General features: G+C 72.2%; 46 protein-coding genes. 23 read left to right on the forward strand and 23 right to left on the reverse strand.

Annotation, left to right across the window (positions count from 1 at the left end; genetic code table 11):
* Positions 1–3: 3 nt before the first annotated feature.
* A complete protein-coding gene (locus NZH93_RS09435; protein WP_259622588.1) occupies positions 4–579 on the reverse strand; it encodes a PadR family transcriptional regulator in 576 nt (191 codons plus the stop codon).
* Positions 580–731: 152 nt separating this feature from the next.
* Here NZH93_RS09435 and NZH93_RS09440 point away from each other — a divergent pair, with 152 nt between their 5' ends.
* Positions 732–1,502, forward strand: coding sequence for an SGNH/GDSL hydrolase family protein (locus tag NZH93_RS09440; RefSeq protein ID WP_276023149.1), 771 nt, complete (start codon positions 732–734; stop codon positions 1,500–1,502).
* A 4-nt stretch (positions 1,503–1,506) separates the two neighbouring features.
* On the opposite strand, the gene NZH93_RS09445 is transcribed toward NZH93_RS09440, so the two are convergent.
* The 3 genes from NZH93_RS09445 to NZH93_RS09455 form a co-directional block, all read right to left on the reverse strand.
* Positions 1,507–2,514 (reverse strand): alpha/beta hydrolase, encoded by a 1,008-nt coding sequence (locus NZH93_RS09445; RefSeq protein WP_259622590.1) that lies wholly within the window; start codon positions 2,512–2,514, stop codon positions 1,507–1,509.
* Positions 2,515–2,621: 107 nt separating this feature from the next.
* On the reverse strand, positions 2,622–3,485 hold the full coding sequence (locus NZH93_RS09450) for a LysR family transcriptional regulator (RefSeq protein WP_259622591.1): 864 nt from the start codon (positions 3,483–3,485) through the stop codon (positions 2,622–2,624).
* 28 nt (positions 3,486–3,513) lie between these two features.
* Positions 3,514–4,068 (reverse strand): TetR/AcrR family transcriptional regulator, encoded by a 555-nt coding sequence (locus NZH93_RS09455; RefSeq protein ID WP_259622592.1) that lies wholly within the window; start codon positions 4,066–4,068, stop codon positions 3,514–3,516.
* Positions 4,069–4,179: 111 nt separating this feature from the next.
* On the opposite strand from NZH93_RS09455, the gene NZH93_RS09460 reads away from it, so the two are divergent.
* Complete coding sequence (locus NZH93_RS09460; RefSeq protein ID WP_259622593.1) at positions 4,180–5,193, forward strand: NADP-dependent oxidoreductase; 1,014 nt, start codon at positions 4,180–4,182, stop codon at positions 5,191–5,193.
* Complete coding sequence (locus tag NZH93_RS09465) at positions 5,190–5,672, forward strand: nuclear transport factor 2 family protein (protein ID WP_259622594.1); 483 nt, start codon at positions 5,190–5,192, stop codon at positions 5,670–5,672. The genes NZH93_RS09460 and NZH93_RS09465 overlap by 4 nt, the downstream gene beginning before the upstream one ends.
* A gap of 27 nt (positions 5,673–5,699) precedes the next feature.
* Here the strand turns inward: NZH93_RS09465 and NZH93_RS09470 are convergent, their stop codons facing one another.
* From NZH93_RS09470 to NZH93_RS09510, 9 genes are all read right to left on the reverse strand, one after another.
* Positions 5,700–6,581 (reverse strand): GHMP family kinase ATP-binding protein, encoded by an 882-nt coding sequence (locus tag NZH93_RS09470; protein WP_259622595.1) that lies wholly within the window; start codon positions 6,579–6,581, stop codon positions 5,700–5,702.
* Positions 6,578–8,359 (reverse strand): class I SAM-dependent methyltransferase, encoded by a 1,782-nt coding sequence (locus NZH93_RS09475; protein ID WP_259622596.1) that lies wholly within the window; start codon positions 8,357–8,359, stop codon positions 6,578–6,580. The genes NZH93_RS09470 and NZH93_RS09475 overlap by 4 nt, the downstream gene beginning before the upstream one ends.
* Positions 8,356–9,516 (reverse strand): glycosyltransferase, encoded by a 1,161-nt coding sequence (locus NZH93_RS09480; RefSeq protein WP_259622597.1) that lies wholly within the window; start codon positions 9,514–9,516, stop codon positions 8,356–8,358. Before NZH93_RS09480 ends, NZH93_RS09475 begins: the two co-directional genes overlap by 4 nt.
* Complete coding sequence (locus NZH93_RS09485) at positions 9,513–10,289, reverse strand: alpha/beta fold hydrolase (RefSeq protein ID WP_259622598.1); 777 nt, start codon at positions 10,287–10,289, stop codon at positions 9,513–9,515. Before NZH93_RS09485 ends, NZH93_RS09480 begins: the two co-directional genes overlap by 4 nt.
* Complete coding sequence (locus tag NZH93_RS09490) at positions 10,282–10,572, reverse strand: acyl carrier protein (RefSeq protein ID WP_259622599.1); 291 nt, start codon at positions 10,570–10,572, stop codon at positions 10,282–10,284. The genes NZH93_RS09485 and NZH93_RS09490 overlap by 8 nt, the downstream gene beginning before the upstream one ends.
* Positions 10,565–14,422, reverse strand: a complete 3,858-nt coding sequence (locus NZH93_RS09495) for a beta-ketoacyl synthase N-terminal-like domain-containing protein (RefSeq protein ID WP_259622600.1) — start codon at positions 14,420–14,422, stop codon at positions 10,565–10,567. The genes NZH93_RS09490 and NZH93_RS09495 overlap by 8 nt, the downstream gene beginning before the upstream one ends.
* Entirely contained in the window at positions 14,419–20,886 is a 6,468-nt protein-coding gene (locus NZH93_RS09500) for a type I polyketide synthase (RefSeq protein WP_259622601.1), read from the reverse strand. The genes NZH93_RS09495 and NZH93_RS09500 overlap by 4 nt, the downstream gene beginning before the upstream one ends.
* Before the next feature lie 303 nt (positions 20,887–21,189).
* Positions 21,190–22,113 (reverse strand): aminoglycoside phosphotransferase family protein, encoded by a 924-nt coding sequence (locus tag NZH93_RS09505; protein ID WP_259622602.1) that lies wholly within the window; start codon positions 22,111–22,113, stop codon positions 21,190–21,192.
* A gap of 61 nt (positions 22,114–22,174) precedes the next feature.
* Positions 22,175–23,098 (reverse strand): LysR family transcriptional regulator, encoded by a 924-nt coding sequence (locus NZH93_RS09510; protein ID WP_259622603.1) that lies wholly within the window; start codon positions 23,096–23,098, stop codon positions 22,175–22,177.
* A gap of 149 nt (positions 23,099–23,247) precedes the next feature.
* Here NZH93_RS09510 and NZH93_RS09515 point away from each other — a divergent pair, with 149 nt between their 5' ends.
* Positions 23,248–23,991, forward strand: coding sequence for an SDR family oxidoreductase (locus NZH93_RS09515; RefSeq protein WP_259622604.1), 744 nt, complete (start codon positions 23,248–23,250; stop codon positions 23,989–23,991).
* Positions 23,992–24,054: 63 nt separating this feature from the next.
* On the opposite strand, the gene NZH93_RS09520 is transcribed toward NZH93_RS09515, so the two are convergent.
* Positions 24,055–25,131, reverse strand: a complete 1,077-nt coding sequence (locus NZH93_RS09520; protein WP_259622605.1) for a glycosyltransferase — start codon at positions 25,129–25,131, stop codon at positions 24,055–24,057.
* A 73-nt stretch (positions 25,132–25,204) separates the two neighbouring features.
* Complete coding sequence (locus tag NZH93_RS09525) at positions 25,205–25,891, reverse strand: lysoplasmalogenase (RefSeq protein ID WP_259622606.1); 687 nt, start codon at positions 25,889–25,891, stop codon at positions 25,205–25,207.
* 109 nt (positions 25,892–26,000) lie between these two features.
* On the opposite strand from NZH93_RS09525, the gene NZH93_RS09530 reads away from it, so the two are divergent.
* Positions 26,001–26,882, forward strand: coding sequence for an aldo/keto reductase (locus tag NZH93_RS09530; protein ID WP_259622607.1), 882 nt, complete (start codon positions 26,001–26,003; stop codon positions 26,880–26,882).
* A 72-nt stretch (positions 26,883–26,954) separates the two neighbouring features.
* Here the strand turns inward: NZH93_RS09530 and NZH93_RS09535 are convergent, their stop codons facing one another.
* The 6 genes from NZH93_RS09535 to NZH93_RS09560 form a co-directional block, all read right to left on the reverse strand.
* Positions 26,955–27,158 carry a beta-lactamase family protein gene (locus NZH93_RS09535; protein WP_259622672.1) on the reverse strand — a complete coding sequence of 68 codons (204 nt, stop codon included), beginning with the start codon at positions 27,156–27,158 and terminating at the stop codon, positions 26,955–26,957.
* 84 nt (positions 27,159–27,242) lie between these two features.
* Complete coding sequence (locus NZH93_RS09540) at positions 27,243–28,397, reverse strand: ROK family transcriptional regulator (RefSeq protein WP_259622608.1); 1,155 nt, start codon at positions 28,395–28,397, stop codon at positions 27,243–27,245.
* 82 nt (positions 28,398–28,479) lie between these two features.
* Positions 28,480–29,979, reverse strand: a complete 1,500-nt coding sequence (locus NZH93_RS09545; RefSeq protein ID WP_259622609.1) for a glycoside hydrolase family 36 protein — start codon at positions 29,977–29,979, stop codon at positions 28,480–28,482.
* A 27-nt stretch (positions 29,980–30,006) separates the two neighbouring features.
* Positions 30,007–31,350 (reverse strand): ABC transporter substrate-binding protein, encoded by a 1,344-nt coding sequence (locus NZH93_RS09550; protein WP_259622610.1) that lies wholly within the window; start codon positions 31,348–31,350, stop codon positions 30,007–30,009.
* A 26-nt stretch (positions 31,351–31,376) separates the two neighbouring features.
* Positions 31,377–32,273, reverse strand: coding sequence for a carbohydrate ABC transporter permease (locus NZH93_RS09555; RefSeq protein ID WP_259622611.1), 897 nt, complete (start codon positions 32,271–32,273; stop codon positions 31,377–31,379).
* Positions 32,270–33,169 carry a carbohydrate ABC transporter permease gene (locus tag NZH93_RS09560; protein ID WP_259622612.1) on the reverse strand — a complete coding sequence of 300 codons (900 nt, stop codon included), beginning with the start codon at positions 33,167–33,169 and terminating at the stop codon, positions 32,270–32,272. The genes NZH93_RS09555 and NZH93_RS09560 overlap by 4 nt, the downstream gene beginning before the upstream one ends.
* Positions 33,170–33,321: 152 nt before the next feature.
* On the opposite strand from NZH93_RS09560, the gene NZH93_RS09565 reads away from it, so the two are divergent.
* From NZH93_RS09565 to NZH93_RS09575, 3 genes are all read left to right on the forward strand, one after another.
* Positions 33,322–35,283 (forward strand): DUF4832 domain-containing protein, encoded by a 1,962-nt coding sequence (locus tag NZH93_RS09565; protein WP_259622613.1) that lies wholly within the window; start codon positions 33,322–33,324, stop codon positions 35,281–35,283.
* 75 nt (positions 35,284–35,358) lie between these two features.
* Positions 35,359–36,588: a Gfo/Idh/MocA family protein gene (locus tag NZH93_RS09570; protein ID WP_259622614.1), complete on the forward strand. Its 1,230-nt coding sequence runs from the start codon at positions 35,359–35,361 to the stop codon at positions 36,586–36,588.
* A gap of 145 nt (positions 36,589–36,733) precedes the next feature.
* A complete protein-coding gene (locus NZH93_RS09575; protein WP_259622615.1) occupies positions 36,734–37,957 on the forward strand; it encodes a metal-dependent hydrolase family protein in 1,224 nt (407 codons plus the stop codon).
* 26 nt (positions 37,958–37,983) lie between these two features.
* On the opposite strand, the gene NZH93_RS50595 is transcribed toward NZH93_RS09575, so the two are convergent.
* On the reverse strand, positions 37,984–38,610 hold the full coding sequence (locus NZH93_RS50595) for a helix-turn-helix transcriptional regulator (RefSeq protein ID WP_259622616.1): 627 nt from the start codon (positions 38,608–38,610) through the stop codon (positions 37,984–37,986).
* Positions 38,611–38,897: 287 nt separating this feature from the next.
* Between NZH93_RS50595 and NZH93_RS50600 the strand changes: the two genes are divergently transcribed.
* The 15 genes from NZH93_RS50600 (at position 38,898) to NZH93_RS09650 (ending at position 57,105) form a co-directional block, all read left to right on the forward strand.
* Positions 38,898–41,702, forward strand: coding sequence for an ATP-binding protein (locus NZH93_RS50600; protein ID WP_259622617.1), 2,805 nt, complete (start codon positions 38,898–38,900; stop codon positions 41,700–41,702).
* A gap of 161 nt (positions 41,703–41,863) precedes the next feature.
* Positions 41,864–42,907 (forward strand): hypothetical protein, encoded by a 1,044-nt coding sequence (locus NZH93_RS09590; RefSeq protein ID WP_259622618.1) that lies wholly within the window; start codon positions 41,864–41,866, stop codon positions 42,905–42,907.
* Positions 42,908–42,962: 55 nt separating this feature from the next.
* Positions 42,963–43,277: a hypothetical protein gene (locus NZH93_RS09595; protein ID WP_259622619.1), complete on the forward strand. Its 315-nt coding sequence runs from the start codon at positions 42,963–42,965 to the stop codon at positions 43,275–43,277.
* A gap of 13 nt (positions 43,278–43,290) precedes the next feature.
* Positions 43,291–45,765: a hypothetical protein gene (locus NZH93_RS09600; protein WP_259622620.1), complete on the forward strand. Its 2,475-nt coding sequence runs from the start codon at positions 43,291–43,293 to the stop codon at positions 45,763–45,765.
* A 123-nt stretch (positions 45,766–45,888) separates the two neighbouring features.
* Positions 45,889–47,406 carry a phage tail sheath family protein gene (locus tag NZH93_RS09605; protein WP_259622621.1) on the forward strand — a complete coding sequence of 506 codons (1,518 nt, stop codon included), beginning with the start codon at positions 45,889–45,891 and terminating at the stop codon, positions 47,404–47,406.
* A gap of 26 nt (positions 47,407–47,432) precedes the next feature.
* Positions 47,433–47,867 carry a hypothetical protein gene (locus NZH93_RS09610; RefSeq protein WP_259622622.1) on the forward strand — a complete coding sequence of 145 codons (435 nt, stop codon included), beginning with the start codon at positions 47,433–47,435 and terminating at the stop codon, positions 47,865–47,867.
* Positions 47,868–47,897: 30 nt separating this feature from the next.
* Positions 47,898–48,350, forward strand: a complete 453-nt coding sequence (locus NZH93_RS09615) for a phage tail protein (protein WP_259622623.1) — start codon at positions 47,898–47,900, stop codon at positions 48,348–48,350.
* Positions 48,351–48,413: 63 nt separating this feature from the next.
* Positions 48,414–48,815: a phage tail assembly protein gene (locus NZH93_RS09620; protein ID WP_259622624.1), complete on the forward strand. Its 402-nt coding sequence runs from the start codon at positions 48,414–48,416 to the stop codon at positions 48,813–48,815.
* A complete protein-coding gene (locus tag NZH93_RS50605; RefSeq protein ID WP_106190661.1) occupies positions 48,812–48,994 on the forward strand; it encodes a DUF6760 family protein in 183 nt (60 codons plus the stop codon). Before NZH93_RS09620 ends, NZH93_RS50605 begins: the two co-directional genes overlap by 4 nt.
* A 33-nt stretch (positions 48,995–49,027) precedes the next feature.
* Complete coding sequence (locus tag NZH93_RS09625; RefSeq protein WP_259622625.1) at positions 49,028–51,142, forward strand: eCIS core domain-containing protein; 2,115 nt, start codon at positions 49,028–49,030, stop codon at positions 51,140–51,142.
* Complete coding sequence (locus NZH93_RS09630) at positions 51,139–51,618, forward strand: phage tail protein (RefSeq protein WP_259622626.1); 480 nt, start codon at positions 51,139–51,141, stop codon at positions 51,616–51,618. The genes NZH93_RS09625 and NZH93_RS09630 overlap by 4 nt, the downstream gene beginning before the upstream one ends.
* Positions 51,615–52,850: a phage tail protein gene (locus NZH93_RS09635; protein WP_259622627.1), complete on the forward strand. Its 1,236-nt coding sequence runs from the start codon at positions 51,615–51,617 to the stop codon at positions 52,848–52,850. The genes NZH93_RS09630 and NZH93_RS09635 overlap by 4 nt, the downstream gene beginning before the upstream one ends.
* A complete protein-coding gene (locus tag NZH93_RS09640; RefSeq protein ID WP_259622628.1) occupies positions 52,847–54,733 on the forward strand; it encodes a VgrG-related protein in 1,887 nt (628 codons plus the stop codon). The genes NZH93_RS09635 and NZH93_RS09640 overlap by 4 nt, the downstream gene beginning before the upstream one ends.
* A gap of 10 nt (positions 54,734–54,743) precedes the next feature.
* Positions 54,744–55,145, forward strand: coding sequence for a GPW/gp25 family protein (locus NZH93_RS09645; RefSeq protein WP_259622629.1), 402 nt, complete (start codon positions 54,744–54,746; stop codon positions 55,143–55,145).
* Position 55,146: 1 nt separating this feature from the next.
* Positions 55,147–57,105 carry a putative baseplate assembly protein gene (locus NZH93_RS09650; RefSeq protein ID WP_259622630.1) on the forward strand — a complete coding sequence of 653 codons (1,959 nt, stop codon included), beginning with the start codon at positions 55,147–55,149 and terminating at the stop codon, positions 57,103–57,105.
* A 212-nt stretch (positions 57,106–57,317) separates the two neighbouring features.
* On the opposite strand, the gene NZH93_RS09655 is transcribed toward NZH93_RS09650, so the two are convergent.
* A complete protein-coding gene (locus tag NZH93_RS09655) occupies positions 57,318–57,665 on the reverse strand; it encodes a hypothetical protein (RefSeq protein WP_259622631.1) in 348 nt (115 codons plus the stop codon).
* Between the last annotated feature and the right edge of the window lie 6 nt (positions 57,666–57,671).

Here is a 57,671-nt window from a genome sequence, read left to right on the forward strand (position 1 = left end):
CCCCTACCGGGGTGCTGGAAGAGGTCGAGCCGCCCGGTCGCGGAGCAGCGCGGCGGCCCGCACGCACCAGTCGTGGTGCTCCTGCTCGAACCGCTTGCCGCGCAAGCAGGTCAGGTAGGGGCCGATCGGGGTGCCGTCGCGCAGGAAGGTCTCCTCGTCGAGGTCGCCGCGGAAACGCCGGAGGAGCTTGTCGAGGATCTCCACCTTCGCCGCGGCGGCGGCAGCCCGTTGGTCCAGTTGCTCGATCACCGGTGCCACCTCGACGTGGTCGACGGCTTGGACCTTGACCAGCAGGTCGTCGCGGATGAACGACGGCTTGCTCGTGGCCGCGGCGAAGCGCTCCAGTTCGGCGAGGCCCGCGTCGGTGACCGAGAACAGCCTCTTGGTGGGGCGGGTTTGCTGGACCACCTCCCGGCCGCTGATCAACCCGTCGTTCTCCAGCTTGGACAGCTCCAGGTAGAGCTGCTGCGGTTGGGCGTACCAGAAGTTGGCGACGCCCACGTCGAACGCCTTGGTCAACTGGTAGCCGCTGTACTCGCCGGACAGCAGTGCCGCGAGCACGGCGTGGCGCAGGCTCATCGGTGCGTCTCCTCGCCGTCGGCATGGTGGACAGCCCCATCGTAACCATGCTTATGATTACTCATCATTCTGAGTAGGGAGACGGCGTGCCAGGCACCGAGCAGTTCCGCACCGAGCACGAGGCCCCGGCACCCGTCCGGAGCGGGAAGTACCTGCGCTACGTCGCCCTTGGCGACAGCCAGACGGAAGGCGTCGGTGACGGCGACGACGTCGTGGGCCTCCGGGGCTGGGCCGACCGGCTCGCCGAGCACCTCGCCGTCGACAACCCCGACCTCCAGTACGCCAACCTCGCCGTCCGCGGCCGTCGCGCGGGCGAGGTCCGGTCCGAGCAACTGGGGCCCGCCCTCGCGCTGCGCCCCGACGTGGCCACCGTCGTCGCCGGGGTCAACGACCTGCTCCGCCTCCGGGTCGAGACCTCCGCGGTGGTCGGTCACCTGGAAGCGATGTTCGCCGCGCTCACCGACTCCGGCGCCCGCGTGGCGACCGTGACCTTCCCCGACCTCACCAGGGTCATCCCGCTCGCCCGACCGGTCCGCTCCCGCATCCTCGCCATCAACGACGGGATCCGCGCCGCGGCCTCCCGGCACGGGGTCGCGGTCGCGGAGATCGCCCGGCACCCCGCCGTCGCCGACCGCCGCTTCTGGAGCGAGGACCGGCTGCATTGCAGCCCTCCGGGCCACGAACTGATCGCCGCCGCGGTCGCGCACGCCCTCCAGGTGCCGGGCAGCGACGACTCCTGGACCCAATCCCCACCGCCGCTGGACGCATCGCCGTCCCGGCACTGGCGTGCCACCGCAGAACTGCGGTGGGCGGCCACGTTCCTCCGCCCCTGGCTGGGCAGGCGCCTGCGCGGTCAGTCCTCCGGCGACCAGCGCACCGCCAAACACCCCCTGCTGCACCGCGTCGAGGCACCGCGGAGCTGAGCGCTCACGCGACCGCCGAGGACGCCCACCGGTCGATGAGCGCCGTGGTGAACGGCGCGTCGCGGTGCAGCGCGAGGTCGTGCCCGGCGTTCGGGACCACTTCCGCCCGGACGCTGGGGGCGGCGGCGAACGCGCTCCTCTGGTCGGGTTCGAAGGCCGCCGGGTCGTTGCCCTGGTAGAGGTATTCGCGCTCCCCGACGACCACGAGGACCGGCACGCGGACCGCCTTCGCGAAGGCCTGGCCCGTGAACTCCTGCGCGAAGCCCGGCACCTCGGCCGCGGTCGTGGTCGACTTCGTCCGCTCGTCGGCGGCCACCGTCGCCGGGTTCGCGTTCGGCAGGTGGTAGAAGAACTCCCGGGAGTTCGGCGCCGTGGTCAGGTAGTCCGCAGGCAACCCCTTGCCACCCAGAACGGGATCGGTGGCCGCGGGCGTGAGTTCGGGGAACCCCTCGAACGACGGCGCGGTCCGGCGGTACAGGAACCCTGTGACCACCAGCGCGTCGACCTTGTCCGACACGGCGGCCACGCCCTCGGCGACCACGCTGCCGTACGAGTGGCCGACCAGGACGATCGGCAGCCCCCGGTACAGCCTGTCGACCTCGTCGACGAAGTGGTCGAGTGAAGCCACCTGCACCGCGGTCGTGACGGACGCGGCCGGGGGCTTCGACGACCCGCCGGTGCCGACCCGGTCGAGCGCGATCACCAGCCACCCGTCCCGAGCGGCCTGGCGCGCCTGCGAGACGACACCCCCGCCGAGGTCGAAGTAGTGGTGGTCGTAGGTGGTTCCGGGCACCAGGACCTGCACCCCGCGCACCCGTCCGGTCGGCGCGTACCGCTCGGCGTGCAGGTCGACCGACCCCACGCCGTCGACCCCGACCTCGACCCGGACGTCGAGGTCACCGTGCTGCCGCTCGACGGCGGACGCGGCGCTCGGCGCGGTGGTGATCGCCCCGATCACGGCGGCACCGATCGCGACGGCGGCCTTCCACCGGCGGAAACGGAGTTCCTTCACTGTTCTTCTCCTTCAGCGTGCGCCTTGACGGCTGACACGCCGAGGATGCGTCGGGGCGGACGATCTCGTCCAAGACCGTTTCACCCCGCTGTGATACCGGTGGGGTATCACAGCCGCGAGGCCGTCTCGACCAGCCCGGCCAGGACGCGGGAGCGGCTGTGCGCGGGCCAGGCGATGTGGGTGGTCACCTCCGGCGCGTCGACCAGGGGAACGGCGGCGTGCTCGTCCCACAGCCACGTGCGGGCCGACTCGGGGAAGACCGTCATGGTGCGGCCCAGGGCGATCAACTGGGCGAGCTGCGTCTGGTCGTGGACCTCGGGGCCGGGGCCGGGCGGGAAGGTGCCGTTGCTGGACCAGCGGGCGAGCGGAAGGCCGGGGACGTCGGCGATGTCGGCCATGGACAACGTCTTCCGCGCGGCCAAGGGGTGCCTCACGGGCAGGATCGCCACCTGCGCCTCCGTCATCAGCTCGACGCTGTCGAACCCGGTGAGGGAGTTGAACGGCGTGTGCATGAGCGCCACGTCGGCACGACCGTCGCGCAGCATCTCCTCCTGCTCGCACGTGCCGCTCGGCAGGATCTCGACCTCGGCCGCGCCGGGCTCGTTCGAGTAGGCGTCGAGGAGCTTGTTGAGCAGTTCGTGGAAAGCGCCTGCCTTCACCGCCAGCACCAGGCGGTCGCGGGTACCACCTCGACCGTCGGCTCCCCCGGCGCGGCGGGTGCGGCGGACGGCGGCGGCGGTCGCGTCGAGAGCCGCGCGTCCCTCCTGGAGCAGGACCTCCCCGGCACCGGTCAGCGAGACGCCGCGGCGATCGCGCTCCAGCAGTGCGACGCCGAGGCGGCGCTCCAACTGCTGGATGGCCCGTGACAACGGGGGCTGGGCGATGCCCAGGCGCTCGGCGGCCCGGCCGAAGTGCAACTCGTCGGCGACGGCGATGAAGTAGCGCAGCTCACGGATCTCCAACGTGTCCACGCCACAGCGTAAGCCGGGCGGCGGCGCGTCAGAGCGCCCGATCCGTCAGGACCGCGCCCAGCACCACGTCGAAGAGCCGCGTGGCGCGCTCTCCCTGCCCCGGCTGGTCGCCGAGCCAGGCGAACGCCGAGACCAGCGCGAAGAGGTCCGCGCCGTCGACGTCGGTCCGCGCCACGTCCGCGGCCTGGGCGCGGGTGAGCAGCCGGGCCCCGGCCGCGCGCATGGCGACGCAGGAGGCGTGGAGGGCGGACTCGGGCTCCTCGATCGCCTTCACCATCGACGTCACGACCCCGTGGCTGCCCGTGGTGAACACGACGAACTCGCGCATCCACCCCACCAGCGCGTCCCGCGGTGAGCTGGTGTTCTCGGCCTCGACCGCCCGCGCCGTCAGCTCGTCGAAGGCCGTGCGGAGCAGGGCCTCCAGCAGCGCCTCCCGCGTCGGGAAGTGCCGCAGCAGCGTCGCCAACCCGACCTCGGCCCTGCGGGCGATGTCACGCATCGACGCGTCGACGCCCTGCTCGAGGAGGACGACGCCCGCCACGGCGAGCAGGCGGTCGCGATTGGCCTGGGCGTCCGCCCTCATGTGTCTCCCCTTGACTAACCGGATCACTGACCCATATATTCGGATCAGTGGTCCGGAAAAACGGATCCCTGGTTCACTTAGCTTACCCCGTGAGAGACGCAGGAGAACGCTGTGCCGACTGAGACCATGAAGGCGATCCGGCTGCACGAGTACGGCGGCCCCGAGGTGCTGCGGCACGAAGAGGTGCCGGTTCCCGTCGCGGGGCCGGGCGAGGTGCTCATCCGGGTGCACGCGGTCGGCCTGAACCCGCCCGACTGGTACGCGCGGGAGGGCATGCCCGGCGTGCCCGCCGAGCTGAAGCCCCCGATGAGCCTGCCCCTGATCCCCGGAACCGACGTGTCGGGCGTCGTGGCGGCCGTCGCCGCCGACGTGGACGGCTTCGCGGTCGGCGACGAGGTGTTCGGCCTGCTGCGCTTCCCCTCCGCCCTGCAAAGCGACGCCTACGCCGAGTACGTCACCTCCCCCGCGTCCGACCTCGCCCACAAGCCCGCCACCGTCGACCACGCGCGAGCCGCGGGCCTGGCCATGTCGGGGCTGACCGCGTGGCAGTTCCTGATCGACCTCGGGCACGACCACCCGTCGCCGTTCCAGCAGGCCCGGCACAGCCCGATGGCCCTCGACAGCGGGAAGACGGTCCTCGTCAACGGCGCGGCGGGCGGTGTGGGGCACCTCGCCCTCCAGTTGGCCAAGTGGAAGGGCGCCCGCGTCATCGCCGTGGCCTCCGGCGCCCACGAGGCGTTCCTGCGCGAACTCGGTGCCGACGAGTTCATCGACTACACCAAGGACCGGCCAGAGGACACCGTCCGCGACGTCGACCTCGTCCTGGACAACGTCGGCGGTCCCCACAGCAGGCGTTTCCTGCGCACCCTCAAGCGCGGCGGGGCCCTCTACCCGGTGTACTTCGGCGAGTTCGACGACGAGGAGAACGCGCGGCTCGGCGTCACGGTCACCGCGACCCAGGTCCGCGCGAGCGGCGCACAGCTCGCCGAACTCGCCGGGCTGCTCGCCGACGGCACGATCGACGTGGCGATCGACAGCACCTTCGCGCTCAAGGACGCCCAGGCGGCCCACGAGCGGGCCGCCAAGGGACACCTGCGGGGCAAGATCGTGCTGACCGTCGCATGAGCGTGACGGCCGCCCCCGGCTGGGGAAGCGCTCACCTCGCCGCGATCGTCCCAGGGGCGGTCGCCCTCGCCCCCGCCGAGCAGTTCGCCGTCCACCAGGTGCTGGTCCGCTACGCCTTCGCCCTCGACCAGCGGGACCTGACGGCACTGGGATCGGTCCTGACCGAGGACGCCACGTGGGCGTTCACGATCGCGGGCCGAAACGACCTCGGGCCCGTCGCCGGACGCGCGGCGATCCTCGAGTTCGTGCGGGAGGCGATCGACGCGGAGACCGACCAACGACGGCACAACCTGGTCAACGTGGTCATCCGCAGCGCGGACGCCACAACGGCGCTGGCGCAGGCCTACCTCCTGCTCACGTCGAACGCGGGCGGGCGCGCGAACGTGATCGCGACCGGCTTCTACACCTTCCGGCTCGAGCGCTCCGAGGGTGAGTGGCGGATCGCCGACCTGTTCCTCGGCACCGACAACGCCTGGTAGCGCGCCGACGGCGGCTGCCACACCCGCTCAGTCCACCCGGTAGGCACCTCCGGTGGGCAGCACGGTCAGGTACCGCGGCGCGAGCGAGCACGCGGCGGTGATCGCGGCCCGGATCGGGCGCACCGCGCTCGCGTCCGCCAGCACCACGACGGGGCGGCCTGGTTCGTCCACCAGCGCGCAGGCGCCGTGGGCTCCCGCGGCCAGCGCCGCCTCGACCACCGCGTCCTGTTCCGGGTCGCGGTGCTGGGCCCGGTGGTACCCCGTCAGCGCGCGGCCGAGGTCGTCGTCCAGGACCGTGGCGCGCACCAGCGGAAGCGGAGGACCGCGGCGGATGCGGGTGTCGACCACCAGCAGCCGCCGTCCCGACTCCGCCAGGTCGAACGGCACCAGGTCGCCGTCGTGGCCGAGCGCCCGTCCCGCCTCGCCGCGGAACACGGGCTCCGAATCGGCCACCACGGCGATCAGGTCCTCAATGGACAGATCCGGCCGGTGCAGGTCCCGCAGCGCCAACGCGGTCGCGCACGCCAGCGCGGTCGCCGCGGCCAACCCGGAGCCGCGCGGCAGGTCCACGCTGCACAGCAGGGTGGCACCACCGCGCACGCCGATCTTCTCGGCCACCGCGGCGATCGGCTCGGCCCACGGCGGCACCGTGCCCTCCCACAGCGAGGCCCGCTCGGCCGGGCGGTTGATCGACGCGAGTTCCAGCACGCCGTCGTCCCGCCGCTCCCCCGCCACGATCGCGCCCCAGCGGGCGCAGACAGCGAGCGAGCGGGGGTGCCCGGCCATCAGGGTCACCGTCCCCGGCGCGTACCAGACACCCCCGGCCGGGCGGCCGAACACCTGCCGGAAGGCGTGCGGGACCAGCCTGAGTTCCGGCGCCACCTCCGGGCGGTCGGCGATGTCGGTCACGGCTGTTCCTTGCGGGCCAGGACGCGGTAGGCGTTGCCCCGGTCGCCGCGACGGGACAGGGTCCGGTTGACGACCCGGTCCAGCAGCCCGGCGACGATCAGCAACGGGATGCCCGCCGTCCACACCACGGCGCCGCGCACGGCGGCGAACGGGACCTTCCGGGGTCGCCACGGCGAAGGTGACCGGGGTGCGAGCAGGGCGAGGAACAGGAAGCTCGACACGACGAAGTCGTTGTTCGAGTGGGCTTTCCCGCGTTCCTCGGCGACGGGGGTCAGGCCGCGCTCGGCCAGCGCCGCCTTCAGGTTGGCGATCGGCATCATGTGCTGGTGCTGCGGCTGGAACCACGGCATCCAGTACCGGCCGAACAGCCTGCCCAGTCGCCACTCCGGATCGGGCAGCTCGATCAGCAGGTAACCGCCGTCCGGCAGGAGGTCCGCCGCGAGGTCCAGCTCGTCCCACGGGTCGCGGGTGTGCTCCAGGTAGTGGTGCATGCTGATCACGTCGTACCGGTCGCGCAGCTCACCCGCGAAGTCCTTGAAGCTGCCCCGGTACGCGGTGTCGATCCAGCCGAGCCGGGCGGCGTCCTCGATCGCCGCGCCCTGGTCCAGGCCGTCGAAGCTGGTCTCCGGCAGGATCTCCTTGGCACCGCGGCAGAAGTGGGCGTGCCCGGACCCGACGTCCAGCCACCGCTCCGGCGTGGTGAACGGCCGCACCATGCGGGCCCGGTCGTGGTACGGCTCGGCCTTGCCGGAGAACACCGCCTCGGCCGCGTTCGCCCCGGACCCGTCGTAGAAGTCGCGGTAGTAGAAGTCCAGGCCCTCCTCGGTGAGGCGCGGGTTCTGCCAGACGTGGCCGCAGTCGACGCAGCGGTCCATGGTGAACTCGCCGGGCTTGAGCTGCACCAGGTCCGTGCTGCGCACCCACCCCACGTGCGAGGCCGAGCCGCAGGACGGGCAGGTGTCGCGGCGGGGTTCGAGGAACCGCTCCACCCCGAGCGCGATCTCCGCCTCGTAGGCCGGGGCGGCGGACCGCACGTACTCGTCGCGCTCCCGCTCCTGCGTGGAACGCCAACGGCTGCCCAGCGTGCGCGCCCACAGGTAGGGCGTGCGCACCGGCCGGAGCAGCGCGGCAACCAGCAGGTCCCTGGGGCGCAACGGTGTTCCGGCGAAGACCAGGACCGGGTGGGCGCAGTAGGCAACGGCCGCCACCAGTCCCCACGGCGTCAGGAGCACGGCGCCCACGACCGCCAGGTAGCCGATCACCGACCCGGCCACCCACAGCGCGGGCCTCTTGCCCAGTTGCCGCAGGCGAGCGGCCCGCGTCGTCAGGTCGTACGGGCCCGCCACCAGGCCCGGCGCGACGGCCAGGTCGACGGCGGCGCCCTCGTGGTCCTTGACCCGGCGGGCGAACGCCACGAACTCCGTCGGGTCGCCGACGTCCGGCGTGCCGTCGACCGCGTCGGCACGACAGCGCATCGCCTGGGACGCGCTGATCCCCCGCGTCCACCGGTCGGCGCGGTAGGTCTTCGGGTCCACCGCGCCGAGCAGGTCCAGCGCGGCCACCACCGGCAGGTCGGGCGGGACCAGGTCGACCAGCGCGAGGTCGTCGGCGTGCCCGACGTCGGCGGGGAGGTCGACGCCGACCGCCGTGAACTCCACGTGCTCGCTCGACGCGCCACCTCGTGCGAGCACGGTGAGGCTCGCCGCCCGCGAGCGCAGCCGCAGCGCGTCCAGCACGACGAACAACACCACCAACACCGTGAGGGCCAACGGGATCACGCCACCACCGCCTCCAGATGATCGGCCGCGGTCGACGCACCGCCCGCGGCCTGGAACGACTGCTGCACCCGACGGGCCGCCTCGGCGTAGCCGGGCCGGTCCAGCACTTCCTCCAGCGCGCCGCGGATCTCCGCCGCGCGCACCCTGCCGTAGGTCAGCCGGATCCCGGCTCCCGCCGACACCACCTGGTCGGCGATCATCGGCTGGTCGTCGCGGATCGGCGCGACCACCAGCGGCAGGCCGTGCGCCAGCGCCTCGCACACCGTGTTGTGGCCGCCGTGCGACACCACCGCGTCCAGGTGCGGCATCAGCTCCAGTTGCGGCACCCGTTCCGCGAGCAGCACGTGGTCCGGTGCTCGGGTCAATGAGCCCGGCGGTCCGACAACCACCACCTGCACGCCGCGCAGGTCCGCGACGGCGTCGGCGACCTCGCCGAAGAACCGCTCCCCCGCGGCGCCGTTGAGGGTGCCGAGCGACACCAGCACCCGCCGCTGCCCGTCCGCGAGCCAGTGCCACGGGAAGTCGGTGCGGTTCGGCCGGTGGCTCAGCGCGGGGCCGGTGAACACGTAGTGGTCGGGGAACCCGTTGCCCACCAACGCGGAGGAGGTGAACACCAGCACCAGGCGCTCGGAGAAGCGGATGTCCGGAGTGGACCGCCCGACGACCTCGTGCACCAGGTCCTCGATCTGGGCGTCGACCCACGCCTCCACCTTGGGCAGGGACTTGAGCGGGCGGAACAGCTCGGCGGGTGTGCTGGCCGAGGTGACCCACGGCGTCGCGGTGCGGTGGGCGACCAGCGGCCCGGCCAGCGCCTGCTGGTCGGCCACCAGGACGTCCGGAGCGAACTCGCGGACCGCCGCCTCGACACCGGGCACCATGGCGCGGGCGAGCGGGATCATGAAGTCCTGCCAGAAGAACTTCACCACCGCCATCCCGCGCAGCCCCAGCCAGTGCTGTCGGGCGTCCTGGATCCGCTGCTCCAGCTCGTCGTCCAGCGCGGGCAGGACACACGCTCCCTGGGGCAGCAGCGTCCGCAGCGTCGCGGGGTGCCCGACCCAGGCGACCTCGTGCCCCCGGTCCGCCAGCTCGCCGCCGACCGCGACGGTCGGGTTGATGTGACCGACCAGCGGCGGCACGACGAACAGGTAGCGGCTCATCCGCGCAACCAGGCGAGCACGGTGGCCAGCAGGTCGTCGGTGGCTTCGCGGAGGACCGTGTGGCCGAGTCCGGGGATGATGTGCAGCGTGCAGTCCGGGAGGTGCGCGGCGAGTTCCGCGGCGGCGCCGATCAGCTCGGACTCCGCGCCGAACACCCCGAGCACCGGGCAGGCGACCGCGCGCAGGTCCTCTTCGGACAGTGGCGGTCCCGAGCCGACGTCGTCGATCAGCGTCGTGCCGTTGAGCAACGCGCCCGCGTTGCCCGCGAGCCGGGAGATCTTGCGCTGCCCCAGCGCGGTCAACTGCTCCTGGGTCCTGTCGAACTCCAGGCCGAGCGCGGCGACGCTGAGCGTGTTCACCATGTCCTCGAACCACAGCTCGCCCGCCGCGCCGCCGCAGGCCGCCTCCACCAGCACGACGCCCGCCACCCGGTCCGGCGCGAGCAGGGCGGCGCGCATCGCGACGACCCCGCCGTAGCTGTTGCCCAGCAGGTGGACCGGCTCGTGGACACCCAGCTCGTCGAGGATGGCGACGAGGTCGCGCGCGCCGTCCAGCGGGGTGTAGCCGGAGTCCGGGCGGGCCGACATCCCGTGGCCGCGCAGGTCGAACAGGATCGTGCCGATGTCCCGCGCGGCGAGCGGCGCCGCCAGCGTGTAGTAGAAGCTGGACAGGTTGTCCATCACCAGGCCGTGCACGAACACCACGGTCGGACCGGTCGTCGGGCCCAGCCGCTGCACGTGGAAGCGCGTCCCGCGCGCCAGGACGTCAGCCACGGCCGGTGGCCAGCCCGACGCTCGCCTCGATGTGGTCGACGAGCCTGCCGACGGACATCGCCATGATCTCGTCGATGTCCATGTCCGCCAGGAACCCGACCAGGTCCACCCGGTCGCCGTAGTGGCGGCGGAGCCGGTCGGCCAGCGCCACGAACTCGATGCTCTCCAGACCGAGGTCGTCGCTGAACGTGGTGTCGCGGTCGACCTCGATCCCCAGCAGGACGTCCGGGCCCACGACCTCCTCGATCAACCTCACCAGCTCGTCCAGCACGGCGTCAGCCATCTCGTCCTCCTCCTCGGTTCGGCGTCCACGTCACCACGCCGGACTCGGTGATCTCCAGGGAGCCGTCCCCGACGATCGCCGCCGCGCGGCCCGCGCTCGACGGCCGGTTCGGGTCCACGGCGTCCGCCACCACGACGGGCGGGACCGCGAAGGCCCCGCGCACCCGGTCGTCGGCGGTGACGGTCAGCTCGGCGGGGTGGATCGAGCCGACACCCCGGTGCCACAGCCAGTCGCGGGCCGCGTCCTTCACCGCGATGACCCGCAGCAGCCACCGGCGCTGGGCGCGGACGTCCAGCCGCCCGTAGTGGTCGCGTTCGGTCGCGCACAGGTACCGGCGCATGATCAGGTCGCGGGTCGCGCTGTCCTGCCAGTTCTCCACGACGGTGACCCAACCGCCGTCCTCCGGCCGTGCCAGCGCTTCCGTTCCCGGACGGAGCTTGACCTGCCAGATGCGGTCGTCGGTGGTGAAGCGCCGCGTGGTCCAGCCGGTGATCCGGCACCACAGGGCGCCGTCGGACCACAGCTCGGCGTCCGCCCGCATCTCGGTCGCGGTGACCTCGCGGATCCACGCGGTGCACCGGACCGGGCCGGTCGGTGGGGGCCCGTGGAACTCGACGGCCCCGATGCCCGTCGGCAGCACGGTCTGGTCGACGTCGCGGCAGACCTGCATCCAGTGGCCGATGAGCTGGCCCGCGCTGTCCAGCAGCGCTCCCGGCGCGGGCAGCGGCGTCAGCGTGCCGGTGATCCCGTTGTCCGCCAACGACTCGATCTCCGCGACACCGGCGAACCGGGGCCCGTGGAACATCCAGCCGTCCCGGTAGAGCTGCTCCGCGCTGACCGGCGCGGGACGCACGCCCTCCAGCGGAGTGGTCACCAGCTCCTCGGGATCGGCGTAGCGGCCCACCCGGACCACGCCCTCGGCGAAGTCGCCGACCCGGACGTGCACGCGGGTCGGGTCCACGACCCGCGCGGTGATCACGGCGTCGGTGGCGGGCAGGACGCACAGCCAGCGCTTCGCCCGCACCGCCTCGAACCCGGTCACGGTGCCGTCGGCCACGCGCAGCGCGGCGTCGGCGAACACCTCCAGCAGTCCGGTGGCGGGCACGATCGGGAACCCGTCCGACAGGTCCGGCCAGTCCTCGGCCTGCGGGAACACCGAGTGGTCCACGAGTTCCGGCATGGTGCGCAGCGAGAACTCGCGGCGGAACTCGACCTCGCGGGGACGAGTCGGGACCAGCGCGTCGGCGACCTGCCGGGCCACGTCGTTGGTGTGCGCCAGGAGTGCGGTGACCGACGCGGCCACCGGCGACGCCGGGTCGATCGCCGGGGCCGGGAGCCGGTCGGACAGCGCGTCCAGCCGGATGGCGGGCACGCCGAGCGGCAGCCGCACCCCGGTGCGGGTGGTCCCCTGCTTCAAGCCGAACGCCCACAGCGCGGCCGCCGCGCGCTCCGCGGAGTCCGCGGTGACCGCCAGGTGTTCACGGTCGCCGAGCGTGTCCTCGACGAAGCCGGTCAGCGTGCCGGGTCCAATTTGAACGAACGCGCGGAACCCCGCGTCGTGCATCCGGTCGACCAGCGGCCGGAAGCGGACGGGCTCCACCAGGTGCCGCAGCACCAGGTCGCGGATCGCCGCGGCGTCGGCGGGCATCGGGGCCAGCGACGTCGCCGACCACACCGGCACGCTCGGCGCGTGCACGGGCAGCGCGTCGACGATGGCGCGGGCGGCCGCGAGGTGCGGTGCCAGCGCCGGGGAGTGGAACCCGGTGCGGAACGGCATGACCTGGGCCAGGACCCCGCGGGCGCCGAGGTGCTCGACCGCGGTGGCGAGTTGGTCGGCCGGACCGCAGATGACCGACTGGTGCGGGCAGTTGTCGTGGCTGACGGTGACCTCGGTCGTGCCGCTGTCGTCCAGCGCGGCCTGGGCGACCTCCGCCGAGCAGCCCAACGCCGCGTAGCCGACGTCGGCCACCGCGATCGTGCCCGGCCGGAGCGCGTCCACGAACTCGTCGATCGTCGGGTAGATCCCCGCGACGACCATCGCGGTCCACTCCCCCATGCTGTGCCCGGCGAGCGCACCCGGCACGATGCCGAGCGCGGTCAGCTCGCGGGCGGCGCGGCGGCCGGACCGCAGCAGCGCGAGCGCGTGGTCCACCACCGAGTCGGCCCCCGCCCGTTCACCGGTGCCGCGCTGCTCGAAGCCGGGGAACAGGAACGCGACCTGGTCCGGCGCGGAGATCACCGGCTTGGGGGCGAACCAGATGTCGTGCCGCCCGGTCCACGCGCGGCCCCGTGCGACGACCTTCCTGGCGAGGTCGAGCTTGCGGGCGTCCGGGTTCCAGACGGCCAGTCGGCAGCCGCGGTCGGCGGTCGAGTTGCGGCCTTGCTCCAGGTCGCGTTCGAGGTCCCGCACGGTGTCCGCGGCGAACATCAGCACCGACGTCCGCGGCGAGGTCCGGAACGTCTTGGCGCGCCTCGGTTCCTCGATCACGACGTGCGCGTTGATGCCGCCGAAGCCGAAGGCGTTGACCACCGCGCGGCGCGGGCCCGGCGAGTCCCACTCGCGGGTCGCCCGCAGCGGTTCGAACCGGGTGCCGTCCAGCGCGGGGTGCGGCTCGTCGATGCCGAGCGTCGGCGGCAGGGTCGCGTGGTACACCGACAGCGCGGCCTTGATCAGGCCCGCCATCCCGGCCGCGGGCATGGCGTGGCCGATCATCGACTTCACCGTGCCGAGGCCGATCGGGCTGCCGCCCGGTCCGAACGCGCCGATCATCGTGGCCAGCTCGGCCGCGTCCCCGGCGGGGGTGGCGGTGCCGTGGGCCTCGATCAACCCGACGGCGCCGTCGGCACGGGGGTCGAGCCCGGTCTCGTCCCACGCCCGGCGCACGGCCAGGAGCTGTCCGTCCGGGTTCGGCGTCATCAGGCTGGTGGCCCGGCCGTCGCTGGCCGTCCCGACCCCGCGGATCACCGCGTAGACGCGGTCACCCGCGGTCAGGGCGTCCTCCAAGCGCTTCAGCACGACCATGCCGACGCCCTCGGACAGCAGGGTGCCGTCGGCGGACCGGTCGAACGGCCGGATCCGCTCGGTCGGGCTCAACGCGCGCAACTGCGTGAAGACGCTCCACAACGTCGGGTGGTGGCAGACGTGCACGGCGCCCGCGATCATCGCGTCGCAGCGCCCGGAGGCCAGCTCGCGCACCGCCTGCTCGACGGCCACCAGACCGGACGCGCACGCGGCGTCCACCGTGTACGCCGGGCCGCGCAGGTCGAACCGGTTCGCGATCCGGGACGCCGCCAGGTTCGGCACCAGTCCGATGGACGCCTCCGGCTGGTCCGGACCGAGCCGGTCGCGGACCGCCTCCCGAACGCCGCGCAGCGACGACTCGGGCAGGCCGGGGAACAGGTCCCGGACGACCGACGTCACCTGGTCGGCGAGCTGCACGCGCTGGTCGAGGCGGGCGCAGCCGGGCGTGAGGTACCCGCCGCGCCCGACCACCACGCCGATCCTGGCCCGGTCCGGCAGCGCGGACTCGCCGCCCGCGTCCGCTATCGCCTCCGCCGCGGTGCTCAGCGCGAGGAGCTGGTCCGGCTCCGCGCCACCCACCGTGGACGGCATGATGCCGAACCCGGCCGGGTCGAACGTCGCCAGCTCGTCGAGGAAACCGCCGCGGCGGCAGTAGAACCGGTCGCTCGACACCGCGTCCGGCCGGTAGTACGTCGCCGGGTCCCACCGGGTGGGCGGGATGGTCGTCAGCGCGTCGACCGAGCCGACGATGTTGCGCCAGAACGCCCGCGCGTCGGGAGCGCCGGGGAACAGCGCGCCGAGCCCGACGATCGCGATGTCGGTGCTCACCCCTCGCATCGGTAGACCACCTGGACGTCCTCCCGGCGGCCGAGCGCGAGTTCCCGCAGCAGGGCAGCGACGCCCTGGCCGGGGTCGATCAGCGGCACGCCGCGGCGCGCGTACTCCTGGGCCAGCTCGGGCGACACCATGCCCGCGCCCGCCCACGGCCCCCAATCGACGCTGACCACGCGGGCCGCGGTCTGCGTCGACCAGAACCGCGCCATCCGGTCCAGCGCGTCGTTGGCCGCCGAGTAGTCCGCTTGGCCGCGGTTGCCGTGCACGCCGCTGACGCTGCCGAACAGCACCAGGAACGACAGCTCGTCCGGCAGGTTCGCGGCGAGCGCCTGGGCGCCGGAGACCTTCGTGTCGTAGACCCGTGCGAACGACTCCGCGTCCTTGTCGATGATCAGCCGGTCGTCGAGCACGCCTGCGCCGTGCACGACCCCGTCGACGCGGCCGAAGCGGGCGGTGACGTCGGCCAGCACCGCGCGGACGGCGTCGGCGTCCTGCACGTCGCACTCGTGGTAGCGCACCGAGGACGCGGTGGAGCGCAGGCGTTCCAGGGTCTGACGGACCTCGCGTTCGGCGAGCACCTGCCGGGCGCGCGCGGCGACGGTGTCGCGGTCCCGCACGCCGCTCTCGATCAACGCGCGCCGCACACCGGCTTCGTCCGGCGCGGTCGCGGTGAGCGAGTCCTCCGACCGGGAGGGCGCGGGTGTCCGGCCGATCAGCTCGATGTGGCAGCCCGTCGCCTCGGCGAGCGCGATGGCGGTGAGCGCGGTGATGCCCTTGGCTCCACCGGTGAGCAGCACGACGCCGTCCGCGTCCAGGCCGGGCACGGCGGGTTCGCCTGCCAGGTCGACCGGCCGCAGCTCGATGGCGTGCCGCCGCCCGCCGAGGTGCCCGACCACCGGCGGACCGTCCTTCGTGGACAGTTCGGCCAGCAGCGCGGTGGCGATGACCCGGTGGCTCTCCTTCGGGTTGACATCCACCGCGCGGACCAGGAGGTCCGGGTACTCCAGCGCGGCGGTCCGGACCAGGCCGTGCAGCCCGATGTCCGGCGGCAGCGGGTCGGCGCCCGCGAGGCCGGGTGGCGGCTCGGCCGGGGCGTCGCCGAAGCCGAACGTGCCGCCCGCCGCGGTGACCACGACGATGCCGATACCGCCGAGAAGGCAGGTCCTCACCTCCTCGTAGGCCTCGGGGAGCCGAGCGCCCAGCCGCACCACGAAGTCCACTCCGGACACGTCGTCGGGGAACACGGGCGCGGTGCGCGGCGTGCCGCCGTGCCGTTCGACCAGGTCGGCCAGCTCCAGTCCGATGCCGTTGTCGTCGACGACGAGCACCGTGCGACCGGCGATGGCGTCCAGCGGCCCGACCTCCCCGCAGGGCACGACCTCCGGCAGCAGCCTCACCGGCCGCCCGGACGGTTCCGCCGGTACTGCCGGAGTGGCCCCGAACCAGCCGACGATGCCCTCGATCGTCTTGATCCGCGCCAGTTCGTCGACCGAGGTGCCGGTCATCCCGAGCGTCGCCGCCAGTTCGCCGATGATCTCGGTGCGCTTGATCGAGTCGATGGACAGGTCGGCTTCCAGGTCCAGCCCCGGATCGAGCATCTCCGGCGGGTACCCGGTGCGGGCGCTGATGGTCCGCAGCACGACCAGGCCGACGTCCAGGTCCTCGGCCGGGGTGTCGACCACCACCGGCTCGGGGGCGGCGACGATCTCCGGCCGGACGGTCACCGGTGCGGGCGGCGCGGGCACGGACCCACCGGGGTCGAGGTAGCTCAGCAGCACGTCGCGCTGCGCGGACACCGCCTCGCGCATGCCGTCCAGGAACTCCTTGACGATCGCGTCGCGGCTGATCGCCGGTCCGGTCACCGCGGAGAGCCGCGGCGCCTCACCGGCCGGTCGCAGTCCGCCCGGCAGCGCGTGGCCGTTGCTGTCCCGCACGAGTCCTCCATCGACGAACCAGGTCGGCTTCGGCCGGACCGCCACCGCGGCCTTGGCCCGGCCGGTGAACAGCGGCGCGGGGTCGATCGGCACACCGGCGACGGCCAGCTCCGCCAGGGCGTGCAGCAGGGTGCGGACGCCGTGCTGACCGGCGGCGTCGCACCGCACGGCGACGAACGGCCGGTCACCGAGGATCTGCCGGACGAACCCGGTGAGCACCCCACCGGGCCCCGCCTCGACGAAGACCCTGGCGCCCGCGGCGTACATGGACTCGATCTGGTCGACGAACCGGACCCGCCCGGCGAGCTGCGCGGCCAGGCTCTCCTTGACCGTCCCGGTCCCGTGCGGCCGAGCGTCCACATTGGACCAGACGGGGATGCGCGGCGCGCCGAACTCCTGCGCGGCCAGCACGTCCGCGAACCGCTCCCGCGCGGCGGCCATCAGCGGGCTGTGGAACGCGGCGGCGACCGGGATCGCGCGCACGGACAGGCCCGCGGCGGACAGGTCGGCCATCGCCTCGTGCACTGCCTCGGTCGGCCCGGAGATCACCACCTGGTGGTTCGAGTTGTGGTTGGCCACCACGACCGGAGCGCGCAGCAGCGGTTCGACCTGCTCCAGGGTGGCCGACACCGCGGCCATCGTGCCGGGCTCCTCCCCCACCGCGTCGGTGATCGCCTCGGCGCGCGCCGCGCTGAGGTCGAGGAGCTGCTGCGGGTCGAGCACCCCGGCGGACGCGAGCGCGACCAGTTCGCCGTAGCTGTGGCCACCGGCCAGGTCCGGCCGGACGCCGAGCGTGCCGAGCAGTTCGGTGACCGCGAGGCCGGCGATGCCCAGCGCGGGCTGGGCGACACGGGTGTCCGTGACGGCCGCGCGCTGCCGTTCGGCGTCGGCGGGGGTGAGCGCGACGGGCGGGAACATCACGTCCTCGTACCGCCCGCCGGAGAGCCGGAGCGCCGACTGCAACCGGGGGAACGCGGTGAACAGGTCGAGCAGCATGCCCGGCCGTTGACTGCCCTGTCCGGGGTGCAGGAAGGCGACCTTCGGCGCCGGTCCGACCTCCGGGCGCAGGCGGACCGCGTCGGAGGCGCGCCACGCCTGGACGTCGGCGAGCGCCGCCGTGAGCGAGGCCCGGTCCTCCACGACCGCCGTCGCGTGCACCGGCTGTCCCGGCGCGGCGGCGGCCGCCGCGGCGGCCAGGTCGCGCAGCGGGGTCCGCGGATCGACGGCCAGCCTGGCCACCTCGGCCGCCACCCGTTGCGCGGCGGCCCTGTCCGCGCCGCGGAACACGAACAGCTCGGCGGGCCAGACCTGCACGCCGTGCGCGGGCTCGTCCGCGCCGTCGTAACCGGACAGCACGGTGTGGAAGTTGGTGCCGCCGAAGCCGAACGCGCTGACCCCGGCGGTGCGTTCGGCGGGCGGCACGGCCCAGGTGCGCGTGCCGAAGGCGAACGGGCTGGTGTCCGCGTCCCAGTACCGGTTGGGCTCGGTGACGTGCAGCGTGCCGGGGCGCACCCCGGTGTGCACGGCCCGCGCCGCCTTGATCACGCCCGCCAGACCGGCCGCGCACTTGGTGTGCCCGATCTGCGACTTCACCGAGCCGATCGTGCAGCCGCCCGCCGGGACCCCGGCCTCGGTGAACAGCTCGGTGAGGGCGGCGAGTTCGGTCCGGTCGCCGACGACCGTCCCGGTGCCGTGCGCCTCGACCAGGCCGACCGATTTCACCGGCACCCCGGCGGACCGGTAGGCCCGTTGCAGGGCACGGCGTTGGCCCTCGGCGCGCGGCGCGGTCAGGCCGAGCGACCGGCCGTCGCTGGACGCGCCGATGCCCTTGATCACCGCGTAGACCCGGTCGCCGTCGCGTTCCGCGTCGGCCAACCGCTTGAGCACGACGCACGCGACACCCTCGCCGAGCGCGATGCCGTCGGCGGACGAGTCGAACGTGGCGCACCGGCCGGTGGCCGAGAGCGCGTGCACCGAGGCGAACATCTGGTAGTCGTGCGCGCTGTTGTGCAGGTCGACCGCGCCGCACAGGACCATGTCGCTGGTGCCGCCGACGAGTTCCTTGCAGGCCACGTCGAGCGCCGCGAGGCTGGACGCGCACGCGGCGTCCACCGTGTAGTTGGCGCCGCCGAGGTCTAGCCGGTTGGCCACGCGACCGGCGATCACGTTGCCCAGCACGCCGGGGAAGGAGTCCTCGGTCAGCCTCGGCAGGTACTCGTCGAGTTCGGCGGGCGGCGCGCCGTCGTAGAGCGCGGGCAGCGAGGAGCGCACGGTGTAGGCGTTAGCGAGGTCGGCGCCCGCCTCGGCGCCGAAGATCACCGAGGTGCGCTCGCGGTCGAACACGCGGGTCCGGTAGCCCGCGTCGGCCAACGCCTGCGCCGCCACCTCCAGCGCGAGGAGCTGGGCGGGCTCGATGGACGTCAGCGAGGTCGGCGGGATGCCGTAGGCCAACGGGTCGAACGCGACGCGCGGCAGGAACCCACCTCGCCGGTAGGGACTTCCGTGCCGGTCGGGGTCCCAGCGGTCCGGCGGCACCTCGGTGATCGCGTCGGTGCCCGCCAGCACGGCCGACCAGTACTCGGCGACGTCCTGCGCACCGGGCAGGATCGTGGCCATCCCGACGATCGCGACGTCCAGCGGTTCGGCGGGTGACGCGCCGGGCTCGACGAAGTCGGCGCAGCGGTCCGCCAGCAGCTCCCCGGAGGTCACCTGGCGGTGCAGCGTGGCGATGTCGGTGCGCTCCGCGCGCAGCGTGGCGACCTGGCCGATCATGAACATGCCCGACCGGCGCTGCTCGTCGGCGTCCACGTCGACCAGCTCGGACCCGGTGCGCACCAGTCCGCGGCTGGCGATCCGCAGGCGGCCGAGGTTCAGCCGCTCCAGGCGTTGCCACTTCTCCTGCCGGGGCAGTTCGGCGAGCTGCTCGCGCTCCTGTTCGAAGGCGTCCACGTAGGACGTCCGGGCGCAGCGGGTGCTGTGCCCCGGCGAGGTCTCCAGCAGCACGGTCTCCGCGCACTCCACGGCGACCTGCTGGAAGACCGGCAGGATCGCGCCGTGCCGCACGGCCTCCTCGGTGAACAGGTACGCCGTGCCCATCAGCACGCCGATCGCCGCCCCGCGCGCGGCCAGCGGCGCGCTGAGCGCGGACACCATCGCGGCCGAGCGCTCGTCGTGGACGCCGCCCGCGAACAGCACGCTCACCTCGCCGAGCACCGGCCCGCGAGCCCGCAGCACGTCGATCTGCTGCTGCCACAGCGTGAAGCTCGACCGGGGGCCGGTGTGGCCGCCGCACTCCCAGCCCTCGAACACGAACTTGCGGGCGCCCTCGTCGAGGAACCGGCTCAGCAGCGCGGGCGACGGGACGTGCAGGAACGCCTCGATCCCCGCCGCCTCCAGCTCCCGCGCCTGCGCCGGGGTGCCACCGGCGACCACCGCGTAGCGCGGCTTCACCCGGTGCACGGCGGCGAGCTGCGCCGCGCGCACCTCGGGATCGGCGAACCCGAGGACCCCGACTCCCCACGGCCGGTCGCCGAGCCGCAGCGCGGTCTCGTCGAGCAGGGTCGCGGTCTGCGCGCCGTCCATCAGCGCGAGCGCGAGGAACGGCAGACCGCCGCCCGCGGCCACCGCCTCGGCGAACGCGGGCTGGTCGCTCACCCTGGTCATCGGGCCTTGCGCGACCGGGTACCGGAGGCCGGGAATCCGCAGGCACAATGGCCCGTTCTCGCGCAACGACGGGTGTTCGACGGCCAGCGCGAGATTACCTCGGATGGCGGCACGAATACCCACCACAACACCACCCGCGGTCGCGTACGAGTGCCGTAACGATTCCGCGAAAGCGCCGTCCTGACCGATCTCGACCGTTTTGTCGGCCAATCCTCTGCGCACGAGTACACGCCGACCTGCGACAACGGCGGTTTCACTGCCGTCCATCGCTTCGAGAGCACTGGCGAGTTCTCCGGAAAGCCGTTCGGCGACCTCGGCGACGAGAGCGAACTGACCGTCCAGCACCACTCCGGCGGCACCTCCCGCGACCGCCGCGGCGGCGGTGTCCGGCCCGATCCCACCGGCCGCCCACACCGGCGAGTCGATCTCCGCGAGCACCTGTTGCAGGAGGACGAACGTGGTCGACCCACCGACCCGGCCGCCGGACTCACAGCCCTTGGCGATCACACCGTCCACGCCGTACTCGACCGCGGCACGCGCCTCGGCGACCGAGGTGACCTCCGCCAGCACCCGCCGGTCACCCAGGTCATCCCGTTGCGGTGCAAAGGTTTCCAGGTCCACGACGACGGTGTCGACCAGGTCGGGCAGCGGCACCGGACATGGCTCGACCAGCCGCACGCCGAAGGGTCGCCGCAGTCGCCGGACCACGAGGTCCAACTCGGCAGCCGCCACGGTCGCATCACGACCGAGGTCGAGCACTCCAAGCCCACCGGCCCGCCCGACGGCGATCACCAGGGCGGCGTTCGGCTCGGCGAACGGACTGGCACCGAGCACGAGGTCACGTTCGGACAGCGCGTTCACTGGGTCTCCTCCTCAACCATGCAGGGTTGGACGAGAAAGGAAATCAGCATTCTTCAGTTGAGCTTGTTCATCTTTAGGACACATGCGGGAAACCGGGTTACCGCACCGAGTCAGAACATTCCTACCGCCCGGTACGGTCACTCAGCGGTCACCGTACGCACAAATTCCGGCGCCGTCCACACCCCTGTGAAAAGTTCTCACGTATGACGATGGAACCGACCGGGCAGGACAGCCCGAACGGCCGCCCGGACTAGTCCGAGTGGCCGTTGGCTGTTTTGGTGAATCAAGAACCAGGAAGCGGGCTCACGCCGTTGGTGAGAGCACGTCGGAGGTCAGGACGCGGTCGAGCGCGGCCCGGCCCGCGGGTCCCCAGGCGGGCTTGCCACCGGGAAGACCCCGGTCCCCGTTCTGCCCCATGAGGATGAGGAAGAGGCTCTTCATCGCCGCCAACCCGCGGGCGCGTCGAATGGTCGCCTCGTCCGCGTGCGCGTACACCTCGAAGAACCGCGAGACCGAGCCCGCGGGGAGCAGCAACCAGGCGGCCGCGAGGTCCCACGCCGGATCGCCCGCGAACAGGGCGTCGAAATCGATCACGCCCGAGAGCGTCCCGTCCGAGACGACGACGTTCGCGGGGTGGAGGTCACCGTGCAGCCACACCAGCGGGCCCTCCCACTCGGGGGCCGCGGCGGCGTCGGCCCAGACGTCCCGGACCTCCCGGACGTCGGGAGCGAAACCGCCGGGGGCGATGGCCCGCAGGAAGTTCTCGAAGCCACCCGTGCAGTTCTTCGGGTGATCGCCGCGGTCCGCACTGGCGGGCGCCTCAGCGGGGGCCTCCACGTGCAGCGCGCTGAGGAAACCCGCCAGCGCGTCGGCCGCGTGGTCGCCGCGGGTGATCGTGGCGTGGTCGAGCGGCTCGCCGTGCACCCACGTCATGACGCTCCACAGCCTCGGGAAGCGCTCGGACGGTTCGCCGATCCGCGCGGGCGTCGGAACCGGGAGCGGGAGGCGCGGGGCCAACACGGGCAACCACCGGCACTCGTTGCGCAAGAGGTCCGGGGCCTCTTGCGTGCGCGGCATGCGCACGGCCAGGTCGTCCCCGAGGCGCCACATCTGGTTGCCCCAGCCGCCCTCCACCTCGCGGATGGGCAGCCCCGCGAGGTCCGGGTGCTGGTCCTGGAGAAGAGCGCGCACCAACTCTTCGGTGATCTCGATCTTGGGCTCGGTCACGCCGACGCACAGTACCGGGGCCGGGCGGAGCGGACACCCGGACTCCACCACGTCGCAGGGGTCAGGAATGCCGCGCCGACGCCCCTCCGTCCGGCGAACCGGTGAGGTGGGTCAGGGCCGCGGCGTGGAAGTCGTCGACCAGCGGGTTGGGGTCGTCGACGCGGGTCGCGAGCACGACCTGGTACGGCTCCGCGCCCTCGATCGGGACGGTGGTGACGTCCTGGCGCAGGCTACCGCGCTGATCACCCGCGGGCACGACGCCGACGGCCTGGCCGCTCGCCACCAGTTCGAGCTTGTCCTGGAACCCCACGACGACCTCGCCCGCCCCGGCGTGCAGCCTGCTCGGGCTCCACTCGGCGGCCGTGCCGGAACAGGCCACGACCTCCTCGTCGGCGAAGTCGTCCGGCGTGATGGACTCCTTGCCCGCCAAGCGGTGCGAGGTCGGCACGAGCAGCACGCGCGGCTCGTCGTAGAGCACGGTCACCCGCAGCCCGTCGATCGCGAACGGCAGCGGCACCCGCGCGACCAGCGCGTCCACCCGGCGTTCCTGGAGCGCTCCGGCGTCGTGCCAGTCCAGGTGGCGCGTGCGGACCAGCGCGTCCGGGTGGCGGTGGCGCAGGTGCCGCACCGCGGGGGTGATGACGATGTCCTCGACGTACCCGATGCTGATCTCCCGCGCGCCCGCCGCGGCCCGTGCGGTGAGCACCGCCTGGTGCGCGGCCTGGAGCGCGGCCCGCGCCTGCGGGAGGAACGCCCGGCCCGCGTCGGTGAGGCGGGTGCCCTGCGGGGTCCGGTCGAACAGGCGGACGCCGACCTGGTCCTCCAGCCGCTGGATCTGCCTGCTGAGCGAGGGTTGGGCGACGTGCAGCACGGCCGCCGCCCGACCGAAGTTCAACTGCTCCGCCACGACCGTGAAGTAGCCGACCAGCCGCAGGTCGAGGTCCGACCCGCGCACGGGGCCCGTGGTGGGGAAGACGTCCGGCACACCACCGAGGCTACTCCCCCGGCCCGTCATGCGTCCGGTGCATGACGGGGTGCCGAACAGGTCTTGGACAGCCGCCGCCGACGGGTCCTCAATGGAATCACCGGCTCGGTGTCGGGCCGGAATCCGATTGGCACGAAAAGGGATCAGACATGAGCACGTACGACGGCAAGAACGTCGTGATCACGGGTGGCAGCAGCGGGCTCGGCTTCGCCACGGCCCGGCTGCTGGTCGCCGGAGGAGCGCGGGTGCTCATCACCGGCCGCGACCAGGCCGCGCTCGACGCGGCACGGGACCGGCTCGGCGGGGACGTGGTCACCGTGCGGAGCGACGCGGCCTCGCTGGCCGACGTGGACGCGCTGGCCGACCGGGTGAAGTCCGAGTTCGGCACGGTCGACGCCGTCTCGGTGAACGCGGGCATCTCCGGTTTCGCCCCGTTCGAGTCGACCACCGAGGAGTCCTACGACGAGATCCTCGCGGTGAACGCCAAGGGACCGTACTTCACCGTGCAGAAACTGGCCCCGCTGCTCGCCCCCGGCAGCGGCGTGGTGCTCACGACCTCCGTCGTGAACGTCATGGGCTTCCCGATGGTCAGCGCCTACGCGGCGAGCAAGGCGGCACTGCGCTCGATGGCCCGCAGCCTGGCCCGCGAACTGCTGCCCCGCGGTGTCCGCGTCAACGCCGTCAGCCCCGGCCCCATCGACACCGGCATCCTGGAGAAGTCGATGTCGCCCGAGGCCGCCGAGCAGACCAGGTCGCAGATGGCCGCGGACGTCCCCATGCTCCGCTTCGGCGACCCGACCGAGGTCGCCAAGGCGGTGCTGTTCCTCGCTTTCGACGCCACCTTCACCACCGGCGCCGAACTCGCCGTGGACGGCGGCGGCTCCCAACTCTGACCGCCGCGACGGGCAGCCGGTCCCAGCGCTGGAGCGCCACTCCCGGCTGCCCGCGGTGAACGGTTAACGCTCGTGCACCAAGCCGGTCAACTGCTCGATGACGTGCTCAGGTGAGTTCATCGTGCTGATCGCCTTAGCCGCGCTGGCGGCTGCCGTTCGGTGGCTGTCCGAGTTCATGATTCGACGTGCCGCTTCACCGGCGTCGGCCGGGTCGTCGATGACGATCGCGGCACCCTGCGCCGCGACTCGGGCGGCGTTCCACGGGTGGTCGGCGAGAAAAGGCCGGAGGACGAGCGGCAGGCCCGCCGTGAGTGACGCCAGGACCGTGCCGGTGCCACCGGCGGACACCACGAGGTCCACCTCGGGAAGCAGTTTCGCGAGTGTCACGAAGCCGAGGGCGTGCACGCCACCCGCACTGGACGCGGCAGGCAGGTCGGCCGTGTCCACGGTGGCGAGCACGTCGAACCCGGCGGCGTCCACGGCGGACACCATGCTCGCGAGCGCGTCCTGGTCCTCCACCGTCGTGCCCAGCGTGACCAACGCGCGCGGCCGGGACGATCGCTCGGGAATGGACACCGCCGTTCCTTCGCCGTGCTGGTTCAGCGTCGGCCGCAGGGAAATCCGGTCGGCGGCGTGGTGTTCATCCGGGCCGAGCAGGAAGTCGGGGTAGGCGTCGACCAGGGCGATGCGTGCCGACGGGCGCAGGGAGCGCGCTTCGAAGTTCTTCGCCGAACGATCGCGCAACATGGCCGTGAAGTCCGCAGGCAGCGGCGCGCCCACCCTGTGCTCGACCCACGGGATCTCCAGCATCGTCGCGACGAGCGGACCGAGGTAGTCCAACTCCTCGACCACCAGGAGGTCCGGGTCCAGTTTGGTCACCTGGTCCACGGTCTCCTCGACGGCCAGGTCGACCCGCACCCCGGCGAAGTACTCGATCGTGCCCGGACCGGGGTGCGCCGGGTGGGAACCCGTGCGGCGCAACGTTTCCTCGACGTTCGCGGCCACGCCGGGTCCTGCGGGCCAGACCGTGGCCGGAGCCAGCCGAGGCTCCATCTCCTCCGCTGTGACCACCACCGCTTCATGCCCGGCGGCGCGAGCGGCGTCGAGCAACGGCATCATCGGCAGCAGATGACCGGTCATCGGGTTCCCGGTAAACGCGATACGCATTGTTCCCCTTTGAAAGCTTCCCCTGAACTCGTCTCCCGACGTCACGCTAGCGAGCAGTGCTTGAAGGTTCAAGTGATCCGGTTCGCGCCGGCCAAGACACGCCACCGGCGATCAGCGCCTGACCGGACAGGTAGGTCAGCATCACCCAGAAACCCGGTGCGGGCGGGTTGTACCACTCGGCGAAGGCGTCCAGCGCGATCAGCCCGTCGGACACGAAGAACAGCGCGCCGCCGACCGCCACCAGCCGGTTGACGCCGGTCGCCAACACCGCCATCAGCGTCAGGCACAGGCCGTAGACGATCACCGGGACGAGCAGTCCGCCCGCACCCGGCGCGCACCCGGCCAGCAGTGCGCCGAACGCGAGCAGGTACCCGGCCAGCGCGGGCCGACGCAGCACCGAAAGCCGACGCCACGGCCAGAACGCCACCACGTAGACGACCTGGGCGCACAGGAACAACCCCACCATGGCCAGGAACCGGGCGTCACCCGACAACAGCCCCGGCACGCTGTCACCCAGCCAGGAGAAGACGAGCGCCACCAACACCAGGCGCACCAACCGTGCACGCGGCGCACCCGTGGTCGCGAACCAGACCACCGCGGCGAGCACCGGCATCAGCAGGCACTGGGTGATCGTGGCGACCACGCTCGCGCCGACGAGCTGGGCGACGAGGTGCCCGATCGAGAGCACCCCGAACAGCGCACCGGCGCACAACAGGACAGAGGACCTGGCCATGACGCTCCTCACTCGGTGGCTCGCGCGGGCCCTTCGCCGCCCGATCAGGTGACGAAGGGGGTAACCGCAGTCCCTCCCCGCTGCGGGCGTGCGCCGGCAGCGTGGAGGTATGAGCATGAACCTCACCCTGAACAACGGCGTCGAAATGCCCGCGCTCGGCTTCGGCGTGTTCCAGACCTCACCGGAGCAGACCACCGAGGCGGTCGAAGCCGCCGTTCGCACGGGTTACCGACACATCGACACCGCGGCCGCCTACGGCAACGAGCGCGAGGTGGGCGAGGCGATCCGCCGGTCCGGACTGGACCGGTCCGAGATCTTCGTCGAAACCAAGGTCTGGATCAGCGACTACGGCTACGACTCCACGCTGCACGCCTTCGACAAGAGCGCGGGCAAGCTCGGCGTCGACCGGATCGACCTGCTCATCCTGCACCAGCCCCTGCCCAGCCGGTTCGACCTCACGCTGGAGGCGTACCGCGCGTTGGAAACGCTGCTGGAGAACGGGAGCGTGCGCGCGATCGGGGTCAGCAACTTCATGCCCGACCACCTCGACGCCCTGCTCAAGACCGCGACGGTCGTGCCCGCGGTCAACCAGGTCGAGATGCACCCCTACTTCGCCCAGCCCGCCGTGATGGCGGCCAACGCCGCGCACGGCATCGTCTCCCAGGCGTGGTCACCGATCGGCGGGATCACCTTCTACCGCGACGGCGACGGCGGCAGCACCCTCGACGACCAGACCATCGCGGGCATCGCGCAGGCGCACGGCAGGACGCCCGCCCAGGTCATGCTGCGCTGGCACGTGCAGCAGGGCCGTTCGGCGATCCCGAAGTCGACCCGCCCGGAGCGGATCGCCGAGAACTTCGCCGTGGTCGACTTCACGCTCACCGACGCGGAACTCGCCGCGATCGACGGACTCGACCAGGGCGTGCGCCGCGGCCCCGAACCGGACGCGATCACCCTGGAGACCTTCGGCCGGGAGATCCCCGAGGCGTGAGCCTGCCCGACGTCACCGGCAGAGCGCGGCGTCGACGGGCTCGTCGAGGCAGATCTTCCCCTCTGCCACGAGTTACAGCACCACGGTGGCCACGAAGGTCTTGGTGTTGCTGGCGACGCGGACCTGGCCGTTGACCGGAACGGGCGACCTCGTCGCCAGGTCCCCGACTCCCGCGGTGTAGTCGCGGACACCCGACGGCGGGTGGGGCGATTCCTGGTGGGACGTGGTCAGGGTGGGAATCCCTTGCTGGAGGCCGATTTCCGACCCGACCAGCATCGTGGGACGGCGGGTTCGGAACGATCCCGCCGACCGGTCACCCGGCGTTGGAGCGCGCCCCATAACCCCGTGCGGCGGTGGCTGCTACGAGAACTGGGGTGCGACCGGCGCGGCGAGCTGGCCGCTGAGCAGCCTGTTGTCCACCTGGTCCAGTGCGAGTCGCAGCCCGCCCAGCGCTACGCCTTCGTCGCTGAGCGTGGAGGCACGCAGTTCCGGGACGCGCAGGCAGTGCTTGGCGAGTTCGCGGCGCAACGGGTCGAGGACCAGGTCGGCGGAACGGGAGAACCCGCCGCCGTAGACGACGATCTGCGGGTCGAGCGTGAGCACGAGGGCGGCGACGCCGATGGCGAGGTCGCGGATGTAGCGCTGGACGGCGGTCTTCGCCGCGCTGTCGCCGTCCCGCGCGGCCTGGAACACCCACGCGGCGGCCTCGCTGGGCTTGGCCCCCGACGGCACGCCGGGGCAGGTGGCGAGGTGCTCCGGGGCGTTGAGCCACCGCACGGCCTTGAGCGCGCCGATCTCCCCCGCCACGCCGCCGTAGCCGCGACGGAGGGTGCCGTCGATGATGAGGCCCGCCCCGGTGCGCAGACCGGCGAGCAGGTACACGATGTCGTCTGCGTCCTGGGCGACGCCCTTCCAGCGCTCGGCGACCGCGGCGAGCTTGCAGTCGTTCTCCACCTGGATCGGGCAGGTGAACCGGGCTCGCAGGTGGGCGACGGGATCGGCCTCGCGCCACCCCGGCAGCGAGGTGGCGATGCTGGTGCGCCCGCGCTCGTCGACCGGGCCGGTCACCCCGACGGTGACCGCCCAGACGTCGGCGGGAGCCATGCCCGCCTCGCGCAGCACGTCGTCGATGGTCTGGTCCACCGACGCGAGCCGCTCGTCGGGACTGGCACGCGGGTCGGCCGGGCGGCGCAGGGACTGGACCAGGTTCCCCTCCAGGTCGCACAGCATGACGAGGATCTTGTGCACGCCGATGTCGATGCCGAGCACGTGCCCGGCACCCGCGCGGAAGCGGTAGCGCCGAGCGGGCCGCCCCACCGTGCTGCTGGCCCCCGGTTCCTCGACCTCGGCCCAGCCGTCCGTCACCAGTTGCTGCACGAGCACGTCCGCCGCGGGCCGGGACAGGCCGGTCCGGCCCGCGATCTCGGTGACGGTCGAGGGCGCGTTGCCGCGCAGGGCCCACAGGACGGATAGCTGGTTCAGCTCCCGCATCCGGGACAGGTCTGTTCCGCTCATCGCCATGCGTACCCCTCTGTAAAGCGCGTAGCCACCACTGAATAATGCTATGCACTTTACTAAATCTGTGCACGGGCAGGGCTCACGTGAGCGGGTAGAGCTGCTCCGTGTCCTGGTCGACCGCAGGCGTGAAGTCGACCTCGCGCCCGTCGAGCGCGAACCGGTAGCGGCCCAGCTTGCGGACCTCGGGCCGGTGGCCGAGGTAGCGGACCATCTCGTCCAGCTCGTCGGGACGCAGCCAGCCGGGCGGATCGGAGACCGCGCGGAAGCCGCAGATGTCGGCCAGGTCCCGCAGCCAGCCCTGCTGTCGCTCGGTGAGCAGGTTGAGACGGCTGCGGAAGTACACGACGTCCGGGTCGACCTCCAGCAGGGGCGCGTGCCACAGGCGGTGCAGGGTGTTGACGACGGCGTTGCGGGCCAACGCGTCCGAGGGGTCCTGCGTGGCGTAGTGGTCCCACATCGGGGCGACGTCGGGACCGCTGCGCAGCCCGTCGACCAGTCCGAGCGAGGGCAGCAGCGGCGCCCCGCTGCCCAGCAGGTACACCTCGTCCCCGGCCGCCTCGCGGATGACGCGCAGGCCGGTCCGGTACGCCGCCTCGCGGTCCACGTCGACGGACCGGGAACCCGGCGTGGTGCCCGCCTGGAGGAAGTCGAGCTTCAGGTAGCCGAACCCCCACTCGCGGGTCACGCGGTGGACGGTCTCCCGCAGGTGGTCCTGCACCGACGGCAGGGTGAGGTCGAGCGCCCAGTAGCGGGTGCCCCAGTTGTGGCCCGCGGCGACCGGCGCCCCGCCCGCGTCGCGCAGCAGCAACTCGGGGCGCTCGCGGGCGGTCCGGGAATCGGGGTGGACGATGAAGGGCGCGAGCCACAGGCCGGGGCGCAGTCCCGCGTCCGTGATCCGATCGGCCAGCGCTCGCATCCCGGAGGGGAACTTGCGGTTGGCGTGCCAGTCCCCCACCCGCTCCTCCCAGCCGTCGTCGATCTGGGCCACGTCGAAGGGCAGGTCGCGCAGGGCGGTGATGTCCTTGGCGAGCTGGTCCTCGGTGATGTTCTCGTAGTAGGCGTACCAACTGCACCAGACGTTCCCCGCCCGCGTGGTGCTGCGCCCGAGGCGCGCGCCGAGCTGCTCCGCGTAGGCGGCGAAGACCTCGTCCTCGTCGCCGTAGGCGAGCAGCCACGGCGCCGCGCCCGTCTCGTACCAGCCGACGAGGGTGTCCCGGTCGGCGGCGAGCCGGGGTACGCCCAGGCCGAGCGCGCCGAGGAGCAGCACCCGCCCGTCCGGTCCCGCCAGGGCGGCGACGGCGGAGGAGTGGTGGCGGCCGGGGTCGTCCCACGTGGTGTCGTCGGCCGTGAGGCGGCGCTCCGCGTTGGCGATGCGCAGCGGGACGTCGGACAGGCGGCGCCACCCGCACGGGCTCCACGAGTTGTGCCCGTGCCGGTAGAAGAGGGCGTCCCCGAGTCCGTGCAGCAGTGCCACTCGCCCTGGAGGCAGCAGCAGCCCTCCGGCAACGGGCTCAGGAGTGCCGTCGCCCTCCAACTCGGCGGCGAACGTCCGGTCGCCGAGGGTCAGGAATCGCGCCATGGGTGTCCTCGGGTGCGGTGGGATGGCTCACTTGAAGAGCGCGTTGACCTTGTTGTTCGCCTCGGTCAACGCCGCGTCGGCCTTGGTGCTGCCGAGGATGACGGACTGGATCGTGTCCTGGACGACCGTGTTGATCTCGGTGCCGTGGTCGGTGACGGGCAGCAGGAACGGGTCCTTCTTCGCGGCGTCGATGAACGCGTGCACGTCCCGGCCCTCCGCCTTGTGCGCGTCGGCCGCCTTCTGCGTGGCGCCGGTGAGGGCGGGGAACACCACGGCACGCTGGGCGACGCGGTCCTGGCAGTCGGACGAGGCCAGGAACCTGACCCACTTCCAGGCCTCCTCCGGGTGCTCGCTGCCCGCCCAGATGGCGTCGGACAGCCCGTTGATGGGGCTCCGGCCACCCGCGGGCCCGGTGGGCAGGGGGATGAACCTGAGGTCCTGCTTCACCTTCGGGTCGGTGAGGGTGAGGACGGTCCACGAGCCGGTGATCAGCATCGCGCCCTTGCCCGCGATGAGCAGCTCGGAGTTGGCGACGGAGGACTGCTGGTCGTTGCGGGGCGCGTACCCCTTGTCGATCAGGCGCTTGAACCAGGAGATCGTCTCGGCGAGCTTGGGGTCGTCGTACCGGTACTTCGTGCCCCAGGGGTTCTTGTCGAGGTAGGTGAACCCGTTGGCGGCGGCGAGGACACCCCAGCCGTTCTGCCCGGAGGCTCCGTCGGCCCACTCCGGCAAGAACCCGTAGACCTGGACGTGGTCCTTGTCGAAGGCGGGGTCGAGACCGTTGCGCCCCTGCTCGTCCACGGTGGCCTTGGCGATCACCTGCTCGAACGTGCCGCCGTCGGTCGGGTTCCAGGTGAGGCTCTCCAGCCCCGCGGGGTCGACGCCCTGCTTGCCGAGCATCTCGGAGTTGACCACCACCGCCATCGTGTCCCAGTCCTTGGGCAGCCCGTAGCGCTTGCCGTCCTTCACCCACACCTCGGTGAGACCCGGCTGGTAGGCCGCCAGGTCCACCTTGTCGCGCTGGACGAGGGGTTCCACGTCGAGGAGCTGGTTCTTGGCGGCGAACTGCGGGTAGTACGTGTTCTGGTTGGTCCACACGTCGGGGGCGTCACCCGAGGCGAGCTGCGTGGTGAGGTTCTGCCAGTACTGGGCCCAGGCGGTCTGGGTGATCTCGATGGTGATGTCCGGGTTGGCCGAGTGGAACGCGTCGGCGCAGTCCTGGTAGGCGGGTAGCTGCCGGTCGTCCCACAGCCAGTAGTCCAGCGTCGTCGTGCCGTCGGCGCTGTCGTCGGAGCCCGCGCAGGCCGCGAGCGGGCCGGTGAGGGCCAGGCACAGCAGGAGGGCGCCTGCGCGCCGGTACGTGGATCGCATGGGGATGCCTCTCGAGTCGGACCGGCTCACTTGATGCCGGTGAAGTTGAGCGACTCGACCAGACGACGGCCGAGGAAGACCAGCAGCACGAGCACGGGCAGCACGGTCAGGGTGGAGCCGGCCATCAGCCCGGTCCAGTCGGGCTGGACGTTGGGGGCCTGCTGCTGGAAGATGCCGAGCGCGACGGTCAGCACCCTGGTCTCCTCCTCGCGGCCGGTCAGCAGCGGCCACAGGAAGTCCTTCCAGGACCACACCGCGGTGGTCAGCCCGATGGTGAGCAGGGGGCCGCGGCTCATCGGCAGCACGACGCGCCAGAACATCCCCCAGCCGCCCACACCGTCCAAGGTGGCCGCTTCCTCGATCTCGCGGGGGATCGACAGGAAGAACTGGCGCAGGAAGAACACCGCGAACGGGGTCATGAGCACGCTCGGCGCGACCATGCCCGCGAAGCTGTTCAGCCAGCCGAGGCTCTTCACCAGCACGAAGTTGGGCAGCAGGGTGAAGATCGGCGGCACCATGAGCGCGGCGATCAGCACGCCGAACACCAGGTCCCGGCCGGGGAAGCGGAGCCGGGCGAACGCGTAGCCCGCCATCGCGCAGCACTGGGTCTGGATGACGGTGATCAGTCCGCAGTAGACGAACGAGTTGAGCAGGTAGCGCAGGAAGTCGACCTTGGCACCGGAACCGCCCGCCGCCCTGGCCTCCTGCCTGCTGGTCAGCCCGAGCACCCGCAGGAAGTTGATCATCGTAGGGTGCTCCGGCAGCAGCCCCGTGGCGTCGGAGTACAGGTCGGCCGCGGGCGTGAGCGCGGTGCGGACCATCCAGTAGAACGGGAAGACCGTCGCCACCACCGCGACGACCAGCACCGCCCAGGCGGCGATCCGGCCCAGCGGGACGCGGGCGCGCGTCGTGGGCGCCTTCATGCCAGGTCCGATCGGGAAGCGCGCAGCAGCCGCATCTGCACGGCGGTCAGCACCCCGAGCAGCACGGCGAGGACCACCGCGATGGCCGAGGCGTAGCCCATGCGGAAGTTCGCGAAGGCCTGCTCGTAGATGTAGAAGTAGATGACCCTGGTGGCACCGACGGGCCCTCCCTTGGTGGTCACCGCGATGGTGTCGAAGATCTGGAACGAGCCGATCAGCGAGACCACCAGCACCAGCGCGAGGACCGGGCGCAGCAGCGGGAGCGTGATGCGGGTGAACATCCGCCACTCGCCCGCGCCGTCCAGCGAGGCGCTTTCGTACAGGTACCGGGGAACCTGCAGCATGCCCGCGTAGAGCAGCAGAGCCGTGTAACCGGTGTAGGCCCAGGTGTTGATGCCCGCGATGGTCGGCATCGCCCACGCCGGTGAGGTGAGGAAGCCGGTGGCGCCCAACCCCAGCGCGCCCAGGACGTGGTTGACGAAGCCGAGGTTGGCGTCCAGCATCCACATCCACAGCAGGCCGACGGTGACGTTGGGGACCAGCCAGGGCACCAGCAGCATCGCCCGCACCGCCACCGACTGGGTCAGGCGGTGCATCAGCACCGCCAGGCCGAGGGCCAGCACGGTCTGCACGGCGATGTTCAGCACGACGTAGTAGCCGGTGACCTTGAGCGCGTTCCAGAACTTGTCGTCCTCGACCAGCTCGCGGTAGTTCTCGACGCCGACGAGGTTCGGCGCGGCCAACATGCCGTAGTCGGTGAGCGAGTAGTAGATCCCCAGACCTGTCGGGTACACGTAGAACACCACGAAGCCCACCAGCACCGGGGCCAGGAACAGCCACGCCACTGCGCGGTCGTCGCGTCGCCGCGGCGCTGCGACGACCCTGTTGGCGCCCATGACCACGCCTCCGTATCGGGACCTCCGCGCCACACCTCTTGCCAGTGGGGCGCCGTTGCTACATATTGATGAGCAATAGCGAAACTTTGTCAATCCTGACGCATAACTATTTTCATCCAGCACCCCTCCTCACCCCTGCCGGAGGTCGCGCCATGTCCTCAGCCACGCCCGTTCGCCGGAAGTTGCTGGTCGCGCTGTGCGCCGCGGCCGTCGCCCTCCTGCCCTCGGCACCGCCAGGGCTCGCAGGCACGGCGGGCGTGTCCGCGCAGGGTGTCCCGGACCGCCCGGCGCCCGGCCCGACGCCGGATCCCAGCCTGCCCGCCCACGCACTGGCCACCGCCGCCGCGCCGCTGGACAACCCGCTCAAGGGGTTCGCCCGCTTCTACCAGCCGGGCACCGACCCGAACGCCGGCTACCCGCTCTCGTTGACGTGGGGCTACTTCGGCCTGTCCGAGGTCATGACGAACGCGACCACCTGCGCGAGCTACGACTGGACCGTCGTGGAGCGCACGCTCGACGCCATCGCGGCGGCGGGCAACCACGCGGCGATCCGCTTCTACCTGGAGTACCCCGGCGGCGGCACCGGCAGCCACCCCGGCAACGGCATCCCGCCGTGCTTCACCGGGCACGTCGCCATGCGGCACAACGCCTACTGGGACGTCACCAGCCCCGACTACGACAACCCCTACCTGGTCAACGGGCTCAAGGACTTCATCACCGCCTTCGCCGCGCGCTACGACGGCGACCCGCGGCTCGGCTACATCCACCTGGGCCTCATCGGCCTGTGGGGCGAGTGGCACACCTGGCCCTACGACACCGACACCTCGGGCGACACCTATCCCAACCTCATGCCCACCAACGCGAACGCGGCCGAGATCCTCAACGCCTACCACCGGGCGTTCACCAAGACCAGGCTCGAACTGCGCTACGCGGACCTGGCGGGCGGGGCCGCCGACGGCCTGTCGTCCATCGGCTACCACGACGACTCCTTCTGCTACCGCGAATCCGGCCAGGGCGTGACGCTGCCGATGTCACTGGGCGGCGCGCCCTGGGCCCAGTTGCAGAAGGCGCTGGAGCACGGCGTGGAGAACCGGTGGACCACCGCCTCGATGGGCGGCGAGGTCCGCCCCGAGATCCAGTCCACCGCGTTCGCCAACTGGCCGGGCGGTGCGGGCGCCGTCGACAACATGAAGGCGTGCATCGAACTCGAGCACACCACGTGGAAGATCAACGAACGCAGCCTGGACTACTCCCCCACCGACCCCAACGTGGCCGCCGCCGTCCGGTTGATGGGCTACGACCTCACCGTCCGCAACGCCTACTTCCACGACACCGCGCAGGGCACCACCAAGGTTGGCGTGCAGATCGCCAACACCGGCGTCGCCCCGTTCTACTACCCCTGGACCGTCAGCCTCGGCCTGAAGGACAGGGCGGGCACCGTGGTCAGGACGTGGGACACCTCCTGGGACCTGCGGCAGGTCCAGCCCACCCGCATCCGCGCGTTCCCCGACTGGCAGGTCGGCGCCGACCCCACCTACCGGGACTTCGGCCACCCCAGGTACTTCGACGCCCCCATCACCCTGTCCGGGCTGAACACCGGTGACTACCGGCTCGTGCTCAAGGTCAAGAACCCGCTGGAGACCGTCAACGCCAACGCCAAGAAGCTGCGCTTCGCCAACGCGGGCCAGCACGCCGACGGGTGGCTCGACCTCGGCGGGATGACCGTCGGCGCGGGACAAGCGGGCTACGAGGCCGAGGACCCCGGCAACACCAGGGCGGGAGGTGCCGTCACCAGCGCGTGCGGCGGGTGCTCCGGCGGGGCCAAGGTCGGCTACCTCGGCAACGGCGGCACGCTGACGTTCAACAACGTCGACGGCGGCGGTGGCGGGACGCGCACCGTGACGCTGCACTACGCCAGCCAGGAATCCCGCACCGGCACCGTCCAGGCCAACGGTCTGACCCCGCAGACCGTCCTGTTCCCGCCCACCGCGGACTGGGTCACGACGAGGACCACCACCGTCACGCTGCCCCTGCGCGCCGGGCGGGGGAACACCATCACCATCGCGAACCCCTCCGGCTGGGCACCGGACATCGACAAGATCACCGTGGGCTGACCACGGGCGGCCCGAGGTGCCCAGTGCCTCGGGCCGCCCTCCACACCACCACCGGCGCCGCGCGGAAGGCTTTCCATGACCACCAACACCCGCCGCGACCTCCGTCTCGGCGTCCTCGGCTACGGGCTCCGCGGTTCGATCGCCCGCACCGCCCACCGCCCCGGCGCGGGCAGCCGGGTCACCGCGCTCGCCGACCACGACCCGGCCGCGCGGGCGGCGGCGGACGAGGCCTTCCCCGGCGCGCTGGTCGTCGCCGACCACCGGGCGGTGATCGACTCACCGGACGTGGACGCGATCGTGGTCCTCACCCCCGACCACACCCACGCCGACCTCGCGGGCCAGGCCCTCGAGGCGGGCAAGCCCGTCTTCGTCGAGAAACCGCTGGACATCACGATCGAGCGCTGCGACGACCTGCTGCGCACCGCCTACGAGACGGGCAGCCGCCTCTACGTCGGGCACAACATGCGGCACATGCCGGTGGTCCGCCTGATGCGCGACATCATCACGCGCGGCGAGATCGGCCAGGTCAAAACGGTGTGGATACGGCACTTCGTCGGTTTCGGCGGTGACTGGTACTTCAAGGACTGGCACGCCGAACGCCGCCACACCACCGGACTGCTGCTCCAGAAGGCCAGCCACGACCTCGACGTCCTGCACTGGCTCGCGAACGGCTACACCCGGCAGGTGCAGGCCATCGGCGACCTGGTGGTGTACGGCGACAACCCGCACCGGCGCGCTCCCGGCGAACCCAAGCACGCCGACTGGCACACCGAGGACGGCAACTGGCCACCGCACACCCAACGCGGGCTGAACCCGGTCATCGACGTCGAGGACGTCTCACTGGTGAACCTGCGCCTGGACAACGGAGTCCTGGCCGCCTACCAGCAGTGCCACTTCACACCGGACTACTGGCGCAACTACACCGTCATCGGCGACGCTGGCCGCCTGGAGAACTTCGGCGACGGGCCGGGCGCGGTGGTGAAGGTCTGGAACTCCCGCCGCTCCACCTACCGCGACCAGGCCGACGCCGAGTACTCCGTACCGGACGACGAGGACGACGGCGAACACGCGGGCGCGGACCCGCTCCTCGTCGACGAGTTCCTGAGGTTCGTGCGGGACGGCGGCACCACCGACACCTCACCGGTCGCCGCCCGCATGGCCGTCGCGGCAGGCGTCCGCGCCACCGAATCCCTTCGCGCGGGCGGTGCCCCCCGCGAGGTACCGGACCTGGACCCGGAGTTGGTCTCGTACTTCGACAACGGGCAAGACCCGTCGACGCGGCCTCGCCGTGAGCACGTCGAGTGACCCGCCGTTTCGTGGCGTACCACCGATCCTCCGCCCAGAATCGTCGGTCCGCACCAAGCGGCGTCGCGACGCCGCTCGTATCGTGGCCTGGCACCCGTCCGCGCGCGGGCGGCCGTTCGACCGTGGCGAGGACAAGGGGCACAGCATGTGGTTGGCAGGCGCCACCGTCGTCGACGGGACCGGCCGTGATCCGGTCGCGAACCAGGCCGTGTTCGTCGAGGACGGGCGGATCGCCCGGATCGGCGGGACACCGCCCGCGGGTGCCGAGGTCGTCGACTGCGCGGGGATGACCCTCGTCCCCGGTCTGATCGACGCGCACGTGCACCTGGGGCTCTCCAGCGACATCGACGCGAGCATGTCGCAGCGGCTCTCGGTGGCGGAGTTGGCCGCCGACATGTTCGCCAACTGCCGACGAACGCTGGAGGCGGGTTTCACGACCGTGCGCGACGTGGGCGGCATCGACGCGGGGCTCGTCGACGTCGTCGCGAAGGGCAAGGTGCCCGGTCCGCGCATCCTGGCCAGCGGGCCGATCCTGTGCCAGACCGGTGGGCACGGCTACCTCGCCGCGGAGTGGGAGCCGACGCACGACTGGCCGCGGCACGACATCCCCGGACTGCGCTGCCTGTCACTGCTGAGCGACGGCCCCGACGAGATGCGCAAGAACGCCAGGGAGGCGTTCCGCCGCGGGGCCCGCTTCCTCAAGCTCTGCGTGACCGGCGGCGTCGTGTCCCACCACGACGAACTCACGGACACCCAGTTCACCGTCGAGGAGATCGCGGTCGCGGTGCAGGAGGCTCGCGCCCGAGGCACCTACGTCACGGTGCACGCCCACAACAACGAGGCGATCCGGAACGCCGTCAAGGCCGGTGTCCGCTGCGTCGAGCACGGCTCCATGATCGACGACGAGACCGCCGCCCTGATGGCCGAGCACGACGTCGCGCACGTCCCCACCCTCGCCGTCGTCCGCGCGCTGGTCGAGGACGCCACGAGGTCCGGTCTCCCCGCGACCATCGCCGATCGGGCCGTGAGCGTCGAGCAGGGGCAGATCGACGCCATCCACGCGTCCCGCCGCGCCGGGGTGCGCCTCGGGCTTGGCTCGGACCTGATCGGCCCCCACCAGGACCGGCGCGGCGACGAACTGGTGCGGCGCGCCGAGATCGAGTCGCCGATGGCCGCGCTGGTCTCCGCGACGCGGACCAACGCCGACCTCCTCGGCATCGCCGACGAGGTCGGCACCGTCGAACTCGGCAAACGTGCTGACCTGGTGGTGTTCCACGGCGATCCGCTCGACGACCCGGCGATCTTCGCCGACCCCGACCGGATCGGTCTCGTGGTGCGGGACGGACGGGTGGTCGAGCGGCGGGGGTGAGACGGCACCGCGCGTCGTCGGAACGGTCAGATGAGCCCTTCGCGCATGGCGTAGGCCACCGCGTGGGAGCGGTTGCGCAGGCAGAACCTGGTCGTCACCGCGTGGACGATGTTCTTCACGGTCCTCGACGAGTACGCCAGCTTCGTCGCGATCTCATCGGTGTCCAGGCCTTCCGCGATCAGCCGCAGGACCTGCGATTCGCGCGAGGTCAGCCCGGTGAACGTCGGCCGGTAGGGCGCGCCCGCGCCGACCTCGATGGTGGACACCTGCTGGAACAGCCGGTTGAGCATCGCGGCGGGGAGCGCGGCCTCGCCCTGGGTGGCGCGCACGACCATCCGCGCGAGCTTCACCGGGGTGGTCTCCCGCCTCTCCAGCACCCCGCAGACACCCAGCTTCACGGCGGAGCGCAGCTCGGCGTCGTCGAGCGACGAGGTGAGCAGGATGAAGTGCGTGCAGCCGGTCTTGCCCAGTTCGCGGGCGTGGTCGAGGACCTCGTCGGTGACCGAGTCGGCGGCCAGGACCACGACGGTGCCCCGGCCGACCGCCGAGCGCGGGACCACCTCGAGTTCGGGGGCCTGGCCGAGTTGGGCGATCACCCCGAACCGCGTCACCGAGTCGGTGGCCTCGACGTGCACTCTTACTCTCTCACCCACGGCCGTACCCCCAAGTGGCTCAACGTGTTCAGCGGCTCCACAAGGGTCCGACATCCCGGGCTGTTCGTCTGCTGGGGAAAACCCCAAGGTTGTCCCTATGGTTTCGCCACCCCGAGAGGTCATGGCACCGGGTCGGGTGGGCCGATCGGCGCAATCGCGGCCACCCTCCGCGCGTGCGCGTGGGCAGGCGCGCCCGACCCGCCCGGAGTCGCTAGGATGATGAAGAGTGAGCGGCTCAACGGTTTTCCCCACGTCGGCGTGCTGATCGAGCGGGGTGCGGGCGTCCGGTGACAGGGCTCGTGGAGCGGGACACCGAGTTGCACGCCCTCCGGGAGCTGGTACTCCGGGTGGAGGCGGGCCACGGTGGCCTGGCGATGGTGGAGGCGGGGGCGGGCCTCGGCAAAACGGTGCTGCTGCGCCACCTGCGCGGGCTCGCGGCGGACCACGGGTGCGTCGTGCTGTCGGCCCGCGGCGCCGAGCTGGAGCGGGACTTCGCGTTCGGCGTGGTGCGCCAACTGCTGGAACCCGTGCTGCCGCGCGATGATCTCCAACGGCAGCAGCTCTTCCGCGGCGCGGCCCGCGTCACCGAGGCCCTGTTCGGCTCAGGCGACGGGCAGGCCGCTCCGGGATCGCCGTTCCCCCTGCTGAACGGCCTGTACTGGCTGCTGGTCAACCTCGCCGAACGCGGACCGCTGGTCGTGCTGGTGGACGACGCCCAGTGGGCCGACCAGCCTTCCCTGCGGTTCCTGGGTTTCCTGGCTCGACGGCTCGACTCGATCGGGATCCTGGTGACCGTGACGATCCGGTCCGTCGACCACGGGGACGACGAACTGGTCGACGACCTCCTCGCCACCGACAACCGCACCCTGCTGCGCCCCAGGAACCTCAGCGCGCAGGGTGTCGCCGACCTGGTGCGGTCGCAGTTCGGGCCGGGCGCGCACGAGGAGTTCTGCGCCGCGTGCCACGCCGTCACCGGCGGGAACCCGCTGTTCGTCCGCGAACTGCTGCGCGTGCTGGTCTCCGACGGGGTGCGGCCGGACGCCGAGCACGCCGCCACCGTCACGGCCGCCGGGCCGGGAGCGGTCCACTGGTACGTCGCCGCCAGGTTGCGCCGCCAGTCGGCGGCCATGCGGTCCGTGGCGAGGGCGGTCGCGGTGCTGGGCAACGACTCCGACCTCCCGGTCGTCGCGGCGCAGGCCCAGTTGACGTGGGCGGAGGCGGCGGCCGCCGCGCGGCGGTTGACCGGTCAGGGCATCTTCGAGCGCGCCGACCCCCCGGCGTTCGTCCACGCGGTCGTGCGGGACGTGGCGCTGTCGCTGATCCCGGTGGAGGACCGCGCCGCCGAGCACGAGCGGGCCGCGACCGTGCTGCTCGGGGCGGACAAGCCGGTCGCGCAGGTCGCCTCGCACCTGTTGCGGACCGCCCCCGCCGGGATGCCCGACCGGATCGCGACGTTGGCCGCCGCGGCGGGCCAGGCCTTCCAGCACGGGTCTCCGGAGACCGCGGCGGTGTTCCTGGCCCGCGCCAGGACCGAACCGCCGCCGCCCGCGCTGCGGGCCGAGATCAGCAGGCGGCTGGGCAACTGCCAGGCGCACCACCTGGCCATCGACGACGCCGAGGCCCGCCTGCGGGAAGCGCTTGCCCTGGCGGACGCCGGGAGGCAGCGGGCGCTCTGCGCGTACAGCCTGGCCCGGTTCCTCAACGGCTGCGGCGACCCCCAGGAGGCGATCCCGCTGCTCTGCCAGGCGTTGGACGACCTGGAGGGCGTGGACGACCCCGCGCTGCTGCTGGAGGTCGAGGCCGAACTGGTGGGCATGGCGCGTGCCGATCTCGCGGGCCACACCCTGGTGCTGCGCCACCTCGACTCCTTCGACCGCAGGCCCGGCCGGTCGAGGGCGGTGCTCGACTCGCAGCGGGCGCTGGAGGCGGTGTTCACCGGGCGTCCGGCGGACGAGGCGATCCGGCTCGCGCGGTCGGCGCTCGCGGGCGACGCCCTCACCCCGGAGCGGTGCGGGCTGTGGTCCGCGGTGCACACCATGATCGTCGCCGACCAGCTCGACGAGGCGGAGCGGCGGACGCAGCGGGCGCTGGACACCGCGGTCGACCGCGGCCTGCTCTTCCCGATGGGCATCATCCGCTGCCACCTGGCCAGGATCGCCCTGCTCCGCGGCGATCTCGCCCAAGCGGCCGAGCACGTCGAACTCGGCACGGCGGCGGTCCCCCGACCGAACATCGGACTGCCCGCGCTCGATTCGACGGCGATCCACCTGCTCGTCGAACGGGGACGGCTCGCCGAAGCCGACGCCGTGCTCACCGACAGCGCGCTGGCGGGCGGCCGGCCCGCACGCTCGTCGGTGCACCTGTGGCTCCTGGAAGCGCGCATCCGCCTGCGCCTCGCCCAGGGCGACCACGCCGCCGCGCTGGCCGACTCCGTCGCGTGTGGACGGTTGCTGGAGAACTGGGGCGCGGGCGGGATCTGGGACGTGCCCTGGCGGCTGCTGGCCGCGCACGCCCACCGCCTCGCGGGCAACCACCAGGAGGGCTCCGCCCTGGCGCACGAGCAGCTCCGCCTGGCCCGCGACTTCGCCGTGCCCCGGCACATCGCGGTCGCGCTGCGCGCCACGGCCGAGTTCGCGGCACCGGCCGACCAGCGCAGGCAGTTGGCGGAAGCGGCCGACCTGCTGCGCGGCGGACCGGGCAGGTTGGAGCTCGTCCACGTCCTGGTGGACCTCGGCGCCGCGCAGCAACGGGACGGCGACCGCGAGCAGGCGCGGACGACGGTCCGGCGGGCGGCCGAACTGGCGGCGGAGTGCCACGCGGGTGAACTGGTCGAGCGGTTGCGCGCCGGGCAGGCGGCGGCGGGCGGCAGGCTGCCCCGGTTGCGCCTCACCGGCCTGCACGCCCTCACGCCGTCCGAACGCCGGGTGGCGAAGCTCGCGGCCGACGCGCTGACCAACCGCGAGATCGCCGAACGCCTCTTCGTCAGCGAGAAGACCGTCGAAGCACATCTCAGCAGCACGTTCCGCAAGCTCGGCGTCCGGTCCAGGACCCAACTCGTCACCCGGATGACCGCCATCCCGGCAGGCGGCTGACCACCGCGCGGTCACGCGGGCAGCGGTGATCGGTGCCCCAACGGGTAGTGGCATGCCTGTTTTCTTGCACCGCGGCCGGTGTGCTGGCGAAGGCGCGTCGAACAGCATGGGGGAACGCCGAGCGCAGCGCACCGGCGCGTCCCACCGACAGGAGTGCGCGGATGACACGGGTTACCGACGACATGGTCCTAGCGGTCCGGATCACCGACCTCGCCGAGCGGCGGAAGTGGTTCGAGGCACTGGTGACCCGCTTCGCGCAGGCCGAGGGCGACCAGGGCAGGCTCACCGCGCTGCTGACGGAGGACGAGGACCGGCGGGAGTTCCCGCCGGACACGGTCCGGGCGTTCGTCGAGTCGTTGGAACGCGCGAACCTCCGGCCGGTCGAGGTCGTCGGCGAGATGGTGGCGCTGACCGCGGACGAACTGCTGGACCTCTACGCGCAGGCCGAGGCCAGGGTCGCGGCGGCCCACCAGCCCGCCGTCCCCGTCGTCCGCGGCGACTGGGCCACCTTCCTCGCCGAGCACGGGCCGCGGTGGAACGGCGCGCACGCCGACTGGGACGTCTTCCGCACCTGGTTCCTGCACGCGGCGGGCCTGGTGGGGCTGGCGGCGGAGGCCACCGGCTTCCTGACGCTGGCCGACCAGGACGGACGGCACAAGACCTTCCGCGCCTACCAGGTCACCGTCCCCCACGACCAGGAGGACTGGAACAGGTTCCTCGCCGCCAACGGCGTCCGGTGGAACGGGCAGCCGCGGGACTGGGCGGTGTTCCGCACCTGGTTCGAGTACACCGCCGACCAGGAGGCGCTCGCGAGCCCCGCCAAGGCGTTCCTCGACCACGCCGAGGCCGGAGGGCAGCGCGCCGTCTTCGCCCAGTACCACATCACCCTGCCGCCACTGGTGGAGACGCCACCGCCGGTGCCCCGGCAGGAGCCCGAACCAGTCGCCGAGGCCCCGGTGTCGCTGCTGGACCGCCAGCTCACCGACGACGAGGTCGCGTCGGCCGAGCGGGCGTTGGCCGAGATCGACCGCGAGGACGACGACACCGTGCTCCTCACCGCCGACGACTTCCGCCCCGACGACCTGCTCGACCTCCTGGCCGTGCAGGAAGCGCTGAGCCTCAAGGTCGACGGGGTCGTCGGACCCGTGACCATCCAGGCCATCGACGACTACATCGCCGCGCACGACCTCGTCGTCCCGGCGTGACACCGCGGACCACCCGACACCGCGGGCGGACCGCGGGCCAGCGAGAAGGTGAACCATGACCGAACCGAACGAGGGCGTGGCGGTCGACCCGCACGTCCAGGGCTGGCTCCACGAGGAGCGGGACGCCTTCCAGGCCTACGAGATGGGCGACCTGACGGGCGCCATCACCGGCTGGACGTCGCTGCTGGAGGACGAGGCCGCGCTGTCCACCATCAGGAGCGAGCCGAGCGGCGACGAGGCCCTCCGGGAGGTCGCGACCGAACTGGTCACGGCGCACCTGCGCGTGGGGGACGACACCGCGGCCAAGGCCGTCGCCGCCGAGTGGCGCGTGGACCTGTCCGGCATCGACGCGCCCGGCGCGGACGACTGAACGAGGAGCAACCGTGTCCCAGCCGATCGCCGCCCCCACCTGGTGGGAAGCACTGAACCCCGACCACCTCGCGCTGATCTACGAGGTCACCACGGAGGGGCCGAGCGCCCTGTCCTCCCTGCGGGAGAAGCTCGGCCGGACTCCCGGCAGCGCGGTGCGCCACCACGACCTGCCCGAGAACGCGGCGCGGCTGCTCGGCGGGAGGAAACCCTTCCAGGGCAAGCACCGCGACGCCTTCCTGGTCGCCTTCCGGTCCTGGCTGCGGATGAACCCGCGGGGCGAGGTCACCGTGGACTGGATCGACGCGCAGTGGGACCTGATCGAGGATCCGCGGAACGCCGCGGCCGAGAAGACCAAGACCGCTTTCGGGGCGGTCATCGCGAAGGTCGAGAACCCGTTCGCGCTGTTCGTCGCGGACCTGCGGGTCGTGCTCGACACCGTGGCCGTCGCGATGGACGACCCGTCGGTCACCGGGTCGTGGAAGAACACCAGACGGATCCTCGACCACGGGCAGGACGAGGTCGTGGTGAAGGACGGCAAGCGCTCCTACCGGACGCGCGAGGGCTTCCTCGCCATCAGCAACAGGTTCGGGCTGCACCCCTTCGGCGTCGCCAAGCGGGTCGAGCAGGACCGGAACATCGCGATCCGGCGGGCCGTGCGGCACACCCAGGCCGACTCGGAGGTCAAAGGCCTGCTCGGGCAGCACAAGAAGAACCCCGCGCCCGGCGTCGACGTCTCGCACTACCCCACGATCGTCGCCATGCGCGACGCCGCGGCCCGGCTGTACATCGAGGTCAAGGTGACGTCGTTGACGACGGTCGCCGCCGGGGAGTTCGCGACCTGGCAGAAGATCGCCGACGAGGGGCGGTTCAGGAACTTCGCCGAGGTCCCGCTCTACGCGAGCAACCGCTTCGCCCACACGTGGGGCATGCTCTCGACCGCCGAGGGCATGGTGCGCCAGTTCGCACTCGACTTCAACGAGCAGTACGCCACCCCGCTCGGGACGAGCCCGGAACCCGGCGCGATCTCCCAGCGGCAGGACGACCACGACACCGCCAAGACCGGGAAGTCGCTGGACGAGCACTTCGTGGCGGGCAGGCAGGCGCTCGTCGCGTACCTCGAAGCCGTTCGGGCGGTCTACGAGTGCGTGGTGGACAGTTGCCAGGAGTTCTACGGATGGGTCCAGGAGTGGACCGAGGAGCAACTGACGAGGAACCTCCAGAACGACAACTTCCAGTTGTGGCTGGCCATCCGCTCCGCCAAGGTGCTGCTGACCGCGGCCACCTTCACCGCCAGCGTCGTCCTGGAGGTGTTCAGCGCGGGCACCCTGACCTTCCTCGTCGTCCCCGCGCTGATCGCCGCCGACGCGCTGATGGACAAGATCGCCGACCACCTGACCGCCCGGCACGTGGACCAGCACGTCGACGAGTTGAAGGACGCGGGCGAGATGGACACCTTCCTGGGCAAGGAGGTGGTGACCACCAAGCAGCAGGCCATGAGGGCACTCGCCGAGCCGGTGCGGAAGATCGTGGTGGTCGCCGAGGGGGCGTTGAAGGTCGAGGACGGCCGCGGCAAGGTGGCGGCCACCACGGCGGTCCCCCTCGAACTCGCCAAGCTGGCGGCCGCGAAGAACGCCGACAAGGCGGCGAAGATCATCGGTCGGGTGACGGACCCGGTGAGCAACATCGGCGAATCCGTGTCGGCGTGGACCGGTGTCGCGACGAACGGCCTGTCCCTGGTGCTGGAGACCGGCGGGCTGATCACCAGCCTGGTCCTGCCGCCGAAGATCGAGGACACGATCACGCCCGAGGCAAGGGACGCGCTCAAGGAGGTGCTGCGCGACACGCTCGCCGCCCTCGGCAAGGACCAGGCCCTCGCCCTGCGCGGCAAGCTCTCGAACAACGCCGACGTGCGGCTGAGGGTCGTCATGGAGGACGGCACCCTCAGCGGTGAGATCGTCAACGGGGACGGCACGAAGTTCGAGGTCGACATCGACGTGGAGACCATGCGGCTGCGCTTCAAGACCCGTGACTCCTTCCAGTTCGTCCTCCGCCAGTGGGTCAGGGAGAGGACCGCGCGGTGGGGTGACGTGGTCGAACGGGTCGTGTTCGACGACACCCGGTACGTCTACCTCCGGGTCAAGGGCGCCGCGGAGATCAAGGAGGAGCTGGACTCCTACTACCACCCGCTCTCCGACGAGTACACCGCCATCGTCCGCTTCGACCGCGCCGAACTGGTCGAGCGCGTTGTCGTGGACAAGGGCGTGTACACGGTGACCGACGTCCAGGGCGTCATGGTGGGCCACCTCGGCGCCGCGCTGAAGGGCACGGACAGCCTCTACGACGCGGTCTTCCCCACCGGCGGCGTCGCCTACTACCTCGGCGAGAGCAAGGCGCCCTCGTCCCCGGACACCCTGGCCGAGTTCCGGGAACGGGTCAACGCCAAGGTCAAGGCGGTCCTCGAACACCGGGACAAGGTCGGCGCCTGACCCGCGCGACCGCCGGGTTTCCCGAAGGTGCAACGCGGTGCGCGAAAGCCGGGCCGAACGCTTATGGGCCCGGCCGCGTTCGCGGTCAGAGTGTGCGTGTCAGGCACTACAGCGGAGGACGGTATGGCGAACTACCTTTCACCCGGCGTGTACACCGAGGAGGTGTCGTCCGGTTCCAAGCCCATCGAGGGGGTCGGCACCGCCGTCGCCGCGTTCGTCGGGTTCGCCGAGCGCGGTCCGACCGACGAGCCGGTGCTGGTGACGAACTGGACCCAGTTCTCCCAGGCGTTCGGCGGGTTCCTCGACGACGGCTACCTCGCGCACGCCGTGTACGGGTACTTCCTCAACGGCGGCGGCGCGGCGTACGTGGTGCGCGTCGGCGGCGGGACCGGTGACGGCACGGCGACGGCGCGCGCGGAGATCGCCGGTGTCGGCTCGGGCAGGCCGGTCGTGGTCAGGGCGGTCGAGGCGGGCCCGGCGGGCAACGACGTGTCGATCGAGGTCCAGGACTCCTCCGAGCCGGGCGACGACGCGGTGAAGCTCGTGGTGCGCAAGGGGGACGTGGAGGAGGTCTACGACAACGTCACCGTGCGGCGCGGTCCCTCGCACGTGGTGACCGCGCTGCGCCAGTCCAAACTGGTCGCGGTCGAGGACGTGAAGGGCCAGAGCGCGGTGGCGCTGCCCAGCAAGGGCACCAGGACCGTCCTGAGCGGCGGCGAGGTCGCCGCGGTCGGACCCGTGCGGGCTTCCGACTACGTGGGCGATTCGGGCGACCGCACCGGCTTCGCGGGACTGGAGGCCGTCGACGACGTCACCATGCTCTGCGTGCCCGACCTGATGAGCGCCTACCAGCGCGGCGCCATCGACCGCGACGGCGTGAAGGCCGTGCAGCTCGCCATGATCGCGCACTGCGAGCTGATGTCGGACCGGGTGGCCATCCTCGACCCGCTGCCGGACCTCAAACCGCAGGCGCTGCGGACCTGGCGGGTGGACGAGGCGGGCTACGACTCCAAGTACGCCACCCTCTACTGGCCGTGGCTCGACGTCGTGGCGCCCAACGGGAAGAAGCTCGCCGTGCCGCCCAGCGGGCACGTCGCCGGCGTGTGGGCGCGCAACGACGACACGCGCGGGGTGCACAAGGCGCCGGCGAACGAGGTGGTGCGCGGGGTGGTCGGTCTGCGGTCCGGGCTGACGCGGGGCGAGCACGACACGCTCAACCCGGTCGGGGTCAACTGCGTCCGCTCGTTCCCCGGCCAGGGCGTCCGGATCTGGGGCGCCCGCACGCTCTCCAGCGACCCGGAGTGGCGCTACCTCAACGTGCGCAGGCTGTTCAACTACGTGGAGAAGTCGATCCTCAACGGGACGAACTGGGTGGTCTTCGAGCCGAACGACCAGTACCTGTGGGGATCGGTCAACCGGACGATCAACATGTTCCTCCGCCGCGTGTGGCGCAGCGGCGCCCTGTTCGGCAGCACACCGGACCAGGCCTTCTACGTCAAGTGCGACGCGGAGAACAACCCGGAGGAGAACCGCGACGCGGGCATCCTCACCGTCGACATCGGCATCGCCCCGGTGAAGCCCGCCGAGTTCGTGGTGTTCCGCCTGGCTCAGTACTCCGAGGGCGCGGCGCTCCAGGAATGAGTGTCACGAGGTGAGGAGTCCTGGTCGTGGACCAGTACGTCAGTGCCGCGCGCTTCGTGGTGACCTGCGAGGGGTGGGCGGTGGGCCTGGGTTTCTCCGAGCTGGCGGGCTTCACGTCCAGTGTGGAGCACCAGGAGTACTCGTACAACAACAGGGTGGGCAACATCCACACCAAGCAGTTCGGGCGGGCCCGGCCACCGTCGATCACGCTGAAGCGGGCGCTGGACGCCGCGGGCTTCGGCCGGATCTTCGCCTGGCACGCGCTGGCGCGGATGAACAACCCGTTGGCCAAGGTGCCCGCCGCGTTCACGATCATGGACGCGAGCGGCGGCGTCACCGCTTCCTGCCTGCTGGAGAACGCCTGGTGCGCCAGGCTCGAACTGGACGCGACGACCGCCGGGTCGTCGAACGTCGTGATGATGAAGGCGACCATCGAGTGCGACGCGATCATCCTCGCCTGACCGCCGCCCCATGAGAAGAGGAGTCCTGCCATGACCGCGACCACGCAGAGCCAGGTGGTGTCCGCCGCCCGGTTCTACCTGGCCTTCACCAACCTGGGCACGATCGCCTTCTCCGAACTGGGCGGCATCTCGTCCAAGGTCGCCGCGCAGGAGTACATCTACAACGACGACAAGGGCAACACCATCCACACCAAGCAGTTCGGCAAGACCGAGCCGCCGGTGATCCAACTCAAGCGCGGACTCGACGCGGCGGGCAACAGCAAGCTGATGGCGTGGCACGCGATGGCGCGCTTCGGGAACCCCCAGGCCCGCGGCGACGGCACCCTCACCGTGATGGACGCCTCCGGCGAGGCGCCGATCACCTACGTGCTGCACAACGCCTGGTGCTCCGAGATCCTGATCAGCGGCCTGAAGGCGGGTGACTCCGCGGTGGCCACCATCGAGTGCAAGATCACCTGCGAGAGCATCGAGGTCAAGCCCTAGCCGGGCCGCCCGCCTTCCCCACGCCGTCACCGAAGAAGCGCACCCACCCGGAAGGAAATCCCGATGACGCAAGGCTTGACCGCTCCACCGGGCGCCCTGCGCACGGAGTACCCCTTCGTGCTGCCGCGGGGTTTCGTCGACGAGCGGGGCGTCGCGCACCGCGAGGGCGTCATGCGGCTCGCCACCGCCCGCGACGAGATCACCACCCAGACCGACCCGCGCGTGCGGCAGAACCCGGCGTACCTGACGGTGCTGCTGCTGGAGCGCACGCTGGTGCGGCTCGGTTCGGTGCCGGTGGTCGACGCGCTGGTGGTGGAGTGCCTGTTCGCCTCCGACCTGGCGTTCCTCCAGGACCTCTACCGGCGGATCAACCAGGACGGCCACACCGAGGCCGAGGTCGCCTGCCCCGCGTGCGGGCACGAGTTCGGGGTGGACGTCGCCGGTGATGCCTCGGGGGAACGCTGACGTACGCCCTCCCCCGCCTCTGGGAGGAGATCGCGTACGTCGCCTACTACCTGCACTGGTCGTTCGGGGAACTGCTCGACCTCGACCACCGCTCCCGCACCGCCGTCATCACCGAGGTCGGCCGCATCCACCAGCGCCTCGACGGCGTGGACGCGCCGCCCCCGCCCGCCCCGTACTGACCTTTCCCCGTCACGACCGCGTTTGGAGGACCGATGTGGTGGCCGTTCCGCGGTAAGCGCCCCCGGCGGCCGTCCCCGACCGCCGACAGCGGCCCCACCCTCGCGTGGCGGCGCCTGCCCGTGCTGCGCACGGTCATCACGGGACTGCCGCGCACCGCGGTGGTCCTGATGCGGATGCCCGACGTCGCGGGCACCCGGTCGGTGCTCCCCGAACTCCGGCTGCGCAGGCGTCGACCGGCCCCCACCACCGGCAGAACCACCACGACCGCGTTGTCCACAGTGGACTCCTTCGCGGTGGACACCCCCGTGTTGGTCGGACGCGCCACCGGACTGCTCGTGATCCGCCCCGAACCGCTCGCGCCTGCCCCCGAGCCCGAACCGGCGCCACCGCCGCCCGTCGACCAGGACGGGCTCACCGAACCCGCACTGCCGATCGTGCCGCCCGTGCGCCGCCCGGCCGTCCCCCGACGGCCCGCCGCCCCGGCGCTGACCACAGCCTCGGTCGAGTTCGTGTCCGAACCGGTCGAGCCGGACTCGCCGTTCCGCAGCGTGACCGACTTCGACCGGCTGGCCGCCCAGTACGAGGCGATGGGCATCGAGACGGCGATGAGCGTGCTCGGACTGGGCGACGCGTCGGGACTGGCCGCGCTGAGCGCCCCTCCACCGCCGCCTCCCGAGCCCGTGAAGTCCACAGTGGACCCGCCGAGGGTCCCGCGCGCACGTCCGACGCTCGGCCAGAGCAGGAGGCGAGGCGTCGGCCTGCCCGCCGCACGGGAAGACGCCGGCGCACCGGCGGAACCGTTCACGCCGAACGAGGTGCCCCCGGCAGCCGCTCCCACTGACGTCGACACCACCGTGGACCCACCCACCTCACAGTCCCGAGCGCACGCCCCAGCCGAACTCACGGTCCCGCCAGCCGAACCCATGCACCCGGTGGCGACCGGCGACGGACGACCGGACGACCGGCGCACCAACCGGACCGTCGTCCAGCCGCCCCTGTTCACCTCACCCGCGAAAGCCAAGCCCGCCGACCCACCTCCCCCTCGGCCACCGGTGCGGACCCCACCTCCCGACCGCGCCGCACCACCGCGCCAAGCCACTCGCGAACCACTGCCCGCGACGGCACCCGTCACCGACCAGCAGGACGGCCCGATCCACCGCGCCCCCATCAACCGCACACCACCACCTTTCGCACTCCAGTCCAATGTGGACGATCCCTTCGAGCCACCCGTACCGATCGAGGTGGTCGCGTTCGCTCCACGCGAGCACGGCACCGACAGCGCGGAGGCCCCGACGTTAACCGAGCAGGTCCTCCCCCGGCAGACGACCTACCTCGCCGAACCGGAGGCCGTCGAGGTGCGGGTGCCGTCCGACGTCGTCACCGCCTTCCGCCGGGACCTGGGCGTCGACATCGCGGACGTGCCGGTGCGCAGCGGTCGGGCGGTCACCCGACGGGCGGCGGCGTTGGGCGCCCGCGCGTTCACCCAGGGCGGTCGGGTCCACCTGCCCCACGCCGTCGCGACGATGGACCGCGGGGACACCCGCGCGCTGCTGGCCCACGAACTCGTCCACGTCGTGCAGCAACGCGCGCTCGGCGCGGACATGCCCGGCGAGGACTCCGCGCACGGGCAGGAACTGGAAGCCGTCGCGAGGTCGGCGGAACGGTGGTTCCTCGGCGAGGAACAGGCCCCTGCACCGCTGGTGCACCGCACGCGACCCACGACGTCGGCACCGCCGAACGCCACCGAGAGCCTCCAACGCGCGCCACGACCGACGGCGACGAACCCGGTCCACGACACCACCGACCCGGTTCCGGAGAACCCTGCCATGTCCTGGACCCCGGAGACCGGGTTCACCGAGTCGCGTCGACCCGACGCACCGGCACACCACCGTGCCGATCCCGACGCCGCCGGTCTCGCGGAGGCGTTCACCCAGATCGCCGACCTGCGCTCGACGCTGGCCGAGCTGCGGCGGGAACGTGAGCCGAGTCGGGACGAGTCGCCGCAGGACCGGACGTCCCACCCGGACACCGACGCCCTCGCCGACCGGCTCTACCGGCACATCCGCTCCCGGTTGCGCTCCGAACTGCTGATCGACCGCGAGCGGACCGGTTCCCTCGCCGACCCCGGACCAGGAGGACACCGGTGAAGCCCCCACTGCACGCCAGGGCCGCGGAGTTCCTGTTCGACCAGGTCGCGATGACGCACCGGTTCGTCGTGCACCTGGACCACGACGAGTACGACCTCGGGAGCTGGTCGCGGGTGTCCGGGCTGAGGGTGAGCTGGGAACGGCACCAGTACCGGGCGGGTGACGACAACGACGTGGTCGTGGTCCCCGGCGACTCGTCGTACCCGGTCGTCGAACTCGCCCGCGCCGCCTGCTCGGACTCGGTGAAGGTCCAGCGGTGGCTGGCCAGGACGTCCCGCGAGCACCAGCCGCTCAGCGGTGGCATCCACATGCTCGACTTCGCGGGCGTCCCGGTCATCACCTGGGAGCTCAAGCAGTTCTTCCCGGTCTCCTGGGCGATCTCGGCGTTCGAGTCCGACGGGACGAGACCCGTCATCGAGACGCTGGAACTGGCGCACTCGGGGTTCCTCCACGACGAGTCCGGAGGCGGACGATGATCATCCCCGCCCTGACCCAGCCCCCGCTCGGCGCGTGGGCGGCGAAGCGCAAACCCGGCCAACCGGGCACGCACCCGCGCTACGGCGTGACGACCTGGTTCCGGGTGGTCGTGCTGCGTCCCACCGGCCAGGAGGACCTGGGCCGGTGGTCCGGCTGCTCCGGCCTCGGAGTCGACCTCAACGTGGAGGAGGTGTGGTCCGGCGGCGAGAACGACGCCCCCTACCTCATCCCCAAGAACATCACCCACGGCAGGCTCACCCTGGAACGGGCCATGAACCACGCCGACAGCGAACGGGTGCAGCTCTGGTTGCGCCACGTCGCGCGGCACTGGCACGACGGCGACGAGGGCGGCGCCGGGCTGGTGGAGTCCGGCGGGACGGCCAAGGCCTCCTACACCGGCAGCACGGTCGTCATCTCGCTGTTCAGCTCGCCGGGTGGTGAGGAGCAGGACCGCCTGCTCGGCTCGTGGGAACTGGCAGGGGCCTTCCCGATCGCCTGGTCGGCGCCACCGTTGACCAGCAGGTCGGGAGGCGTCGCGATCGAGAGGCTGACCCTGGCGCACCGCGGTTTCCTCGGCGGGGGAAGCCTCGGCCACCAGGAATCCGCGCGGTCGGACCAGGCGCCGGGCCGGTTCACGCTCACCGACGAGCAGCACTTCAAGCTGGAGTTCCAGTACAACCCCGGCGAGGTGACGCAGGAGAAGAAGCTGGAGGGCTCGACCAACCAGGGCGTCGGCAACGGAACGGACCTCTGGCGGGCGACCAACAAGATCTGCTACGACGTGACGGCGTTGACCATCGAGGGTGCCACCGCGGTCAAGGAGAAGGCGGCGAAGCTCTGGGAGTGGCTGGAACCGGAGCACGGCGTCGGGCAGGCCACGGCGAAGCGGCTCGTCATGGCCATGGGCACCGACTACACCGCCCAGGTGCACCTGCGGTCGGTCAAGATCCGCTACACCCGGTTCACCCGTGCCGGTGTGCCGTGCCGGGCCGTCGCGACCCTGACCGTGGTCGGCGCCTCCGAGGAGCGGGCGAAGCCGGGCGGCTCCACCCCCGTCGGCGCGCCCGCCGGGGGTGGGAGGTCGCCCAAGGGCGGTGCGCGCGGCGGCCCTCGCCCGCCCGGCCGGAGCGCGACGGCGGACGACCTGCCCGCACGCGGGTCGGCCGACGAGGACACCTCCCTCCGGTCGCTCCGCAAGAACGCGGGCTCCTTCAAGGACAGGTCACGATGACCCCTCAGCCGGTGGCCGCCCCGTTCGTCGAGGTGACGCCCCGAATCCTGGTCGGTCCCCGCTCGACCCCGCTGGCCGCGTCGGTCGAGGGCCTGGTCGAGAACGTCGTGGTGGACCTGCACGCGCACCTGCCCGGCATGTTCGAGATCACCTTCGCCGACCGGGACGGCTCGGTGCTCGACCGCGCGGGCCTGGCGATCGGCACGCAGGTCGCGCTGGCGTCCGTCGGGGTGGCGGACAAGACCTCGGCGGACCTCGTCGTCGGCGAGATCACCGCGATCGAGGGCGACTACGGCGCGTACAGCAGCACCACCGTGCGCGGCTACACCCGCGACCACCGCCTGCAACGGGCGCGGCGCACCCGGACGTTCCTCAACGTCAAGGACTCCGACATCGCGAAGAAGATCGCGCGCGAGCACGGGCTCGCGGTCGGCCGCGTCGACCAGACCACGACCGCGCACGAGCACGTCGGGCAGGTCAACCAGACCGACTGGGAGTTCCTGCGGTCGCGGGCGGACGCCATCGGCTTCGAGTTCGGCGTGGTGGACGGCAAGTTCCACTTCACCCGGCCGGTGGCCGCGTCCTCCGCGGTGGTGGTCGGGCTCTCCTTCCCCACGGCGCTGCTGCGGTTCTCCCCTCGGGTCACCGCGGGCAACCTGGCCCCGCAGACCGAGGTCCGGGTCTGGGACCCGCGGCGGGCCAAGGCGGTCGCGGCCGTCGTCACCACGGAGACCGGGAACACCCGCCTCGACGACGCCGATCCCGCCGCGCTGTCCCGACCGTTCCAGCCCCGCGCCGCCGGACCCAAGCCCGCCGCGGCGGGACGCGACCTGGGTCCCGATCCGGTGGCCGCGGGGTTCGTGGTGAGCGGCGTTCCCGCCGCGAACGGCGCCGCCGCCGACACCGCCGCCCGCGAGGTCGCGCAAGGCGCCGCACGACGGCTCGGGTCGACGGTCGCCGAAGCCGAGGGCGAGGCCGTGGGCAACCCCCGGCTGCGCCCCGGAGTGGCCGTCGAGGTGGACGGGGTGGCGGGACCGTTCCGCGGGCGGTGGGTGCTCACCAGGACCACCCACCGCTTCGCCACCGGGCGCTACACCACCACGTTCGAGATCAGCGGCGCCAACGACCGCTCCCTGCTGGCGCTGGGCGGCGGCACCCCGACGACCGCGTCCATCCCCGGCGTGGTGTGCGGGGTCGTGAGCAACATCGGCGACCCGGACGGCAAGGGCCGGGTGCGCCTCACGCTGCCGTGGCTGTCGCCGCGGTTCGAGACCGGGTGGGCGGTGGTGGCCCACCCCGGCGCGGGCACGCGCGGCGGTGCCGTCCTCCAGCCCGCGGTCGGCGACCAGGTACTGGTGGCGTTCGAGTTCGGCGACCCGAGGCGGCCCTACGTGCTCGGCGGCCTGTACGACGACCGGGCCGCGCACGACCTCGGCGGCCCACCGGTCAAGCGCAGCGGTTCGGCGGCTTCGGTGGTGTGGCGCGGGATCGTCACGCCCACCGGCAACCGGCTCGCGTTCCACGACGAGCAGGGGCCGGGCGCGAAACCGTCGACGGTGGCCTCGGACTTCGTGCTGGGCACGGCGGGCGCGGACCTGGCGCTGGTGGTGGACCAGGTCGCCGGGACCGTGACGCTGCGCTGCGCCCCCGCGCCCTCGGGTGGCAGACCGGCGAAGCCGGGGAAGCTGACCATCCAGTGCGGCGACCGCGGCGTGATCGACGTCGTCAGCGGCAAGGGCGGCAAGGTCAACGTCACCGCGGGCGCGGGTGGCGAGGTGAACGTCGGCGGCGGCGCACGGCTGAACCTCACGGGCAAGGCCTCGGTCAAGATCGAGAGCAGCGGCCCCGTGGAGATCAAGGGACATCCGATCAAGCTGAACTAGGAGGGCCGGGGTGACCACGAACACCATCGGCACGGGCTGGGGGTTCCCGGTGGGGCTCTCCCCCACCGGCGGCTTCGGCCTCGCGTCCGGGACGACCAAGCTGGAGCAGTCGATGCGGCTGATCCTCACCACCTATCCCGGCGAACGCCCGATGCGCCCGGACTTCGGGTCCAGGCTGCGGGACTTCGTGTTCCAGCCGCCGACCACCGGGGTGCGCGCCGAACTGGCCGCCGAGGTCGACCGCGCGCTGACCCGGTGGGAGCCGCGCGCGCGGATCGACCGCGTCCGGGTCGAGCCCGACCCCGAGCGCTGGAGCCTGCTGCTGATCGACATCGACTACACCGTCGTCGACACCGACGACCGGGGCAGCCTCGTCTTCCCCTTCCACGGCCTGCCCGACGAAGAGGACTGAGATGGCCCTCCCCGCACCCGATCTCGACACCCGCCGCTTCGCCGACCTCGTCGAGGACGCGCACCGCATGGTGCGCGGCCGGTTCCCGGAGTGGAACGACCAGCACCCGTCCGACCCCGGCGTGACGTTGATCGAGACGTTCGCGTTCATGGTCGACCAACTGGTGTACCGGCTCAACCGCGTCCCGGACCGGCTGCACGTCAAGTTCCTCGACCTCATCGGCGTGCGCCTGTTCCCGCCGACACCGGCGCGGACCGACGTGACGTTCTGGCTCTCGGCGCCCGCCACGACCGCGCTGGTCGTCCCGGCGGGCACCACGACCGGCACGACCAGGACCGAGACCGCCGAGTCGATCGTGTTCACCACCGAGGACGACTGCGTGGCACTGCCCTGCGAACTCGCGGCGGTACGGGTCGGAACGTCCACCCAGGACGTGAGCGAGGAACGGACGTCCGCGCTGCGCACCGGTCTGCCCGTCGCGGTCTTCGGCCCGGTCCCCGCCGACGGCGACCACCTGCTGCTGGGGCTGGACGCCGCCGTCCCCCGGTGCGCCGTGCGCGTCGAGGTCGAGGGCGACCTCGACGGCGTCGGCGTCGACCCGGCGGACCCGCCGCTGGTCTGGGAGGCCCACGACGGCGAGGCGTGGCAGCCGTGCCGGGTGCTGCACGACGGGACCGGTGGGCTCAGCACCGCGGGCGCGGTCGTGCTCGACGTCCCGGCGGGCCACCGGACGAGCCTGCTGGACGGGCAGCGGTCGGCGTGGCTGCGGGCCAGGGTCGTGGCTCCGCGCGAGGGCCAGGCCACCTACCACGCCTCGCCGACGGTGCACCGGATCTCGGCCTGCACGGTCGGGGTGAGCGGGTCGGCGGTCAACGCCGAGATCGTGGACCTCGAGGTGCTCGACGCGGCCGAAGGCGTTGCGGGACAGGTGTTCGCGCTCGCCGAACGGCCCGTGCTCGCGGGCGCGGGCGAGGTCGTGCTGGAGGTGGAGTCGGACAGCGGCTGGGACGAGTGGACCAGGGTCGAGCACTTCGCCGCCAGCGGCCCCGACGACCGGCACTTCGTCCTGGACGCGGCTCAGGGGGAGATCGCGCTGGGCCCGGTGGTGCGGCTCGCCGACGGGACGCTGCGGCGACACGGCGCCGTCCCACCGCACGGCGCCGTGCTGCGCGTGCGCCGGTACGCGACCGGGGGCGGCGCGCTCGGCAACGTCGCGGCCAGGACCATCCGGACGCTGCGGACGTCGATCCCGTTCGTGGCCGACGTGGAGAACGTCCGGCCCGCGACCGGGGGCAAGGACGCCGAGACGGTGGAGCAGGCCCGTGACCGGGGCGGGCTCGCGCTGCGCACCAGGGGCCGCGCGGTCACCGCCCAGGACTACGAGGTGCTCGCCCGCGAAGCGGTCCCCGAGGTCGCGCGGGTCCGCTGCGTGCCCGCGTCCGGCGCCGACCTGCCGCCCGGCACGGTGAAGGTGCTGGTGGTGCCGTCCGCGGCGATCGGCGACGACGGCCGCGTCCGGCTGGCCGACCTGGTGCCGCCGGACGCGGTGCTGTCCACTGTGGCCGAACACCTCGACCGGGTGCGCTTGGTGGGCACCACGGTGCTCGTCGAACCGCCGCGCTACCGGGGCGTGACCGTGGTGGCCCGCCTGGTCACCCGGCACGGGGACCGGGCCGCCGCGGTGCGGCTGGAGGCGGTGCGGGCCCTGTCGGTCTACCTCAACCCGCTGCCGGGCGGCGGGCCGGACGGCGAGGGCTGGCCGTTCGGCCGCGCGGTGCGGGCGGGTGAGCTGCACGCCGTGCTCCACCGGGTGGCGGGGGTGGAGCTGGTCGAGGACGTCCGGCTCTACAGCGCCAACCCGGTGACCGGGGAACGCGGGCCGGAGGCGGCGCGGATCGAGCTGGACCCGCACAGCCTGGTGTTCTCCTTCGACCACCAGGTGCGGGTGGAGACCCGCTGATGGCACCGAACGGGAGAGGGGACCGGCCGTGATCGTGTGCCGGGAGTGCGGGCAGCGCAACAAGGACAAGGACTCGTTCTGCGGGTCGTGCGGGCAGTTCCTGGAGTGGACGGGCGAGCGGTCCGCCCCGGCGCCCGCGCCCGTCGTCGTGCCGGTGGCCGAGCAGGAGGCTCCGGAGCGGATGGGCTGGCTGCACCGGCTGGCCACGACGATCACGGGTCCGCCGACCACCGTCGGCGGTGTGCCCACCGGCCAGGAGTGGTCCGACAGGCCAGTTCTCGAGGGTGGAACCGCTCCGTCGGTGGGCTCCACGGCACCGGGAGGCGGTCCGCCACCACCTCCCGGTGGCGGCGCGCCGCCTCCCCCACCGCCACCGCCCCCACCGCCCGCACCCGCTGGATCCGCTGTGCCGCCACCACCTCCACCTCCCCCGCCACCTCCCGGCGGTTCAGCCCCTCCGCCACCTCCACCTCCCGGCGGTTCGGTCCTTCCCCTAGGTGGTCCGGCCGCTCCACCACCGCCCCCGCCGCCACCGCCTCCGGCCGGAGTCGTCCCGCCACCGCCTC

It is taken from the genome of Umezawaea endophytica (genome assembly GCF_025061645.1).
GTDB lineage: Bacteria > Actinomycetota > Actinomycetes > Mycobacteriales > Pseudonocardiaceae > Umezawaea > Umezawaea endophytica.

Excerpts from the sequence above, each read along its gene's own strand:
- NZH93_RS09625 (WP_259622625.1), top strand. The coding sequence starts at position 49,028 with ATGTGGTGGCCGTTCCGCGGTAAGCGCCCCCGGCGGCCGTCCCCGACC.
- NZH93_RS09635 (WP_259622627.1), top strand. The coding sequence starts at position 51,615 with ATGATCATCCCCGCCCTGACCCAGCCCCCGCTCGGCGCGTGGGCGGCG.
- NZH93_RS09565 (WP_259622613.1), top strand. The coding sequence starts at position 33,322 with ATGTCCTCAGCCACGCCCGTTCGCCGGAAGTTGCTGGTCGCGCTGTGC.
- NZH93_RS09530 (WP_259622607.1), top strand. The coding sequence starts at position 26,001 with ATGAGCATGAACCTCACCCTGAACAACGGCGTCGAAATGCCCGCGCTC.
- NZH93_RS09615 (WP_259622623.1), top strand. The coding sequence starts at position 47,898 with ATGACCGCGACCACGCAGAGCCAGGTGGTGTCCGCCGCCCGGTTCTAC.
- NZH93_RS09525 (WP_259622606.1), bottom strand. The coding sequence starts at position 25,891 with ATGGCCAGGTCCTCTGTCCTGTTGTGCGCCGGTGCGCTGTTCGGGGTG.
- NZH93_RS09650 (WP_259622630.1), top strand. The coding sequence starts at position 55,147 with ATGGCCCTCCCCGCACCCGATCTCGACACCCGCCGCTTCGCCGACCTC.
- NZH93_RS09490 (WP_259622599.1), bottom strand. The coding sequence starts at position 10,572 with ATGGCTGACGCCGTGCTGGACGAGCTGGTGAGGTTGATCGAGGAGGTC.
- NZH93_RS09520 (WP_259622605.1), bottom strand. The coding sequence starts at position 25,131 with ATGACCGGTCATCTGCTGCCGATGATGCCGTTGCTCGACGCCGCTCGC.
- NZH93_RS09540 (WP_259622608.1), bottom strand. The coding sequence starts at position 28,397 with ATGAGCGGAACAGACCTGTCCCGGATGCGGGAGCTGAACCAGCTATCC.
- NZH93_RS09640 (WP_259622628.1), top strand. The coding sequence starts at position 52,847 with ATGACCCCTCAGCCGGTGGCCGCCCCGTTCGTCGAGGTGACGCCCCGA.
- NZH93_RS09480 (WP_259622597.1), bottom strand. The coding sequence starts at position 9,516 with ATGAGCCGCTACCTGTTCGTCGTGCCGCCGCTGGTCGGTCACATCAAC.
- NZH93_RS09535 (WP_259622672.1), bottom strand. The coding sequence starts at position 27,158 with ATGCTGGTCGGGTCGGAAATCGGCCTCCAGCAAGGGATTCCCACCCTG.
- NZH93_RS09605 (WP_259622621.1), top strand. The coding sequence starts at position 45,889 with ATGGCGAACTACCTTTCACCCGGCGTGTACACCGAGGAGGTGTCGTCC.
- NZH93_RS09545 (WP_259622609.1), bottom strand. The coding sequence starts at position 29,979 with ATGGCGCGATTCCTGACCCTCGGCGACCGGACGTTCGCCGCCGAGTTG.
- NZH93_RS09620 (WP_259622624.1), top strand. The coding sequence starts at position 48,414 with ATGACGCAAGGCTTGACCGCTCCACCGGGCGCCCTGCGCACGGAGTAC.
- NZH93_RS09550 (WP_259622610.1), bottom strand. The coding sequence starts at position 31,350 with ATGCGATCCACGTACCGGCGCGCAGGCGCCCTCCTGCTGTGCCTGGCC.
- NZH93_RS09465 (WP_259622594.1), top strand. The coding sequence starts at position 5,190 with ATGAGCGTGACGGCCGCCCCCGGCTGGGGAAGCGCTCACCTCGCCGCG.
- NZH93_RS09575 (WP_259622615.1), top strand. The coding sequence starts at position 36,734 with ATGTGGTTGGCAGGCGCCACCGTCGTCGACGGGACCGGCCGTGATCCG.
- NZH93_RS09515 (WP_259622604.1), top strand. The coding sequence starts at position 23,248 with ATGAGCACGTACGACGGCAAGAACGTCGTGATCACGGGTGGCAGCAGC.
- NZH93_RS09560 (WP_259622612.1), bottom strand. The coding sequence starts at position 33,169 with ATGGGCGCCAACAGGGTCGTCGCAGCGCCGCGGCGACGCGACGACCGC.
- NZH93_RS09590 (WP_259622618.1), top strand. The coding sequence starts at position 41,864 with ATGACACGGGTTACCGACGACATGGTCCTAGCGGTCCGGATCACCGAC.
- NZH93_RS09455 (WP_259622592.1), bottom strand. The coding sequence starts at position 4,068 with ATGAGGGCGGACGCCCAGGCCAATCGCGACCGCCTGCTCGCCGTGGCG.
- NZH93_RS09555 (WP_259622611.1), bottom strand. The coding sequence starts at position 32,273 with ATGAAGGCGCCCACGACGCGCGCCCGCGTCCCGCTGGGCCGGATCGCC.
- NZH93_RS09595 (WP_259622619.1), top strand. The coding sequence starts at position 42,963 with ATGACCGAACCGAACGAGGGCGTGGCGGTCGACCCGCACGTCCAGGGC.
- NZH93_RS09570 (WP_259622614.1), top strand. The coding sequence starts at position 35,359 with ATGACCACCAACACCCGCCGCGACCTCCGTCTCGGCGTCCTCGGCTAC.
- NZH93_RS09435 (WP_259622588.1), bottom strand. The coding sequence starts at position 579 with ATGAGCCTGCGCCACGCCGTGCTCGCGGCACTGCTGTCCGGCGAGTAC.